The 57,671-nt window shown below is 51.4% G+C and carries 51 protein-coding genes and 1 other RNA gene (2 of these 52 cut by a window edge); 23 read left to right on the top strand and 29 right to left on the bottom strand.

Going from position 1 to position 57,671, the window contains the following annotated elements; translation table 11 throughout:
- From ACY2RQ_RS06080 to ACY2RQ_RS06070, 3 genes are all read left to right on the top strand, one after another.
- A protein-coding gene (locus tag ACY2RQ_RS06080; RefSeq protein ID WP_490112069.1) for a hypothetical protein crosses the window boundary here: on the top strand, positions 1-595 show its 3' portion. 89 nt of this gene lie to the left of the window's left edge; the window shows 595 of its 684 coding nt (coding positions 90-684); its start codon lies beyond the left edge, outside the window; the stop codon is at positions 593-595.
- Positions 596-726: 131 nt separating this feature from the next.
- A complete protein-coding gene (locus ACY2RQ_RS06075; RefSeq protein WP_490112068.1) occupies positions 727-3,393 on the top strand; it encodes a TcfC E-set like domain-containing protein in 2,667 nt (888 codons plus the stop codon).
- Complete coding sequence (locus ACY2RQ_RS06070; protein ID WP_490112067.1) at positions 3,390-4,322, top strand: hypothetical protein; 933 nt, start codon at positions 3,390-3,392, stop codon at positions 4,320-4,322. The genes ACY2RQ_RS06075 and ACY2RQ_RS06070 overlap by 4 nt, the downstream gene beginning before the upstream one ends.
- 26 nt (positions 4,323-4,348) lie before the next feature.
- Here the strand turns inward: ACY2RQ_RS06070 and ACY2RQ_RS06065 are convergent, their stop codons facing one another.
- From ACY2RQ_RS06065 to ACY2RQ_RS06045, 5 genes are all read right to left on the bottom strand, one after another.
- Positions 4,349-5,068 carry a fimbrial biogenesis chaperone gene (locus tag ACY2RQ_RS06065; protein ID WP_490112066.1) on the bottom strand — a complete coding sequence of 240 codons (720 nt, stop codon included), beginning with the start codon at positions 5,066-5,068 and terminating at the stop codon, positions 4,349-4,351.
- A 204-nt stretch (positions 5,069-5,272) separates the two neighbouring features.
- Positions 5,273-6,073: a hypothetical protein gene (locus tag ACY2RQ_RS06060; protein ID WP_490112065.1), complete on the bottom strand. Its 801-nt coding sequence runs from the start codon at positions 6,071-6,073 to the stop codon at positions 5,273-5,275.
- Between the two features lie 268 nt (positions 6,074-6,341).
- Entirely contained in the window at positions 6,342-7,781 is a 1,440-nt protein-coding gene (glnG, locus tag ACY2RQ_RS06055) for a nitrogen regulation protein NR(I) (protein WP_490112064.1), read from the bottom strand.
- Positions 7,778-8,968: a nitrogen regulation protein NR(II) gene (glnL, locus tag ACY2RQ_RS06050; protein WP_490112063.1), complete on the bottom strand. Its 1,191-nt coding sequence runs from the start codon at positions 8,966-8,968 to the stop codon at positions 7,778-7,780. The genes glnG and glnL overlap by 4 nt, the downstream gene beginning before the upstream one ends.
- A gap of 258 nt (positions 8,969-9,226) precedes the next feature.
- On the bottom strand, positions 9,227-9,760 hold the full coding sequence (locus ACY2RQ_RS06045; protein ID WP_490112062.1) for a DUF4124 domain-containing protein: 534 nt from the start codon (positions 9,758-9,760) through the stop codon (positions 9,227-9,229).
- 184 nt (positions 9,761-9,944) lie between these two features.
- On the opposite strand from ACY2RQ_RS06045, the gene ACY2RQ_RS06040 reads away from it, so the two are divergent.
- Positions 9,945-11,087, top strand: coding sequence for an SGNH/GDSL hydrolase family protein (locus ACY2RQ_RS06040; RefSeq protein ID WP_490112061.1), 1,143 nt, complete (start codon positions 9,945-9,947; stop codon positions 11,085-11,087).
- Positions 11,088-11,227: 140 nt separating this feature from the next.
- On the opposite strand, the gene glnA is transcribed toward ACY2RQ_RS06040, so the two are convergent.
- Positions 11,228-12,634, bottom strand: a complete 1,407-nt coding sequence (gene glnA / locus ACY2RQ_RS06035; protein WP_490112060.1) for a glutamate--ammonia ligase — start codon at positions 12,632-12,634, stop codon at positions 11,228-11,230.
- A gap of 591 nt (positions 12,635-13,225) precedes the next feature.
- Between glnA and thiI the strand changes: the two genes are divergently transcribed.
- From thiI to ACY2RQ_RS06020, 3 genes are all read left to right on the top strand, one after another.
- The gene (gene thiI / locus ACY2RQ_RS06030; protein WP_490112059.1) at positions 13,226-14,686 is read left to right on the top strand and encodes a tRNA uracil 4-sulfurtransferase ThiI; all 1,461 of its coding nucleotides are present in this window, start codon (positions 13,226-13,228) and stop codon (positions 14,684-14,686) included.
- A gap of 43 nt (positions 14,687-14,729) precedes the next feature.
- Entirely contained in the window at positions 14,730-15,239 is a 510-nt protein-coding gene (locus ACY2RQ_RS06025) for a dihydrofolate reductase (protein ID WP_490112058.1), read from the top strand.
- 68 nt (positions 15,240-15,307) lie between these two features.
- On the top strand, positions 15,308-18,151 hold the full coding sequence (locus tag ACY2RQ_RS06020; RefSeq protein ID WP_490112057.1) for a hypothetical protein: 2,844 nt from the start codon (positions 15,308-15,310) through the stop codon (positions 18,149-18,151).
- A gap of 4 nt (positions 18,152-18,155) precedes the next feature.
- Here ACY2RQ_RS06020 and ACY2RQ_RS06015 read toward each other — a convergent pair whose 3' ends face one another.
- The 8 genes from ACY2RQ_RS06015 to ACY2RQ_RS05980 all read right to left on the bottom strand — a co-directional run bounded on the left by ACY2RQ_RS06015 (position 18,156) and on the right by ACY2RQ_RS05980 (position 27,580).
- Positions 18,156-18,482: a hypothetical protein gene (locus ACY2RQ_RS06015; RefSeq protein WP_490112056.1), complete on the bottom strand. Its 327-nt coding sequence runs from the start codon at positions 18,480-18,482 to the stop codon at positions 18,156-18,158.
- Between the two features lie 116 nt (positions 18,483-18,598).
- On the bottom strand, positions 18,599-19,915 hold the full coding sequence (gene argA / locus ACY2RQ_RS06010) for an amino-acid N-acetyltransferase (protein WP_490112055.1): 1,317 nt from the start codon (positions 19,913-19,915) through the stop codon (positions 18,599-18,601).
- Between the two features lie 2 nt (positions 19,916-19,917).
- Positions 19,918-21,084 (bottom strand): acetylornithine deacetylase, encoded by a 1,167-nt coding sequence (gene argE, locus ACY2RQ_RS06005; protein WP_490112054.1) that lies wholly within the window; start codon positions 21,082-21,084, stop codon positions 19,918-19,920.
- 231 nt (positions 21,085-21,315) lie between these two features.
- Complete coding sequence (locus tag ACY2RQ_RS06000) at positions 21,316-23,517, bottom strand: xanthine dehydrogenase family protein molybdopterin-binding subunit (protein WP_490112053.1); 2,202 nt, start codon at positions 23,515-23,517, stop codon at positions 21,316-21,318.
- On the bottom strand, positions 23,517-24,002 hold the full coding sequence (locus tag ACY2RQ_RS05995; RefSeq protein ID WP_490112052.1) for a (2Fe-2S)-binding protein: 486 nt from the start codon (positions 24,000-24,002) through the stop codon (positions 23,517-23,519). The genes ACY2RQ_RS06000 and ACY2RQ_RS05995 overlap by 1 nt, the downstream gene beginning before the upstream one ends.
- Before the next feature lie 163 nt (positions 24,003-24,165).
- On the bottom strand, positions 24,166-25,527 hold the full coding sequence (locus tag ACY2RQ_RS05990; RefSeq protein ID WP_490112051.1) for a hypothetical protein: 1,362 nt from the start codon (positions 25,525-25,527) through the stop codon (positions 24,166-24,168).
- 80 nt (positions 25,528-25,607) lie between these two features.
- A complete protein-coding gene (locus tag ACY2RQ_RS05985; RefSeq protein WP_490112050.1) occupies positions 25,608-26,879 on the bottom strand; it encodes an inorganic phosphate transporter in 1,272 nt (423 codons plus the stop codon).
- 20 nt (positions 26,880-26,899) lie between these two features.
- Positions 26,900-27,580 carry a TIGR00153 family protein gene (locus tag ACY2RQ_RS05980; protein ID WP_490112049.1) on the bottom strand — a complete coding sequence of 227 codons (681 nt, stop codon included), beginning with the start codon at positions 27,578-27,580 and terminating at the stop codon, positions 26,900-26,902.
- Positions 27,581-27,779: 199 nt separating this feature from the next.
- On the opposite strand from ACY2RQ_RS05980, the gene ACY2RQ_RS05975 reads away from it, so the two are divergent.
- Both ACY2RQ_RS05975 and tfpB read left to right on the top strand, forming a co-directional pair.
- A complete protein-coding gene (locus ACY2RQ_RS05975; RefSeq protein WP_490112048.1) occupies positions 27,780-28,391 on the top strand; it encodes a CYTH domain-containing protein in 612 nt (203 codons plus the stop codon).
- Positions 28,392-28,518: 127 nt separating this feature from the next.
- Complete coding sequence (tfpB, locus tag ACY2RQ_RS05970; RefSeq protein WP_490112047.1) at positions 28,519-30,324, top strand: type IV pilus assembly ATPase TfpB; 1,806 nt, start codon at positions 28,519-28,521, stop codon at positions 30,322-30,324.
- 274 nt (positions 30,325-30,598) lie between these two features.
- Here the strand turns inward: tfpB and ACY2RQ_RS05965 are convergent, their stop codons facing one another.
- The 8 genes from ACY2RQ_RS05965 to rpiA all read right to left on the bottom strand — a co-directional run bounded on the left by ACY2RQ_RS05965 (position 30,599) and on the right by rpiA (position 39,668).
- Positions 30,599-31,939, bottom strand: a complete 1,341-nt coding sequence (locus ACY2RQ_RS05965) for a hypothetical protein (RefSeq protein WP_490112046.1) — start codon at positions 31,937-31,939, stop codon at positions 30,599-30,601.
- Between the two features lie 17 nt (positions 31,940-31,956).
- Positions 31,957-33,375, bottom strand: coding sequence for an SET domain-containing protein (locus tag ACY2RQ_RS05960; protein ID WP_490112045.1), 1,419 nt, complete (start codon positions 33,373-33,375; stop codon positions 31,957-31,959).
- Positions 33,376-33,479: 104 nt separating this feature from the next.
- Complete coding sequence (locus tag ACY2RQ_RS05955; protein WP_490112044.1) at positions 33,480-34,181, bottom strand: ABC transporter ATP-binding protein; 702 nt, start codon at positions 34,179-34,181, stop codon at positions 33,480-33,482.
- Complete coding sequence (livG, locus tag ACY2RQ_RS05950) at positions 34,181-34,963, bottom strand: high-affinity branched-chain amino acid ABC transporter ATP-binding protein LivG (RefSeq protein WP_490112043.1); 783 nt, start codon at positions 34,961-34,963, stop codon at positions 34,181-34,183. Before livG ends, ACY2RQ_RS05955 begins: the two co-directional genes overlap by 1 nt.
- Positions 34,964-34,985: 22 nt before the next feature.
- Positions 34,986-36,332 (bottom strand): high-affinity branched-chain amino acid ABC transporter permease LivM, encoded by a 1,347-nt coding sequence (locus ACY2RQ_RS05945; RefSeq protein ID WP_490112042.1) that lies wholly within the window; start codon positions 36,330-36,332, stop codon positions 34,986-34,988.
- Entirely contained in the window at positions 36,329-37,255 is a 927-nt protein-coding gene (gene livH / locus ACY2RQ_RS05940) for a high-affinity branched-chain amino acid ABC transporter permease LivH (RefSeq protein WP_490112041.1), read from the bottom strand. Before livH ends, ACY2RQ_RS05945 begins: the two co-directional genes overlap by 4 nt.
- Before the next feature lie 259 nt (positions 37,256-37,514).
- A complete protein-coding gene (locus ACY2RQ_RS05935) occupies positions 37,515-38,615 on the bottom strand; it encodes a branched-chain amino acid ABC transporter substrate-binding protein (RefSeq protein ID WP_490112091.1) in 1,101 nt (366 codons plus the stop codon).
- Between the two features lie 381 nt (positions 38,616-38,996).
- A complete protein-coding gene (gene rpiA / locus ACY2RQ_RS05930) occupies positions 38,997-39,668 on the bottom strand; it encodes a ribose-5-phosphate isomerase RpiA (RefSeq protein WP_490112040.1) in 672 nt (223 codons plus the stop codon).
- Positions 39,669-39,788: 120 nt separating this feature from the next.
- Here rpiA and ACY2RQ_RS05925 point away from each other — a divergent pair, with 120 nt between their 5' ends.
- The 3 genes from ACY2RQ_RS05925 to ilvA all read left to right on the top strand — a co-directional run bounded on the left by ACY2RQ_RS05925 (position 39,789) and on the right by ilvA (position 42,008).
- On the top strand, positions 39,789-40,004 hold the full coding sequence (locus ACY2RQ_RS05925; protein WP_490112039.1) for a hypothetical protein: 216 nt from the start codon (positions 39,789-39,791) through the stop codon (positions 40,002-40,004).
- A gap of 5 nt (positions 40,005-40,009) precedes the next feature.
- The gene (locus ACY2RQ_RS05920; protein WP_490112038.1) at positions 40,010-40,351 is read left to right on the top strand and encodes an OmpA family protein; all 342 of its coding nucleotides are present in this window, start codon (positions 40,010-40,012) and stop codon (positions 40,349-40,351) included.
- Between the two features lie 127 nt (positions 40,352-40,478).
- Positions 40,479-42,008 (top strand): threonine ammonia-lyase, biosynthetic, encoded by a 1,530-nt coding sequence (ilvA, locus tag ACY2RQ_RS05915; protein WP_490112037.1) that lies wholly within the window; start codon positions 40,479-40,481, stop codon positions 42,006-42,008.
- Positions 42,009-42,465: 457 nt separating this feature from the next.
- Here ilvA and ACY2RQ_RS05910 read toward each other — a convergent pair whose 3' ends face one another.
- The 4 genes from ACY2RQ_RS05910 to ACY2RQ_RS05895 form a co-directional block, all read right to left on the bottom strand.
- The gene (locus ACY2RQ_RS05910) at positions 42,466-43,113 is read right to left on the bottom strand and encodes a 5-formyltetrahydrofolate cyclo-ligase (protein ID WP_490112036.1); all 648 of its coding nucleotides are present in this window, start codon (positions 43,111-43,113) and stop codon (positions 42,466-42,468) included.
- 48 nt (positions 43,114-43,161) lie between these two features.
- Positions 43,162-43,359, bottom strand: a non-coding RNA gene (ssrS, locus tag ACY2RQ_RS05905) — 6S RNA.
- 100 nt (positions 43,360-43,459) lie between these two features.
- Positions 43,460-43,792 carry a cell division protein ZapA gene (locus ACY2RQ_RS05900; protein ID WP_490112035.1) on the bottom strand — a complete coding sequence of 111 codons (333 nt, stop codon included), beginning with the start codon at positions 43,790-43,792 and terminating at the stop codon, positions 43,460-43,462.
- A complete protein-coding gene (locus tag ACY2RQ_RS05895; RefSeq protein WP_490112034.1) occupies positions 43,789-43,998 on the bottom strand; it encodes a TIGR02449 family protein in 210 nt (69 codons plus the stop codon). The genes ACY2RQ_RS05900 and ACY2RQ_RS05895 overlap by 4 nt, the downstream gene beginning before the upstream one ends.
- 163 nt (positions 43,999-44,161) lie before the next feature.
- Here ACY2RQ_RS05895 and ACY2RQ_RS05890 point away from each other — a divergent pair, with 163 nt between their 5' ends.
- Both ACY2RQ_RS05890 and pepP read left to right on the top strand, forming a co-directional pair.
- On the top strand, positions 44,162-44,758 hold the full coding sequence (locus ACY2RQ_RS05890; protein ID WP_490112033.1) for a UPF0149 family protein: 597 nt from the start codon (positions 44,162-44,164) through the stop codon (positions 44,756-44,758).
- Positions 44,758-46,071, top strand: coding sequence for a Xaa-Pro aminopeptidase (gene pepP / locus ACY2RQ_RS05885; protein ID WP_490112032.1), 1,314 nt, complete (start codon positions 44,758-44,760; stop codon positions 46,069-46,071). The genes ACY2RQ_RS05890 and pepP overlap by 1 nt, the downstream gene beginning before the upstream one ends.
- A 14-nt stretch (positions 46,072-46,085) precedes the next feature.
- Here the strand turns inward: pepP and ACY2RQ_RS05880 are convergent, their stop codons facing one another.
- The gene (locus ACY2RQ_RS05880) at positions 46,086-47,300 is read right to left on the bottom strand and encodes a hypothetical protein (protein ID WP_490112031.1); all 1,215 of its coding nucleotides are present in this window, start codon (positions 47,298-47,300) and stop codon (positions 46,086-46,088) included.
- A 203-nt stretch (positions 47,301-47,503) separates the two neighbouring features.
- Between ACY2RQ_RS05880 and ubiH the strand changes: the two genes are divergently transcribed.
- From ubiH to ACY2RQ_RS05860, 4 genes are all read left to right on the top strand, one after another.
- The gene (gene ubiH, locus ACY2RQ_RS05875) at positions 47,504-48,727 is read left to right on the top strand and encodes a 2-octaprenyl-6-methoxyphenyl hydroxylase (protein WP_490112030.1); all 1,224 of its coding nucleotides are present in this window, start codon (positions 47,504-47,506) and stop codon (positions 48,725-48,727) included.
- Between the two features lie 25 nt (positions 48,728-48,752).
- On the top strand, positions 48,753-50,027 hold the full coding sequence (locus tag ACY2RQ_RS05870; RefSeq protein WP_490112029.1) for an FAD-dependent monooxygenase: 1,275 nt from the start codon (positions 48,753-48,755) through the stop codon (positions 50,025-50,027).
- Positions 50,028-50,165: 138 nt separating this feature from the next.
- Entirely contained in the window at positions 50,166-51,035 is an 870-nt protein-coding gene (locus ACY2RQ_RS05865; protein ID WP_490112028.1) for a hypothetical protein, read from the top strand.
- 198 nt (positions 51,036-51,233) lie between these two features.
- Positions 51,234-51,404, top strand: coding sequence for a hypothetical protein (locus tag ACY2RQ_RS05860; RefSeq protein WP_490112027.1), 171 nt, complete (start codon positions 51,234-51,236; stop codon positions 51,402-51,404).
- Positions 51,405-51,415: 11 nt separating this feature from the next.
- Here ACY2RQ_RS05860 and ACY2RQ_RS05855 read toward each other — a convergent pair whose 3' ends face one another.
- A complete protein-coding gene (locus ACY2RQ_RS05855; protein WP_490112026.1) occupies positions 51,416-52,213 on the bottom strand; it encodes a TatD family hydrolase in 798 nt (265 codons plus the stop codon).
- A 340-nt stretch (positions 52,214-52,553) separates the two neighbouring features.
- On the opposite strand from ACY2RQ_RS05855, the gene fabV reads away from it, so the two are divergent.
- Positions 52,554-53,750, top strand: a complete 1,197-nt coding sequence (gene fabV / locus ACY2RQ_RS05850) for an enoyl-ACP reductase FabV (protein WP_490112025.1) — start codon at positions 52,554-52,556, stop codon at positions 53,748-53,750.
- A gap of 82 nt (positions 53,751-53,832) precedes the next feature.
- Here the strand turns inward: fabV and msrB are convergent, their stop codons facing one another.
- Positions 53,833-54,390, bottom strand: a complete 558-nt coding sequence (msrB, locus tag ACY2RQ_RS05845) for a peptide-methionine (R)-S-oxide reductase MsrB (protein ID WP_490112024.1) — start codon at positions 54,388-54,390, stop codon at positions 53,833-53,835.
- Between the two features lie 196 nt (positions 54,391-54,586).
- On the opposite strand from msrB, the gene ACY2RQ_RS05840 reads away from it, so the two are divergent.
- The 4 genes from ACY2RQ_RS05840 to ACY2RQ_RS05825 all read left to right on the top strand — a co-directional run.
- Positions 54,587-55,009, top strand: a complete 423-nt coding sequence (locus ACY2RQ_RS05840) for a MarR family winged helix-turn-helix transcriptional regulator (protein ID WP_490112023.1) — start codon at positions 54,587-54,589, stop codon at positions 55,007-55,009.
- Between the two features lie 174 nt (positions 55,010-55,183).
- Positions 55,184-56,146: an HAD-IIA family hydrolase gene (locus ACY2RQ_RS05835; protein ID WP_490112022.1), complete on the top strand. Its 963-nt coding sequence runs from the start codon at positions 55,184-55,186 to the stop codon at positions 56,144-56,146.
- 81 nt (positions 56,147-56,227) lie between these two features.
- A complete protein-coding gene (locus tag ACY2RQ_RS05830) occupies positions 56,228-57,235 on the top strand; it encodes a 2-hydroxyacid dehydrogenase (RefSeq protein ID WP_490112021.1) in 1,008 nt (335 codons plus the stop codon).
- Positions 57,236-57,241: 6 nt separating this feature from the next.
- Positions 57,242-57,671: the 5' portion of a YdcF family protein gene (locus tag ACY2RQ_RS05825; protein WP_490112020.1), read on the top strand. Its footprint extends 374 nt past the window's final position; 430 of the gene's 804 nt are visible here — the first part of the coding sequence; its start codon is at positions 57,242-57,244; its stop codon lies off the right edge, out of view.

Here is a 57,671-nt window from a genome sequence, read left to right as displayed (position 1 = left end):
CTTGTTGATTATTGGCGGTTGTGCCGCGCCTGTAGTCTGCCTGGCTGTTTGTGATTTTGTACCATGCGGTAATGGTAGTGGCCAGAACAGCTGTGCTCTTGGGCCTGAGTCATCGGGGCAGTTTGAGATCTGTATGGCAGTCGAAAGTTCCTATCGTATCTGGGGGCTGAAAAATGTTGATTTTGGCGCTGTCGCTCCCGGAAAATCAGGGCTGGCAACAGCAAACCAGCGGGAAATGGACTTCTGTATTTATTCCAACCGGGATGATGGCGGGTTTACCCTTACCGTGGAAAGTGGCGATCAGAGCAAGAGCGGTAACTTTGTTCTTCAGGAAACAGGTCAGGGTGTGAATAACGGCACGGATATTCAATACCGCCTGGAAGTCACATCGCCAAAAGGTGTCGCTCTATTTGAGAAATACGGTGACTCGGATATTGGTATGGCTGTAGACAGCACAAACCAGCCAGATCCAACCGAACAGCAGTGTTCAAACAGCAATATGACTGCCAGAGTCATTATTGACTCCAACAGTTTTAAACAAGCCCGTGAGGGCACTTATTCCGATATGCTTATGCTGACAGTGGCCTCGCAGTAACTAGTTGTGGCTGGATTGGTTGCGGCTGGGTTGGATTATCGGTGTTTTCCCTTTTTACAGGTTGTTTGAGAAAACGATGGATAGGCTATTTTATCTGTATTTTCCTAGTCGGTACTGCACAGGGAGCGGGTATGGATTCACCACTCTTTCTGGCAGTAAACGATGTTCCGAAAGGCTTTGAAAGCCTGGTTGAACCCTACACGACTTTGGTTGATGTCGTTTATGGTGGTCGTCAGCTGCTCTCGGAGCGGGCAACGATTTATCCGGATACTCTGCAGTTCTCAGATCCCGAGGCCATTGTCGATCATCTTCCCTTGCTGAAGGAGAAAACCCTTGTCAGTGCAGCGCTGACAGGCCGTATTCCCAGTCACGGCAATCTTGTGTGCTCTGCCCGTGGTGAGGTGGATTGTGGGGTTTTACGCCCACAGATTGCAGGTATTATTTTTGATGAGCGCAGTTTCCGGGTTACGGTTTTTGTTTCTCCCGATTACCTTCAAACCAGTCGTCTAAGCGAGCAGAAGTATCTGGGGCCGTCATCCTCGGACAAAGTCAGTATGGTTCAACTGCTGACCGCCAACACTTCGGGATCATCAGGAGGGAACAGGGTAAGCTCACTGTTCGGATATTCCCTGGCTGCCTATAAGGATGTTTCCCTTACTTCTGAGTGGGATCTGGCCAATGGAGAAGGGGGGCGTATCGCTTCCCTGTATCTGGAGCGGGACACAGAAGGACTGGATTTACGTGCTGGCTATATGTCGATGTCCGGATTTGGCTTTTCGTTTTCACCGGATCGAAGGGTTATCGGTATACATGCAGGTATTTCAGAAAGTACCCGCACAGACCTGAATGCCGGGCGGCGAACGCCATTGGATGTTTTTCTCCCTGTGCGGGGAAGGGTGGAGGTTTTACGGGAAGGTGTTCTATTGCGCTCATGGTTGCTGGACGCCGGCAGTCATGAGCTGAATACCGCAGGGTTTCCCGCAGGCTCCTATAACGTGCGGGTGAGGGTGCTGGGAGACAATGGCCAGGTTATCAGTGAATCCGTTCGTTTTTATGTCAGCCAGCCAACCCTCCCTCCTGCCGGCACACCCCTCTGGTTTGCGGAAGCCGGTAAAGTAGTTGATATAACCAGACGCTCCCTGTGGCCTGAGACTCTGGACAAATGGCTCGCCCGTGCCGGAGTAAGTGCACGACTGGGTGATGATATCGGCGGAACCCTGGCTGCTGCCGGTACGGACAAAGCCGCATTTGTAGAGGCCGGATTAATATACACAGGACTGGGGCTGGAATTGTCCCCGGCTCTGTTGCTCAGTGAACACCGGGATTATGGCGTGCGCCTGGACGCAAGGGTTGAGCTACATTCGGTACAAGGTGCTCTGGGTTATCGAAAGCTGCACCCAAAGGGTGATACTCCTCCCGATCCGATATTGTTCGGGCAGAACTATGAAAGCATTTACGCCAGCGCCTCTACGGAATGGCTGGGGGGGCATGTACAGTATCGTTTTAACCGTTATTCCAGTCAGGGTAACCCTGCGAGGAACAGCCATGCCCTCAGCTACTACAGAATTTTGTTGAGGGATAACCGTTATGAAGTCAACGTCCGCCTTGAGGGTAATAAAACCGGTGATGATTTTCTGTTTATCGCTGGGCTGGAAATGCGCCTGCGCCAGAACGCCTTAAGGCATACCCTTTCTCCCCGCTACCAATACCAGAGAATAAAAACGCCATCCGGAGTGGAGAAAGAACATGACGGATATGTGCGTTACAGCCTGTCAACAAATCACAGTTTTGAGTCTGGAGGGGATCTGCAGGCTACGGGCTGGGGTGAAGGCAGTAAGCACAATCAAGGTATAGGTGGTTCGTTCCATTATTTTTCAAGGCTGGGGCAGCTAACAGCCAGTGCTGATCACACCTGGGAGCACGATGATTCCTCGACTTCCTGGGCAGCAGGGGCTTCTACCGGGTTTGCATGGACAGGGAAATACCTGGCCTTCGGAGGGGACTACAGTGGTCACAGTGCCTTGGTCGTGCAGATAGACGGTGCCCGTCGTGACGCTGTTTTCCATATACTGATAGATGGCCATAAACAGGGTTATACCCGGGGGCGGGCGGCAACGGTTCTTCCTTTGGCTCCCTTCCAGACATACAGGGTCAGTGTTGTTGCCGCCGATGATGACATTTATGATTACCAGGAAAATGTCAGGGAAGTCACTCTGTATCCGGGCAATGTCAGCCTGCAGACATTTGTCGCCCATAACATGCGGCTGGTTTATGGACAGGTCCTGGGAGATGATAACAAGCCTGTATCAGGTGCTGTTGTTGCCACAGGACACACGTCTTCTTTAACGGATTCTTCGGGACTGTTCCAAATTGAAGTGCCAGCAAAGGAAGACAGGCTGGATATTACCGATATCCAGGGTAAATCAATGACAGTTGTTTTGCCTGAACAGCCCCGAAAGCGTTTAGAGAATGTAGAGAATATTGGCGTCCTGACCAGCCACCTCACATCCCTGCCAGAACCAGCACCTGTCCTGACTTTGGTACAGCCCGCTTCTTCGCTACAGCCCTTACCTTTGAGAAAGCCTCAATCTTCATTACCACCTTCTGGGGAAGTGGAGTCTTCTATCAGAAAAGAGGTGGTCGCTCCCGTTAAAAAAACAGAGGTGAGGCGAAAACATAAACTTTTATGTCGCCCTGTACGCCTGATTGATCTTCTGGGATGCCTGATGCGATACAAGGACAGATCCACACAGGCACAATGTTTCAGGCGTCAATTCCAGTGCAGGTACGAATCATGAAGCCCTGGTGGTTCATTCTGTATTGTTTTATCTACTGTACCGGACTGCAAGCGGTGGAAAAGGATGATAAGTTCCGGTTTGAGTGGGCGGATGAGGTAACTTTAACCTGGAACCGCCAGGGAGTAGACCGCCCTCAGTTCAGGGTTCCCGTACGGTTTCATGCTGGCGGTGTGAATAAAAGCCATTTTGAAGCCCTGTCATACAGACTGACTTTGTCGGATACCTCTCCGAAAGTGGGTATGAGGTCTGATGCCGTCTTGAACAGGCGGTTGGCAGATAACGTTAACTGGCTTAGTAAAGGAAAGAGTTTTCGTATTAACTCTGATGCTGTCTGGTCTGAAAAAATTCATACAAACGACACTTATCCACAGTCCGGACATCTTTTCCTGGAGTTGCAAAAAGGCTGGCTGAATAGCCTGACTCCAGGCGAACACCGGTACGCTTTCTGGCTGGTGGCCGAAAGTTTCTCCGGGTCCTCTATGGAAGGGAGCTTTGATGCGATTGAAATTGCTGTCTGGATTGCTGTTCCCCATCAGGTAAGAGTAACTGGCTTGAAAGATGTTATCTTACGCTACCGGGATGTGGAGCCAGGCTGGTTGTGGAGTGAGATGCACTTCTGTGTTTTTTCCAGTAATGGCTGGTATCGAATGGAGGTGGACGGACACAATAATCCGGGAAGCAGGTTCGCTCTCTCCAGTCGGGCTGGTTACTTTATGCCCTACCGCCTGAGTTTTCGCAGTGAGAACAGTCACTGGCAGATTCTGAATCGTGCCGGTGAAGTCCCCGACGGGCTGTGGGGAGATTATGACCTGGATTGCAGAGGCCGCCAGAATGCGACCCTGAGGGTGGAAATCATGGAAAGGGATTTGTATTCAGTACCTGTGGATATTTATTCCGATGCCGTTACTGTTACAGTCCGGGCTTATTAAAGATAAAGAACAGTGCCTCCAGTCACTTAACGGGATAAGGGAAATTGTTGAGTAATTTCTTCCCGGCCATCAAAGACTCCAAATTCAACCACACCTTCTTTCCGGCCAATATCCTGAGGAAGGGGAAGCTGCCAGTGCTGTCCGGAGTAAAGCCGGTTGACTTTGGCAAGAGGCTGGCAGTTCTGCCGCTTTTTATCTGCACAGATACGCCCATTTCTTAGCAACACATTGGCGTTGCCCCGGTTGGTGAGTATCAGCTGCTGGTTCTTATATTCAGAAGCAATTGTGTAATCAGGTTGTTTGGGGCGAATAAAGACCAGAGCCTGATAGGCAACCAGCATTTTAATAGCACTGCGCCTGGCCTCTACATGACCGGTGACAGGGCGGAAAGTGACCCGGTAAACGACTTCTGTCTGTGGTTCTTTGTTCAAGTTGATAAGGCGAATGGTTTTACGCCCATTGGCGGGAATCACTGTTTTCTGTGGTGTTGCCAGAAGCTTCATATCATCAGGTGATGTTGCGGATACCCTTTTCTCATTACTGAGCCCAGGGTTATCAACTCTTTGAATTTCTGCCTGTAGATAAAGGGTTTCTTCATCTGGATTGGAAATGACTACATCCTGTCGGGGAGGCTGTCCGGGGTAGAAATAGATAATCATTCGATCCACGGCCATAGAGGCTTTAACGGTGGAAGGCATTAATACAGTAAGTAGCAAGCAGAGAGGAACCAGGTAATAACGAGCCATAAGCCAGCCATCAGTGACAGAGAAGCACGGTGTTGAAGTCTAGTCACTGACAAGGCTGTAAAATAAGAAAAACGAAATTTTTACAGACTTCGGTTTTTTGTGTTTCAAATAATATTTTTCCGAAGCATGGATAAAATATTTCTGAAGAAGTCTCTCTGGTGTCTGCTCAAACGGAAAAAGAACCTGTCGGAGGTTGGAGCGGGTTCAGGGCTGTTCTGGCCACATGCATGATGGGCGGCCAACAGAGGGAATGACATCAATCTCCCAATACGTCTCTGCAAAGCGCCTCCACTTGGCATCTTCCACAGCTCTTTGTCTGTCTACAGCACCCATAATAGTCTCCCCCTCCCGCATCTCAGGAAGTTCTACCCTTGATCGCAGGGCGAGTTCCGGGTCAACATGTACCTGCGGGCGTTGCATCCTGGCCCAGTCAATTGCCACCTCTCTGCAGGTCTCATTGCTGCACCCCACAATATAAACATCTCTTACATTCAATTCGCGCATCATGTTATTCGGATGCTTCCATGCTTTATAACCTTCCGGAGCCTCATAGGTTATAGGATTTACTTTACTGTCCACAATTCTTGACTGATCAACCCCCGTCAGCATAACTTTGAAGCGATAAGACATAAGTTGTACGTCATGAGCCTCCTTGACGGCCTCATCCAGCTGGGGATGGGGAAGCTTTCCTTCGTCTTCGACATTGTAAAGGGCAAATAAAACCTGCTCATTTTCTCTGTAATGCCTTACCAGCTGAACGATATCTCTCAGCTTGTCGGGGTTACCAAAGGCACCAAATATACCTGCATTGCTTTGCTGAACATTCATGATAATTATCGCGATTCGCTCATATTCAGTGCAAAGCCTCAGGCGTCTGTCAATGTTGGCTGTTATATCGAAAAATCCCGCTTGCAGAAAACATGTATATAGGCACAAGCAAAATATTACGATCCGGTACATGGCGTTTCTTCTTACCATAAGAGAAATGGATCTGGATATTTTCATCTACCACTATCCCGCTGTGTCAGGATAATTGCCCTAAGAGCTGATTGATAACTCTATTACAAGCAGTAGGCGAAAGGCCGCTTTGATGCTCTCTTTGTTGCTGAACGGCAGACGCCGTGTTTTTAACGCGCTGAAGACTTTGTGTGAATTTTGGCAGAAAAATGGCAAACGGGAACCCAGCCAGAGACAAGCGCTCCGGGCGCTCAGCTCTGAGGTTGGCAGCTAGTAGCTATAGGATAGGATGTGTTTAATGTCCTGCATATGAGGATTAAATAACCTCTTCCAGAATATCGTCACTCTCTGATTTAACGTGATCCATATTCAGTTCTTTGATTTTGCGGGTCAGGGTGTTGCGACCCCAGCCCAGCAGGTTGGCGGCATCCCGGCGGCGGCCGCAGGTATGTTTGAGAGCGGTCTCAATCATAATTCGTTCAAAAGCGGGAACAGCCTGATCCAGAAGAGACGTTTCTCCCCGGGCCAGCTGTTGATCGGCCCAGTTACTGAGGGCCTGTTCCCAGTTGCTGCCGACTGTGGGTTCGTGCTGTTGTTCCATTAACTCCGGTGGCATATCGGCAATCAGGACTTCCCGACCGGAGGCCATAACCGTGAGCCAGCGACAGGTGTTCTCAAGCTGGCGCACGTTTCCGGGCCAGTCCAGGTTGCACATAAATTCTTCTGTTTCCGGATGCAGGATTTTGGATTCCACATCCAGTTCCCGGGCGGCTTTGTCGAGGAAGTGTCGGGCCAGCAGGGGAATATCTTCCCGGCGGCCAGCCAGTCGGGGCAGGTGCACACGAATCACGTTCAGACGGTGGAACAGATCTTCCCGGAACTTGCCTTCCTGTACAAGATTTTCCAGGTTCTGGTGGGTGGCCGCAATAATACGGACATCAACAGAGACAGGCGTATGACCGCCAACCCGGTAGAACTCACCATCCGCCAGAACCCTTAGCAGGCGGGTCTGGGTATCGGCGGGCATATCGCCAATTTCATCCAGGAACAGAGTACCGCAGTTGGCCTGCTCAAAGCGTCCGCGGCGCAGCTGGTTGGCGCCGGTGAATGCCCCTTTCTCATGGCCAAATAACTCGGATTCAATCAGGTCTTTTGGAATCGCAGCCATATTCAGGGGAATAAACGGATTGGCTGCCCGGGGGCTGTGGCGATGGAGAGCGTGGGCCACAAGCTCTTTACCTGTACCGGACTCGCCGTTGATCAGCACCGTGATATTGGACTGGGACAGTCTTCCGATAGCGCGGAAAACTTCCTGCATAGCCGGAGCTTCACCGATGATCTCTGGAGTAGAGGCAAGGGCGCTTTCCGGGTGTTGAGTCTGCTGTTCCCGTGCATGGCTGAGAGCGCGTCTTACCAGACCCACAGCTTCGTCTACATCAAAGGGTTTGGGCAGGTATTCAAACGCGCCGCTCTGGTAGGAGGCAACAGCGCTGTCCAAGTCCGAATGGGCGGTCATAATAATAACCGGCAGAGAAGGGAAGTCTTCCTGCAGCCTGCGCAGCATGCTCAGACCGTCGGTTCCGGGCATGCGCACGTCGCTGATAACAGCATCGGGCTGCTGGGTGTTTATGCGGGACAGCACTGCGTCGGCGCAGTCAAAACTTGTCGTCTGAATACTCTCCTTGGCCAGTGCCCGTTCAAGAACCCAGCGTATAGATTTATCGTCGTCTATTATCCAGACGTGTCCGGTGCTCATTGCGGGACTCCCATATGTTCAAACGTACCATTCTTTTCATACGAACTTCCTGTGTCGTATGAAGGGCGGGTGGCAGAAGTGCTGTTAGAGGTGCGGGTTGATTTGTTAGTGTTGCCTTGAAAGGGAATAAGCAGCGAGAACCGGGTCTTTCCCGGTTCCGATTCACAGGCAATCAGGCCGCTGTGCTGGCTGAGTATGGACTGGGCAATAGAGAGTCCCAGTCCGGAGCCATCAGCGCGACCGCTGATCATTGGGTAGAAAATATTTTCCTGCATATCCGCGGGAATACCGGGGCCATTATCAATAATTTCAACACCACAGATAATCTTGTGGCGGGTATCTCCAATAGTGAATTGTCGCAGAATGCGGGTCTGCAGGGTTATAGAACCTTCAGAAAGGGGCATGCTCTGGCTGATGGCCTGCATAGCGTTACGGACAACATTCAGAGTGGCCTGAATCAGTTGTTCAGGGTCGGCTTCCACTTCCGGAATACTTGGGTCATATTCCCGGCGAATGGTGAGGGTACCATTGGTTTCTGCCCGGATCAGACTGCAGACCCGTTCCAGCACTTCGTGAATGTTGACAGGTTTCATTGATGGCGGCTTGATGGGGCCAAGCATTCTGTCCACCAGGTTTCTCAGCCTGTCGGACTCTTCAATAATAACGCTGGTATATTCCTTTAACTGCTCATCGGGCAGTTCTCTGGCCAGCAGCTGGGCCGCGCCCCGGATGCCTCCCAAAGGATTTTTAATCTCATGGGCCAGCCCCCGTACCAGGATACGGGCGGTTTCCTGTTTGGCTTTCAGAGTCTCTTCCCGGCTGATGCGCAGAAGTCTGTCTCTGGGTTGAATCTCCATCAGCAGGCTGCTGGCATCGCTTTCGCTCAGTGTGGTAATGGAATAATCCGCTGTCAGGGTCTGGCCGTTCAGTAGATAGAGCATGGCTTCCCGCTTGTTGTAACAGACCCCTGTTTGCAGGGCCTCGTGGATGGCGGGGGTGGAAGAGGGATTTTCCCGGAACAGTTCTTCAATATGAAAGCCGTGGACACGGCGATCGCTGATAGCAAGAACCACTTCAGCCGCAGGATTTATAAACTGCACTCTCAGGTTTCTGTCGAAAACCAGTACGGCTGTCGTGAGGTTTTCAAGAATCTGTGCCTGCATAGGGTGAAAATATTCATTCGACATTATTCATGCAGTCCATTATGCAAAAACCAAACCAGCAGGTTTGTAACATGACCGCTATGTAAACGATGGTAGATATCTGGCCAGCAGCAGGCTCCGGAAACGAGCTCCGGGCCTGAAGATCACGGTACGTTAGCACAGGAATTGTGACATAGCTGAAAAATGTGCACCATAATGGTGCTTTTGATAAGTCAGCGATATTTAACCAGTGCGTTGGTGATACCGCTGATTTATAGAGAGGCATCAGAGGGCTGGGGCTGGTTATTTCCTGGGGTGCACAATGGTTCTCTGCACAAAGATGGTGAGAGGGTTGCTTGAAAGAATGGCTTGGCCTGAGGCATCAATCACCTGAACCTCCAGGGAGTGGGCACCCCTGTCTGGGTTTTCCAGGCTAAAAACAGGAGTGTCACTGTTCTGTTTAACCTCTCCATCCATTATCAGCCGGAATCTGTGTCCATCCCGGGGGGGAGGATTGGTGGTGGCGTTAATTTCGATGGTTTCCGGGTTGTGGAAGGTCTGTTGATTTTCCGGAGAGGTGATTACTACAGACTGGTAAATATCGCTTTTCTTTTTCTCTTCCTCTGTGTTCTGTTGTTCCTGGTAAGGCCTGACCGGTGTTGCGGGAATGGTCAGCACAGGGCCAAGATCAACAGCCTCTGATTTTCCTTCGTAGGGTTTTTGATCTGTGTAAGTTACATTACCGTCCGCATCTATAGTGCGATAAATCTCGGCCATAAGCAGGGAAGGCGACAAAAATATTATAAGACTGAATACAGTACGTAGATTATTGAACATGCTGTAGTTCCTTTGTTTTTCTATCCTGTTGTCCTCATCTTAATGGTTGCGGGCAGGGTTAGCCACAGTGAAAGGGCTTGTGAGGTTGTACTTGGATTCTGTCTGGGGATCTGTCGGGAGGATTGTGACCGGATTGGCTTTGTGGGCGTGTATATCTTGTGGCTTATTGGCTGAGTCTATGCGTTTGCAGCAGATAGTTGTTTTTGGAGACAGTCTGGCTGATACGGGAAATACCTGGGCTTTGACCCGCTATCTCAGCGGTGTGGGAGACAAACCCTGGTTTTATGATGATATTTTTCGGGCCGGTTGGACATGGCTGCCAGTCAGTTATATCACGGGAATACTGCCTCCCGACAATTACTATCAGGGGCGGTTCAGCAACGGCCCTCTAACCGGTGAGCTGACAGCCTCTATGCTGGGGTTGAACCCTGGGGACAGGAATCAGTACCTGAATCTGGCTTTCGGAGGGGGCTGGACAATATCCTCCTTTCAGTTTCTGGTCTCGCTGCAAAAATATTGGTGGGACTCGTCGGTTTCGACTTCTGAATGGTTTGGGCATCTGACCGGAGGTTTGGGAAAGTGGATTCTGCCCAGTACCCAGGAGATGGTTGACTGGTATCTGGAAAAATATCCCAGGGTGAGCAGTGGTGTCATGCATGTTTTTGCGTCAGGAACTAATGATTATCAAAACCAGTTCTGGGATGTGGATCTGGTTGTTCGTGCTCAAACCAAGTTGATTCATAAACTGGTTGCCACCGGTGCCCGTCATATTGCCCTGGGTACTCTCCCCGATATGACGATTACCCCCTGTTTTCAGGGAAGCCCTGATATTGAAAAAATCCGGGATCTGGTTCACAGGCATAACAGACAGATTGAACTAACCAGGGCAGAACTTCTGCGTCAGTATCCGGATGTAAAAGTCACATTTACAGATGGCTACAGAGCCATGAAGTTGTTCTTCAAATATGCGGATAGTTTTGGTTTTACCGTAAAAGACAGGGGATGCACAAATGTTCGTATTAATGGTTGCAGTGCCCCGGGAGGTGTTTCCATTATGCGTGCCCGGAATGTACAGGTCTGTGATAATCCTGAGAGTTATTTTTTCTGGGATATGATACACCCGACAACCAGAGCGTATGAGTATATAGCTGCTTATATGTGTGTTATGGCGGGTGTGAACGGTTACTGGACGGATTGTCGCTTACCTTCGGGGTTTGACCGGGATAAGGCTGAACAGCTCTATAAGCTTATTATTGAAAGTGGAAATGAGGAGTTGGGGGTAGATGCTCCAGATCCGGGGCTGGTCCGGAAACTGCTGAAAATCTGAAAACAGCTTCAGAAAAATTATCCTGGAAAAAAGGGCTGCCAGTTGGCAGCCCTTTTGGGTTTTTAGACGATTGTTTTTGCTAAGGCCCTGCTTGTTCGCAGGAAGCTCTTAGCAGGACTGGCTCTTAGCAAGATCGGCTCTTAACAAGAATAATACAGATCGAACTCAACAGGGTGAGTGGTCTGGCTGACTTTGATGCACTCTTCGCGCTTCAGCTCCAGGTAGCCGTCGATCATGTCGTCGGTGAATACGCCACCGGCCGTCAGGAACTCACGGTCTGCATCCAGAGCATTCAGGGCTTCTTCAAAGCTGGCAGCAACAGTCGGGATTTCAGCAGCTTCTTCGGGAGGCAGATCGTACAGATCCTTGTCAGCAGCATCGCCGGGGTGCAGCTTGTTCTTGATACCGTCCAGGCCAGCCATCAGCAGGGCTGCGAAAGCCAGGTAAGGGTTGGCAGTGGGGTCAGGGAAGCGTACTTCGATACGACGGGCCTTCGGAGTATTCACGTAGGGAATACGGATGGAAGCGGAACGGTTACGGGCAGAGTAGGCCAGCATAACAGGGGCTTCAAAGCCGGGTACCAGACGCTTGTAGGCGTTAGTGGAAGCGTTGGCGAAAGCGTTGATAGCTTTAGCGTGTTTAATAACACCACCGATGTAGTACAGGGCAGTTTCGCTCAGGCCGGCATAGCCGTCGCCAGCGAACAGATTGTCACCGTCTTTGGCGATGGACATGTGTACGTGCATGCCGCTGCCGTTGTCGCCTACCAGGGGCTTGGGCATGAAGGTGGCAGTCTTGCCGTAAGCGTGGGCAACATTGTGCACAGCGTATTTCAGAATCTGGGTTTCGTCAGCCTTGCGTACCAGAGTGTTGAAACGGGTACCGATTTCACACTGGCCGGCAGTACCCACTTCGTGGTGGTGTACTTCTACGGGAACGCCCATGGCTTCGGTAGCGGCACACATGGCGGCACGCAGGTCGTGCAGGGAGTCGACGGGAGGAACGGGGAAGTAGCCGCCCTTAACGCCGGGACGATGGCCGGTGTTACCACCTTCGAACTTCTCGTTGGAAGCCCAGGCAGCTTCTTCGGAGTTCACTTCGTAGGAAGCACCGGAGATGTCGATCTTCCATTTCACGTCGTCAAATACGAAGAACTCAGGCTCGGGACCAAAGAAAGCAGTGTCACCAATACCAGTGGACTTCAGGTACTCTTCAGCACGCTTGGCAACAGAACGGGGGTCGCGCTCGTAGCCCTGCATGGTGGCAGGCTCGATGATGTCGCAGCGCAGGTTCAGGGTGTTCTCGTCGGTGAACGGATCGATAACGGCAGTGCTGTCATCGGGCATCAGGATCATGTCGGATTCGTTGATGCCTTTCCAGCCGGAGATAGAAGAGCCGTCGAACATTTTACCGATTTCAAAAAACTCACTGTCGATTTCACTGATCGGCAGAGATACGTGTTGCTCCTTGCCACGGGTATCAGTGAAGCGCAGATCAACCCACTTGATGTCGTGTTCCTTGATCAGAGAAAGAGTCTTGTTGGACATTTTTGTCTATTCCTCGGGTTTGTCTGGACCGCTTGAATCCGAGTTCCGCACCAGGAGCGCGGTTGCTTCAGTTCGTGCCGGTCAACTCGGGTTTGCAGAGCCGACAGGTCAGCCTGTTTCCACATGATTTCCAAACATCGTTTAGCAAAGCCTGTGCCAGGCTGCTGAAAGCTCTATAACCCCGTGTCTTATACGGGTGCACGGCCTGGTGCACCTCTTATATGTCAGAGCTTTACAAAACTTTCGCGCCATTTATATGTCAGAGCTTTACAAAACTTTCGCACCATCCATGGGCGCTCCGGACTGGCTTGTGCACCTTTGTGGTGCGGTGCTGTCCCGGGTTTACCCCTGTGCTCCTTTTCCGGTCATTCCGGTAATGATTCGCTTCACTGCCGGCCCGTTGCGGTAAACCGAAGCAAGTCTACACCGTTTATTATGAAGATGCCTGCCTGTAACGGAGGAATTTCAGGCATCTGGTGGCCGTCTGGCGAAAGGGCTAAAGGTATTTGCAGTGGAGATTACCTGCTGGCCGCGCTGCAGTTCTGTATAATGACCGATTAACCTGTTCTGGTCCGGATTTACCCCGTTTTCATGAAATTCATTATCAAGCTGTTCCCGGAAATCACCATCAAGAGTACTCCGGTTCGCAAGCAGCTGGTCAAACAGCTGCGCCGCAATATCCGTACAGTGTGTCGTTCTTTTGATGAGAGTCTGGAGGTGACGGGTCAGTGGGATATGATCGAGGTGGAAACATCTCTGACAGAACCTGCTGATATTGCCACTCTGGCGGACCGTCTTCAGTGTATTCCCGGTATTCACCAGGCCCTGGAAGTGGCGGAATACCCACTGATTGATAAAGACGATATTCTGGCGAAGGTTTATCCCGTATATGCCTCCCTGCTGGCCGGGAAGACTTTCTGTGTTCGGGTGAAGCGTCATGGCAACCATGAGTTTACTTCTAACGACATTGAACGTTTTGTTGGTGGTGAACTTAATCAGACGACAGAAACCACAGGCGTAAAACTCAAGAATCCTGATGTTAAGGTTGAGATTGAGATCAAGCACAACCGCTGGTTCCTGATCACTAAACGCCATACCGGCCTGGGTGGTTATCCCATGGGTTCACAGGATCCGGTTCTGTCACTGATTTCCGGCGGCTTTGATTCCACGGTTTCCAGTTTCCTGACTATGAAACGGGGCCTGAATACCCACTTCTGTTTCTTTAACCTGGGTGGACATGCCCATGAACTGGCGGTTAAGGAAGTGGCCTACTACCTGTGGGACCGTTACGGTGCTTCCCACAGGGTACGTTTTGTCACGATTCCCTTTGAAGGTGTTGTGGAAGAGATTCTGACCAAAATTGATAACAGTCAGATGGGGGTTATCCTCAAACGCATGATGCTGCGTGCGGCCAGTAAAACGGCGGAGCAGATGAAAATTTCAGCCCTGGTTACAGGTGAAGCTGTGGCCCAGGTTTCCAGCCAGACTCTGCCCAACCTGGCTGTGATTGATTCTGTGACTGACACCCTGGTGCTGCGCCCCCTCATTGCCATGGATAAGCAGGATATAATTTCTGTCGCGGCAAAAATCGGTACCGAAGAGTTCGCCAAGAGTATTCCTGAATACTGCGCCGTTATCTCCAAGAAACCAACGACTCGGGCCAAGCCTGAAAAAATTGAAGCGGAAGAGTCCCGGTTTGATTTCTCTGTGCTGGATGCGGCTGTAGAAAACCGCCGTAGTGTATCCATTGCCGATATCATTGCTGATGACCTGGCCCGGGAAGAAATTGAGGTTGTTGAAACCACAACCCAGGATGATGTGATTGTTGATATTCGCCATCCCACGGAAGAAGAACTGAAACCCCTGCAAATGGCAGAAAGGGACGTGATGGTTATTCCGTTTTATCAGCTGAGAACAAAGTTTGTGGAACTGGATAAGCAGCGTCACTACCTGCTCTATTGCGAGAAAGGGGTTATGAGCCAGCTTCATGCCATGCATCTGCGGGATGAGGGGCATACCAATGTTGGTGTCTTTCAGCCGGAAAAGAGCTGAGTCTCGGAAAACCGGGATATTTTAAATATAAGGAACCCCCTGAATGTTGGACTCGATTCGCATTGCCATGATTGCTGCGGTGGCGGAAAACAACGCTATTGGCATTAACAATAAACTGCCCTGGTATTTGCCCGGTGATCTGCGCTATTTCAAGGCGACCACCATGGGCAAGCCGGTGATTATGGGGCGCAAAACCTTTGAGTCCCTGGGTAAGCCCCTGCCGGGCCGGACCAATATCGTGATGACCCGTGATCCCTCTTTCCAGGCTGATGGTGTCCGGGTGGCTGGCAACCTGGATGAGGCTGTGACCCTGGCGGAAAGCGTGGCCCTGATTGATGGTGTCACTGAGGTGATGATTATTGGTGGTGAGCAGATATACCGCGTGGCTCTGCCCCGGGCAGATCGCTTATATCTCACCCGGGTGGGCCAGAGCTTTGAAGGCGATGCGTTTTTTCCGGCGATTGAAGCCAGTGAGTGGCAGGAAATCGCCCGGGAAGACCATGAATCTGACGATGGGGTGAAATACAGCTATCTTGTGCTGGACAGAGTCTGACCTTCCCGGTTCTCCTTCTTATACTGTTTGAATACTCTTCATGAATATTTTGAAAGGATTCAAAGCAGGTGTCGGGACATCAGCCTGTCTCCTCCGTGCCAGGGAATGGCACTCGAGTAGAGTTTGCCCAGATATTCGGCTGTACCAACCGCCAGCGCCTGGCCCAGGATCAGGCCTGCATCTCTGGTATTTCAGGAGATCGTAAGAATGGCTGGAAAGCCAGTGTGTCTGAACCTTTATGGCACGGGCACAGGGTCGGTTTTCTGGGCAAGATTCTCGGCAAACTGTTTTCGTTTGGCCGTAAGGCGGGGATCGACCAGAAGCTGCATTCCGCCTACGTCCAGCGATTCAAGCACCTTGCTTCCAGAACACCAGAGCACACTCTTCCTTCTTCGAGCCTTTTGCCGGGCCTGAATGCATCTGGCAATAAAAGCGAACTCAGCAGTCCTTTAGGTTTTATGGTGGCAGCGGCCATGGAGCTGGCGGGTATCTTCCGGCTGAACCATGGCCGTTCCGGTTCTGTTGGTCGGAAAAGGCACCATGAGAGGGTGGATGATAAGGCGATCAAGCGTCTTGACTACCTGGTAAACCTTAATCCCCAGCGCCTGGCTTTTGAGTTTCTGGCCCAGGGGCGCTCATTACCCAATGGATATCTGGACAGGGTGCTGGTTCCCCATTATTGCGCCCGGCTGGAGCAGGAGGCGGGTTATACGCAGGATGCCGCGATGAACGCAGTGAAAATGCTGCAGGACAGCAAAGGACTGAAAAGTGATCGGGATATTGACCTCGAACCAATGATGGAGGTGCGCATCGCCCTTGAGGGTTTGATTGCCAGAAGCGAGCGCAGTGTTCAAAAGCTCAAGTCAAAGCCCTGGTCATGGATACCTAAAGGGGAGCAGCTGAAAGGAAAGTTTCCGGAAAATGTCACCGAGATCAGTGTTCAGAGAATACTCGACCAGGGGCGTGCATCCCGGCAGGTGGTCAGGGATTATTTTGTTCAGGAACTTCAGCGTAAGAAACTGAGCAGGCTTGAGGCGAGGGAAAGGGTTGTCGCGTTGCTCAACAGTCATGGGGTTCAGCCAGGCAACTTCCTTACCATCAGTAAGTTTATGGAGCTGGCTGATGCTCTCAAGTTGTTCCCTGGGCAGGATAAAAGCACTGTTGTGCAGGCTTACCTGGGGCTGGTGGATCAAATCAATGCTGTAGTCCCGAGGAGCTCTTTGGAAGGGGCTTCTTCAAAAACGACAGCCCCTCTTCTGGACATGGCTGGAATCTCTCCAGAGCAGGGTGTGGTGATTAAGAATGATCAGGGGCGGGCAGTTTACGTGATTGAGCGCCCTGCCCTTGACGTTCCTCAGGCGTCACCGGACTACCAGTGTAATGATGATGAACTCTGGTTGATTAATGCCCGTGTTGAACGCGGTCATGCGCTGCGCCTTACCCTTGATATGGTGAAACGCTTCCAGCGCTGGGCGCTTCGAAATAAAAGAATAATTGCTGTTGAAATGGCTACACGTATCACCACTGCCGTTATTACCGGAATTATGTCCGGTGGTATTGGCGGTGCCCTGTATCTGGTGTCTGCTGTGGTTACCACGCCTCTTGTCTTGGGAGTGGAACAGGTTGTCAGTCATGTACAGATATGGAGACACAGGCGGAAACTCCGCAAGTACGATAAATCCGGTGAGCTTGATAAAGACGCGAAGCGCAAGCTGTTATACGACACCCTTTCTTATTTGACGGCGGAGAAAACACTGACAGACAGTCTGAATGCGTTTGGCAACCTGAAGGACAGCCTTAAAGGGCTGAAAAAACTGGAGGGTAAGGCCAATCTCAGCGCGGCTGAACAGATTCGCTTTCGACGGTACAAGGCATTACAGCAATTACGTTCGGCGCAGCTGGGGGAAAGCTTTGCCGATCTTGACCGTATGATGGTGGAAATCTTTACGGATATATCAAAGTTTGAGGACGATTTTGAAAAACAGTTTGCTGTGCTCTGGAAGGGCTTTTCACCGGAAGCGGAAGATCCTTTATCTAATTCAGAGCGTGTCAGGATTTTTAACAAGGCTGCCCACAGGCTAAGAATTGATGGTTCAGTCCGCATTGCCAAGGAAGACCGGAAAGGGTGGCTGAAGGATCTGGTCAAGTCGGGTGACGTTGGACGTCGGGCGTCGGATGATGCCCTGTTCGAGGCATTTGGCAATATTCAACCCATGTCCAAAACAGAGCTTCGAAAGTACGCTCTGGTTTCCCATGCCAACTGGCTGACCAGAAATACTTTCAGGGCTGCCCGCCATACAGCCAAGGTGGTGGGGCATTTTATCTATACCAACCTTTTCCTTAACGGCATTAAAACAGCAAAAGCCGGTGTACGCTGGTTCTTTCAGGGAGTTCTGCCCAAGAAGTTTGATTATCTGCCTATACCAACAGCCGCGATCTGTGTGTATTGGGTGATGTCATTCCTTGGGGGAAGTCTGATGGAGAAATTCAATAACAGCTGTAACCGGGTCAGGGTGAAAAAGCTCATTCGACAGCGGCGGGATGAAAAGGGACAGGAGATTCCCTTTGATGAAAAGGTGAGCACCCTGGGTGCTGAGGACTGGAGGGCTCTGCGTCGGGAAAGCAAGCACAGTATGGCACAGTTGGTAAAAATGATGGTTAAGCTTCACCGGGAGAGTGCCCGTATCAACAAAGAGGTGCAGGATATTGCAGATGGAAGGCAGCGATCTGTCAGAAAAGATGAAATGAGAATTCGGGCCGCGACCCTGATCCTCCGCCGCAAACACCTGGAACGGGAAGTGCAGAAGCTCTTGAGTGGTGCCGTTGGTACTTTCTATCAGGAAACAGTGCGGGGCGAATGGGAGCTTCGTCAGGCCCTTGCGGACAAAGGGGCGGGGCTTTCTGCGGCCTGAAGCCTCATTTAAATTTCATGCGGTAACGAAGCTGAAGATCATTGAGAAAATCCACCTCGTCAGGAAAAACCTGCCAGGCACCTTCTTTCTCTGCATTTTTCTCCGTCTTTTGGCGATTCCTCCAGTCTTCGATAGATATCGCGTCTTTGCCGGGGCGGTTACCGGGGAAAGTCAGTTCCAGCCACTGGTTGTTATCAAAACGGAAAATGGGAAGGCCGTTGTTATCGGTTGATTGATTTTGATCATCACCCGAAACATAAAGAGTCACTGCCGGGTTAATACACAACAGACAGAAACAAACCGAACTTAATCCAGAAAGGTGTACTTTCATAACATTTATCCTGTGAATGCACTGCAGGATATATCAGGATAGAAAAAGAATCCGTGGCAAAAGAATTACTGCGGACTCTTTCATGGCTCTTTCATAGAGAGCCTGACGCTCCAGGTTTACAGGGATTTGCTGAATACCTTGGAATTTCTTGGGCGATTGTAAGTCTCCAGTTTATTGGTTGGCAGGTTTTCAATTTTACTTGCGGAAAAACCCCGTTCAATAAACCAGTGGGCTGTGCGGGTAGTCAGTACAAACAGGGAGGTCATTCCCTGGTTTCGTGCCTGTAGCTCAATAGCATCCAGCAGGGCATCTCCCCTGTTGCCACTGCGATAATCCGGATGGGTGACCAGGCAGGCCAGTTCGGCACTGGTGCTGTCGGGATAGGTATACAGTGACGCACAGCCGATAATCATTCCGTCCCGCACAATGACTGTAAACAGGCCGATATCACGTTCCAGCTGTTTGCGGGAACGTCTTACCAGAACACCTTTATCCTCCAGGGGTTGAATCAGGGTAAGCACACCACCAACGTCTTCTATTGTGGCCGGGCGAATCTGTTCATAAGCACTAATGTCCTGGGTAATCAGGGTACCACACCCTTCCCGGGAAAAAAGTTCATGGAGCAGAGCGCCATCTGTAGTATGACTGATAATATGGGTACGGTTTACGGCACTGTCACAGGCGGTCAGAGTCGCTTCCAGTAACCGGTGGCTTTCCGGTTCACTGATACTTCCAAGCAGCCTGGAGCGGGCTTCGGAAGGGCGCATGGTGCGAATCAGATTGCCGTTTTCATCCTGCAGACCATTTTCACTGGCAAACAGAATCAGCTTTTCCGCCCTCAGGGAAATGGCTGTTCTGGTGGCGACTTCCTCTACAGGCAGATTGAAGATTTCTCCGGTGGGGGAGAATCCTATACAGGACAGCAATACTACGTAACCGTCGTCAAGTTGCTGGGAGATGGCCTTGCGGTCGATTCTCCGAACCTCGCCCGTATGCTGGAAGTCCTGTCCGTCGACAACACCGAGAGGGCGTGCCGTAACAAAGTTACCGCTCACAACCCGAATACGTGCGCCGTGCATGGGGGAGTTCACCAGTCCCATGGAGAGCTGAGCTTCTATACGCATTTTCAGGCTGCCGACAGCATCTACAACAGTGGGCAGTATGTCTTTGCCGGTGATGCGGGATCCGTTATGAAATTGCGAGGGGATACTCTGTGTTTCTATCCGGGCATTAATCTGCGGACGGGCACCGTAGGCCAGCACCAGCCGCACCCCGAGGCTGTTAAGCAGGGCAATATCGGAAATAATATTGGCGAAATTTTCGCTTTCAAGGGCTTCCCCCGGCAGCATAATCACAAACGTGCTGCCTCGGTGAGTGTGGATATAGGGGGACGACTGCCTGAAGAATTTTACATAGTCCTTGTCGAAATCCATGTTCAGGCTTCCTCTCCAGGTACGGTTTGCAGGCAGAACTGTTCGATCAGTTTCTGTAAAAGTTGAACCGTTGGTTCCAGTGTATCAAGGGCGATAAATTCATCGGGCTGGTGGGCCTGGGCAATATCACCGGGACCAAGTACCAGTGTATCCATACCCATCTGGCTCAGAAAGGGGGCTTCCGTGGCAAATGCGGCGCTGGTGCCGGTATGGCCGGTCAGCCGTTCACAGGCGGCAACTAAAGAACTGTCAGGCTGGCTGGCAAATGGCTCGATGCTTGGGGTTATAGGGGACAGGTCGATAGCTACCCCCAGCTGCTCTGCCAGAGGCGTAGCCCTGGCCATAATCGCCCGCCGCACAGCGTCAGACTCCATTCCCGGCAGCATACGCACATCATACTCCAGGGAACAGGTTTCGCAGATACGGTTGGGGTTGTCCCCGCCATGAATACAGCCGAAGTTCATGGTGGGCGTGGGCACGGTAAAGCCCGGATTATTGTATTGCTCCTTCCACTCTTCCCGCAGAAGCATGAGCTCCGACATAACCCTGTGCATGGCATCCATGGCATTGCGGCCCAGGGATGGATCGCTGGAGTGACCGGACTGACCGGTAATTGTAACCCTCTCCATCATGATGCCTTTATGCATAGTGAGAGGTCGCAGTCCGGTAGGCTCACCAATAACCGCCCTGCGGGCTTTGGGATAGCCCTGTCTGGCAATCTCCCGGGCACCACTCATGGTGGATTCTTCGTCGGCGGTGGCGAGAATAATCAGGGGCTGTTTCATCTGTTCAGCTTTCAGTCCCCGGGCCGCTTCCATGGCCAGTGCCAGAAAACTTTTCATATCACAGGTGCCGAGGCCGTAAAGGCGGTTATCCCGTTCAGTGAGGGTAAAAGGGTCCTGGCTCCAGAGGGATTCATTGCAGGGCACGGTATCGGTATGGCCAGACAGCACCAATCCACCAGGGCCTTTACCGAGGGTGGCGATAAGGTTGGCTTTGTGGGGCGCGTGCGGCAGTGGCTGAATCTCGCAGGCAAAGCCCATATCCCCCAGCCAGTTGGCCAGCAGGTCAATCACTCCTCGATTGCCCTGGTCAAATTCAGGGCGGGTGCTGCTGACCGACTGGGTGCCAATAAGCTGGCGCAGGGCTGGAAACAGGGCCTGTGACATTGGATGCTATCTCTGTACGGCTTTTATAAGGCTAGTTATAAGGTTAACCTCAGCATAATAAACATCCTGAAGGCATTGCAGAAGGGTGAGGATGGGGTTGAGGCCATTAAATTTTGTAATGCCTAGCCAATAACTGCAGTAGGTTTGCTTTAGGTGGATTGAGTTTGGTTCAGTCTTCAGGAAGGAAGCACTCCACCATACAGGTGGAGTGTTCTGGAGGAACAGCTGATCTCAGGCAAGCTTCAGGGGCAGTTCCCGCAGGCGTTGGCCGGTGGCCGTGAACAGGGCATTGGCAAGGGCCGGTGCCAGGGGAGGCAGGCCGGGTTCACCTGCGCCGGTGGGTGCCGCGTTACTGTTGATAATATGGACATCAATATCTGGTACTTCGTTAATGCGAAGGGCGTGGTAATCATGGAAGTTGCTTTGCTGTACAACACCGTCTTTCAGAGTGATTTCCCCGTGCATGGCTGCGCTCAGGCCATAGATAATGCCGCTTTCCATCTGGGTGCGGACAATATCCGGATTAACGACGGTGCCGCAGTCGATAGCGCAGGTAATCTTCTCAATCTTGTAGTTGTTGCCGGATACGCTCACTTCTACAACCTGGGCGACCCAGCTGCCAAAGCTCAGGTGGCAGGCCAGTCCAAGGAAACGACCTTCTTTCTGTTGTCCCCAGCCAGACTTCTCTGCAACGGTTTCCAGCACTTTTAAAGCCTGAGGGGTTTTGCTCAGGTAAGCCTGGCGGTACTTCAGAGGATTCTGGCCTGCGGCATGGGCCAGTTCGTCAATAAAGCTTTCAATGGCAAAGGCGTTATGGGAGTTGCCCACGGAGCGCCAGAAACCCACGGGAATACCGGGATTTGCCCGCACATAATCCACTTTCAGGGCCGGAAACTGGTAGTGAATGGTATCCGCCCCTTCATAGGGAGACTTGTCGGAAGAGTTGGCCATGTTCTGTTTGGCAACACCCAGACTGGAAAGAGGGTCATAAGACCAGTCCATGGACGGATACAGAACCGCTGAGGCATTGGTGACCATCCAGTCGTCCAGTGTCGGGCAACTTATCTGGTGGTGCCAGCCCTGGGTCATACCTTTGTCGTCCAGTGTACCGGTCAGGCGGTGGAGAGCGGCGGGGCGATAAAAGTCGTTACGGATGTCTTCTTCCCGGGTCCAGATCAGTTTGACGGGCTTACGTACCCGGTCGGAGATGGCGACAGCTTCCTCAACAAAATCCTGCAGTATACGACGACCGAAACCTCCACCAAGAAAGGTTGTATGGACAGTAACGTTTTTCGCGGATACGCCAGCGGCACGGGCAGCTGCGACCTGGGTCAGGTCCGGAGCCTGGGTCGGAACCCAGACTTCTACGCCTTTACCGGTCACGGAGGCCACGCAGTTCTGGGGTTCCATGGTGGCGTGGGCCAGGAACGGTGCTTTGTACTCAGCGGTAATGGTGGAAGAAGCTTTTTTCAGAGAGTGCTGGAAGTTTCCATCATCACGGACATTTTTTGCCCTGCCTTTATCCAAGGCTTCCTGGTAAAGGGCGAAAACATCTTCTGTAGATGGCTTGCCAGCAGGTCCCGGTTCCCATTCGGCATTAATAAGCAGGGCCGCTTTGCGGGCCTGCCAGTATGTGTCGGCGACAACCGCGATACCCGTATCTATGGGAAAGACATCTATAACGCCAGATGATTTCCGGGCCGCTTCTGACTGGTGGGTCTTCAGTTGGCCACCAATAAACGGCGAATGAACAACAACGGCATACACCATGCCGGGCAGCTGGGTATCAATACCAAAGTCAGCAATGCCGAAGGACTTGGCTTCGCTGTCAGTGCGTTTGTTTTGCTTACCGATAAAGCGGAATTCAGAAGCAGGCTTGAGTTTTACCCGCCGGGGTGTGCGCATCCGTGAGGCTGTGGAAATCAGCTTCTCCCAGGGCAGGCTCTCCTGGGCAGGATGATGTACCTGGCCATCGTCCAAAGAACATTCATTTTGATGAACATTCCAAATATCTGCGGCCGCAGATATTAACAGGGTTCGCAGAGTCGCTGCCGCTTCCCGAATTGGCTGCCAGGATGTGGCGATACTGGTGCTGCCGCCAGTCATCTGCAGTTTATATTCCGGGTTTCTGTAGACTTTGCCAACGGGGGCAAAGCGGGTGTTGATATGTTCTGGTGCCAGGTTCAGCTCTTCCGCGACCAGTGTTGCCAGACCGGTCATGGTGCCCTGACCCATTTCTACCCTGGCCAGGGTAAACGTCAGTTGACCTGTGGGAGCCAGCTCCAGCCAGGCATTCACCTGCCAGTTTTCCTGGGTACTGGCTTTGGCGGAAAGAGGCAGGGAGAAGTTCAGCATCAGCGCACCCCCTGTCGTCAGGGATGACTTCAGGAAGCTGCGACGGGATAACTCAGTCGTATGATTCTGTTCAGACATTATTGTTTTCCTCCCGCAGAACCCTTATCGGCCATAGCGTCTGCAGCGAGATGAATAGCTGCGCGAATACGGTGATAGGTACCGCAGCGGCAGATATTTCCGCTCATGGCTGCGGAGATATCGTCGTCACTGGGATTGGGGTTGTTTTCCAGCAGGGCCGCCGCGCTCATAATCTGCCCGGACTGACAGTAACCGCATTGGGGAACGCTCTCTTCTACCCAGCTTTCCTGCAGGGGGTGAGGGTTCTCAACGGTTCCCAAACCTTCAATGGTGGTAATGCTCCGACCATTGGCCATACCGATAGTGGTGATGCAGGAGCGAATAGGGGTGCCATCAAGATGAACGGTGCAGGCTCCGCAGAGGCCGGCCCCACAGCCGAACTTGGTGCCTGTTAACTGCAGTTCATCGCGCAGTGTCCAGAGCAGAGGAGTGTCTTCCTCAATATCCAGAGTGTACTGTACACCATTTACAGTCAGTTTGATCATGCCTGGCTCTGTTGTTAAGCATCAATCGCGGACTATTGGGGATTTGTTTGGCAGAGGCAATGGGCTGAATGACCAGAAACAGGGTAAATAGGGACAAAAGTGTCCCGTTCGGGATGAAAGGGAATACCTGAAGAGGGTATTCCCCTGAAACATGCTTAACGGGTTACTGGTCGGTCTGGATCTCTTTTGTCGCTTTCAGGTCGACCATAAGAAGGACTGTAACGATTGCCAGAATCAATCCAACCCAGGGCTCCATCAAAGCCAGGAAGACAGCTCCCATCAGCATTGCGCCACGTTCGGCATTTGTTTTCACTTTGCTCAGGGCGATATAGGTGCAGGCAAAGCCGGTCAGTGCCAGTGTGACTGCAAGTGCAACAGGCATCATGGGTTTGATGCCGGTGACAATGGGGGTTACACAGAAAATCAGAGGCAGGCCGAGAAGGTAATAGGAGCCGATACCATCGTGCAGTGTGCGCATGCTCTCTTTGCCCTGTCGCCAGCGTTGCACGATTACGACTTGGATACCTGTCCACAGCAGTCCCTGTGTGGGAAAGAAAGGCGCGAAAATCCCCATAACGGCATTACGAATAGCAACACTGATATGGGTGCGCGAATGATTGATCTCATGTGTATCGTCAGGGCGGTCGTCAGCGGCATCCTGCAGGATGGCGTCCCCGGTCAGCATATCACCAAAGCACAGCACGTAAGTGATTAACGCGATGGGCAGACCCGTGAGGTACATTTCCAGAGGAGGCCAGCCGATGGAGAAGGGAGTGACCTTGTCGAACAGAGTGTCAAAGGGCAGCAGATAAAATCCGGGTTCAATGTTGAAGGTCAGTTCGCCTGTCAGCCAGCCAACCAGTGCGCCGCAGACAAAACCGGGCATCAGGCCCATGGCGGTTATACGGGCTATGTTCGGGTACTTTCGGCTTAAGCGGTGTACCGGTTCAGAAAATGCGAGAAGAAGGGACAGGCCTATGGCGACGGCCGCTGTATAAGGCGCAGAGTTGAAAATATTCTTCTCCACTGAAAAGTCGAACACATTAATAAAAGCTGCAAGACCGGCTCCCAGAATAATGGCCCCTTTCAGAACGTCAGGAATGACCCTGATTAATTTACTCCCTATTCCGGTCACCCCGAGAATCAGCATCATCAGGGCAAAATCCAGGGACATGGCTGTCATCATCTGGATACGTTCGGTGGGAGAGTCCGATGGATCGGACAAAACAGCGGTAAGCACAAAGGGCAGGGCGGGAGTTACCCAGCCTGGCGCATAGGGTTCCCCGAAAAGCCACCAGGATACACTGAGCAGCATTGAATGCAGGAAAGACATAGCAATAGCTTCTTCAAAGCTAAGGCCGAAATAGGTTGTTAGCAGGGGAACCAGTGCCAGCGCTGTGGCTGCAGATACGAAATTGCCCTGAATAAATTCGGGCCAGCATATACGGGTGTGAACGAGGGGGATACGGGTGGTGAAACCCAGCCACTTCAGACCTGCGCTGGTCTGCTGCTTCGGAGCATCCATAGTTTTATTCTTGTTGTTGCCTGGATTAAAAACGACTATGCCAGCCTGTTTTTCCTCTGCCAAGGGGTAAAGTGCAGACTTTATCCAAAGATCGCCCGAAAAATATGAAAGAAGATTATGGCAAGGATTGCTCCGGCCGGAAGTGTGACCAACCAGGACAAGAATATGGTTCCGATTACCTGGAGATTCAACGCGCCAATACCCCGCGCAAGGCCAACACCAAGCACCGCGCCAACCAGGGTATGGGTTGTGGAAACCGGTAGCCCGGTACCCGAAGCCAGAACAACGGTTGTGGCGGCGGACAGTTCTGCGGCAAAGCCCCGACTGGGTGTGAGTTCGGTAATGTGTTTACCGATGGTAGCCATAACCCGATGGCCATAGGTGGCCAGGCCAATAATAATGCCTCCGGCTCCGACCAGCAGCACCCAGCTGGGCATGCTCGTTCGTACGCTGATATCCCCGCCGCTCTGTACAACATTCACTACGGCGGCCAGTGGCCCGACAGCGTTGGCGACATCATTGGAGCCGTGGGCGAAGGCCATGGCGCAGGCGGTGAAAATCATCATGGTGCCAAAGACTTTTTCGACGCTGGAAAAGTGAAAAGAGAGATCAGCTTTTTTATCTTTATGAATCTGGCTGAGGGCAATGATTCCGATCACCATCAGCAAAATACCAATCATGGTGGCCATAACAACAGCTTTGAAAATAGTTATATCAAGTCCAAGGTGGCTGAGACCCCGGGTAAGGGTCACCATGGAGATCATAAAACCAACCAGAAAGGTGTAGAAGGGTATATACCGTTTGGCGCTGGCAAAGGGGTCGGAGGTGTTAAGTATCAGCTTTTGTACGGAGTTGAACACCAGAAATGACAACATGCCTGAAAACAGCGGAGAGATAACCCAGCAGCTGACAATGGAGGTAACACTGCTCCACTTGATGGCCTCATGGCCTATGCCCGCAACAGCAAATCCGACAATCGCCCCGACAATGGAGTGGGTAGTGGACACTGGCCAGCCATAGTGTGTAGCTACCAGAAGCCAGGAACCAGCGGACAGCAGCGCGGCCAGCATGCCGTAAATCAGTAGCTCAGGATGGGCCAGCAGCTCCGGCATGGTGGGGTCAATAATGCCTTTGCGGATTGTTGAGGTGACCGATCCGCCGGCCAGAAAAGCGCCGGCAAACTCCAGAACAATGGCGATCATAATAGCCTGGCGAATGGTCAAGGCCTTGGAACCCACAGAGGTTCCCATGGCATTGGCCACGTCGTTGGCGCCTACCCCCCAGGCCATAAAGAAGCCAAAAAAACAGGCCAGACCCAGCAGTATCACTCCATATTCCGCAATAATCGACATCGACGATATATCCGCAACAGTTAATGGGCCAGTAAAATGTGCAGGTAATCCCCGACCCGTGATGCCCGGTCGGCAAGGTCACCTACCCATTCAATGATCTGGTACAGAAACATGACTTCTACCGGAGGTATGGTTTTTTCTATGGAAAACAATGTCCTGCGTATTTGGATTTGCAAAATATCGGTCTCGCTTTCTATGGCGTTAAGTTCTTCCACCATGGTTGCAACAATATCGGCTTCCCGCCCGCGAAAGCCGGTTTCCAGTAAATCATCCAGTTCATTAATGGCTTTAAGGGCCTGGGCGGAGGTATCTATGGTTCGCCTGACATAGTGCTGAAAGCTGTCCCGAATGGCTTCAGGAATACTTATCTGGCGACCAAGTACTATGCCGGCAATATCCTTGGCCCGGTTGGCAACCTTGTCCTGGACGGTAATCAGCTCCAGAAGGTCGGTTCTGGGAACAGGAAGGAACAGGCTGCTGGGCAGGGAAAGGCGTATATTCTTTTTGATTTCATCCGCTTCTTTCTCAAAGGCAGCAATGCGCTGCTGGATGTTTTCGGCTTCAATCCAGTTACCGTCGATAACAGCCGCGAAAAAGGCATCCAGCAGAGCCGCAGCGTTATGGGCACTGGCGATATGCTGTTGGATCGGCCCTATAGGCGATCGGCCAAACACACTTGAGAGCAGATGTTTCGGGGGCATCGTGCACCTTGTGGTTGTGGTTATTGTTGAGCTGAGAGTATAAAAGCTAATTTGCCGGGCGGTAGATTTTCTCTGTACAGAGATGGTGACAGGGGTGTTACCCCTTGCTGACATTGTTATAAAAGGTGGTTAAATGGATGAAGACTTGGGGTGAGAACAGTAGTATTGGCCCATTAAAAGCCGTTGTCCGGAGTCAGCCATGGGCTGTGAAACTGAACTTAAACTGCTGTTTAACCCCGCTGACCATGGCCGGGTTTTGGAAGCCTCCACTTTACGGGATATGGCCGTAAGTGAGCTTGAGTTGGGAAACACTTACTTTGATACCCCGGATAAAGCCCTCAGCCGGCTACGGGTGGCTCTGCGTATTCGCAATAATAATGGGCGTTATATCCAGACCTTGAAGACCCAGGGGGTAAGTGAAAACGGTTTGAGCCGTCGCCAGGAGTGGGAGTGGGATCTCCAGTCCCCCAGCCTGAATACCGGTCTTCTGCAGAGTGTCTGGCCGGAAAATCTGGAATCGGTAAACCTTCAGGCTCTTCAGCCAGTATTTCAGACCAACTTTCGGCGTAAGGTGATAGATATTGCCTGGCAGGGATCACAGGTTGAGCTGGCCCTTGACCGGGGTGAAGTTCGTGCCGGCGGTAAAACGGATGTTATTTCCGAACTGGAGCTGGAGCTCAAGAGCGGAGATGAACAGGCTCTGGCCAGCCTGGCCGATAAATTAAGGCAGGAGCTGCTGGAGATGGGGGTCATTCTCTCTCCCGGAGACCTTAGCAAGGCTGAGAGAGGTTACCGGCTTGCCGGGGCTTAGCAGTCCCGGTAGTCTCGAATAGCAGAACAATAACTCATTTAATTACTTTGGATGCAGAACAGCCGTCGGAAAACCAGTGCAAAAAAAACAAAATTACAGGCAGTCTCTCAAGGGGGGCGCTGCGGATATGCAGCCGAAAGAGAGCGATAAATGCTCAGCCCAGTCCGTTGTTAACGAAGGCTATATGCTGGATTTGTCCCAGATTGTGCGGGGATTGGAGCAGGATGGCCTGCTTACTCGCCAGCAGGTCGAGGATATTCTTTCCCGCAGGCGCAATGCCGAGCAGGCGCGCCTGCATCCCCTGGAATATCTCGCTGATTTGGGACTGGAAGATTGTCAGCGTCCAGGTAAACCTCTGGATCTGAGCCAGCTTACCCGTTGGCTTGCGAAAACTGCGGATCAGCCTTTCTTCCATATTGATCCGTTGAAGATTGATTCAGCCTCTGTGACTCCCCTGATGTCCATGGCCTATGCCCAGCGTCACCAGATTCTGGCAGTAGAGGTGAATGAACGGGAAATAGTGGTAGCCAGTGCCCAGCCCTGGCATACCGGCTGGGAAGATAACCTGCGCCATATTAACAGGCGGGATATCCGTCGTGTAGTCAGTAACCCGGCTGAAGTTCGACGGTATACGGCAGAGTTTTATAAACTGGCACGCTCCATTACCGGTGCGACCAGGGAAGATGGCGTTAATGCTATCAACACCAGCAACTTTGAACAGATGCTGGAACTGGGTAATGCCCAGGCCCCGGATGCCAACGACCAGCACATCATTAACATTGTGGACTGGCTGCTGCAGTACGCTTTCTCCCAGCGGGCCAGTGATATTCATATTGAACCCCGGCGGGAAAAAGGGCATATCCGTTTTCGAATAGACGGCGTCCTTCATACGGTTTATGAAATGCCCGCTCAAGTGCTGGCGGCAGTAAACAGTCGTATAAAGATTCTTGGACGCATGAACGTGGCCGAAAAACGCAAGCCCCAGGATGGCCGGTTAAAAACCCGTTCCACGGAGGGCAATGAGGTGGAGCTGCGTCTTTCAACCCTGCCGACCGCATTTGGTGAAAAGATGGTGATGCGTATCTTTGATCCGGATGTGCTGCTGCGAAGTTTCCGTGACCTTGGCTTCTCTAAAGATGACGACCGTCGCTGGCACAGTATGGTTGGTCAGCCCAATGGTATTGTGCTGGTCACCGGTCCCACTGGTTCTGGTAAAACAACCACGCTTTATTCCACCCTGAAAGAGCTGGCAACATCGGAAGTGAATGTCTGTACCATCGAAGACCCTATCGAAATGGTAGAGCCGTCGTTTAACCAGATGCAGGTACAGCACAATATTGACCTTACCTTTGCCAGTGGTGTTCGGGCGCTTTTACGACAGGACCCGGACATCATTATGGTGGGGGAGATTCGGGATCTGGAAACGGCCGAAATGGCTATCCAGGCGGCCCTTACCGGTCACCTTGTTCTTTCTACTTTGCACACAAACGATGCCCCTTCAGCGATTACCCGTTTAATGGAACTTGGCGTACCGGAATACCTGATTCGGGCAACTGTGCTTGGTGTTATGGCCCAGCGTCTTGTGCGCACCCTGTGCCCGGACTGCAAACAGCCGGCACCTGTTGATAAGGATGCCTGGGCCGGGTTGACCAAACCCTGGGTGGCGGAGCCGCCAGCCATGGGGGCAAAGCCCGTAGGTTGCCTGAATTGCAGAAATACCGGTTATAAGGGCAGGGCTGGCGTATATGAAATTATGCAGTTGGAGGGGCCTGTGAGGGAGCAGTTGAGCAGTGGCTGTGATGTGGATAAGTTGCGAAAAGCGGCTATCCGTAACGGCATGCACACCCTGAGGTTAGGGGGTGCGCAGAAAATCGCCGCAGGGCTGACGACGATTGAAGAGGTGTTGAGGGTAACGCCCAATGTGTCCGGTTGAGTCAGATACCCCGTATCAGGGCGATCAGGGACAGGGTCATAATGGTAAGGGCGCTGAATAACAGAATCAGCTCCGGCCTGGTCAGACGGTTTTTGTGGTCATTCATGGGTACTGCTCCGTGTACAACAAACATCTCACGTATTGCTCAGTATAGGTAAAGGGACTGGCTTCCCCGGTCAGTCCCTTTTTCCCTGGGAAAACTGCCGGAATTCCTGTTCGGGCAGATGTCTTGGCAGGAAAACGCTGGAAATCAGTCTGGGTTGACGGAATTTTGTCATTTAACTCGTGGTTGAGAGCGGTTACTCAGTTTTCTCCGGTAATTCATTATCAGGGGACAGTGTTTCGGAACATCATCCATAAGGGTGGCAGTTACCGTCCATTGCTCTTCATTATCAATCACTTCCGGTTCCTCGCGGTTGATCGTAATATTGGGGGAGCCTTTTCCCCGGATGTTTTCTATATAAATCATCCTGCTGGCCAATATATAAGGAATATTGGGCTGTGAACTGAAGAAGGTCAGCCTGTGCCTGAATATATCGCTTATTTTTTCTTTTCGGGGAAGGGGGTAAGCCCTGACTCTCAACTCTTCACCACGCTGGAAATGCCTGGCGCTGTAACACCGCAATTTTGTGCAAGGGCTGCTAGGGAGAGAGTTGGATCGTCGTGTTGTCCGTTTTTGGATATCCGGTTGACTGGGAGGTGCCGTTGAAGGTTCTTTCAGTGCACCGTCAATTGTATTGCTGGCCATAATGTCTTCGGGTTTTTCTTCCTCTTGAATTAAAGCCAGCAGCTGTCGCTCAACTTCAGTGACTTCGAGATGGTGACTTTTGACCCGGGCATTTAAGGCCAGGAATTTGTCTGCAAAGGTTGGTGGTTTTTTCTGTGCAGGGCTTTCTGGTGGTTGTTCCGGAGAGCTGGGTGGGGTTTCTACGGTAGAAGAAACCGTTGCCTGCTCTTCCTGAATATTGTCATGATTTGATGAAGGTGTATGTTCATTCTCTTCTGTAGAATCAGCTTCTGCGACACATGCCACTTTACTTTCTACTTTCTTGAGGCTTTGTTTATCTTTTTCTTCCAGAGCATGGTTGAAGTGTTTTAGAAATGCGAGGTTCTTAAGGGTATCTTCAATTACTCCCTGGTCGTTATTTTCCTGGACCAAACTTTGGTGCAGTTGAATCTCCTCAGAGTATGCGTATTGATCTGTTCCTATTTCATAGTAATAAATCAGTAGTGACGTTAAATTTTCTTCAAAAGACACTCTTGTTACTATGTTGGCAATTCCATTAGTGAGCATTCTTAAACCTGTTTTTAATATCTCGGAGAATTCTTCAGAAATAGGAGCACTGGATTCCTTTGGAGAAGAGGCCGATTGCAGCCAGTTTTCCATGATTGATTGTTTACTGCTGTCCAGAGTCAGGGCAAAGCAGACAGGTTCTCCCGTATTTTGGGGGGAGCGTATATGGTAGATCAGTCCGGTCTCTTCTTCTGCTTTTGTGTCGCTTTCAGGAAAGTCAGCTTTTTTCCATCCTGTACCTGTGCCATATGAGGTTGGCGAGGTTGTAAATAATAAAACGGTGATAAAGAAATGAATAATAAGGAACCTGTGGTATTTCATATTAAGCATTCCATGACCTATCTCTTTTGTTTTATTGGATGAACAGAGTGGGGAAGTATAGCTCTAGTTTTTCCTGTGTTTTTGGTGAGCGGTTGTTTTCCAGAGTCATAATAAGTGTCATAGCTGAACAGCAGTTCTCCATACTCAGGAATATCTGTAATCGCCTGAACCATTGTGACATGCTTGTCCTGTTTTTGTTTCTGGGAAATAGCCCAGGGTGTAGAAAGGGTTACGTTTGGCGCAGGAGAGTGATGGGGCGACAGGGAATTATATGCTTTGTTCAGCCAGCGGAAGGGGGTTTCCGCGTCTGGCTCAAGCACCAGATCCCAGGATTTCCTGGGGTAGTTAATCAAAATCTTATGGGTGTCTTCAGGACCGCCGAATCTGTGAGGTTTTTGGAGCTTTCGGGTGCTACCGGTAATAAGCCCTATGTATTCTCCTTTAGGAATTGCGCTAAGGGTAAAAACTCCAAAACCTGAATCTCCGGGTAATGAACTTTTGTGTACAAAAACGGGATAGTAATATGGAGGACTATGGTCGTATGCTTGTGGAGTTTGTGGCATAAGGCAAAGGCTGGAGGCTATCTGTTCTCTATCCGCTATCTGGATGTCGGGTAACGGACTGTTATAAGTGTAAAAGGAGTAACCGCGACACTGGTAAATTAAAGACAGGTCGTCATCAGTATCGGGTGATTTTGAGTTCCCTTCCGGAGAACCGGTATTCTTTAGTTTTAGCGGTAGTATGCGATGGACCAGAGCCTGAAGGGCTGAATCAGCGGTTCGCAAAAATCGAGTTGTTATCCATTCAGATTTATGAATATCAGGCCCTGTTGAAGATGAGGCTCCTTTGTTGATTTCTGTTTTCTTGTCTTCTTCTGGAAGATGCATGTTGATATGCAGAAAGTATGTGTGTTTTTTGGAATGAACAGTAATCACAGGTATCCGTTGTCTGGCAGGACCAGGTTTAAGCATGATGACATCAAGGTGTCGGTCTTTCTGAATCGCTCTCAGATTGGCGGCGATGGAATTCAGCAGGAAAGAAACAGAGTCGGAATCGGCAGGATGGCAGGAGGATTCTATCGGAAACATTCGGAACCCGGGGACTTTCAGGGAGTAGGTTATCACCATCCCGACAGCGCCGTAATCATCTGATATTTGAATAAAATATCCTGAGTCTTGCTCCAGGGCGGCAGAGTGAGTAAGCGCCATATAAGTTATTACGTCTTTGAACAGGAAAGGAAACTTCTCTTTATCTTCGATTTCCTTTCTGGCTTCGCCAGAGGGAAGGGTATCATGGTAAAAGGCTGCCTGAGCCGATCCATTATGGGTAGCGCAGAATAAAAGGATGCCGTACAGAAGAGGCCACAGCGGCAACCTGAGCAGGCTGTTATTAATAATTTTGCAGTAGACGCAATTAACGAATGCTCTTTGCGACACGGGCTACCCTTTTTTATTCTCAGGGCAGCTAATAATATCCGGGATTTAATCTTCTGCCAGAAAACAGTTCCGGCAGAAGGTTAATTGAGAACACAGCCTGGCTTTCAAGCACCCAGATAGGCTTTACGCACATCATCATTAACCAGCAGATTCTGACCGCTGTCGGCCATTACAATCCGGCCATTCTCCAGTACATAGCCACGATCTGCCAGACGCAGGGCCTGGTTGGCGTTCTGTTCTACCAGGAAGATAGTCATACCTTCTTCCCGCAGTTTTTCAATGATATTGAAAATCTGCTGGATAATAATGGGCGCCAGCCCGAGGGATGGTTCATCCAGAAGCAGCAGCTTTGGTCGGCTCATCAGTGCCCGTCCAATGGCCAGCATTTGCTGTTCACCGCCGGACATGGTGCCGCTGCGCTGGTCGAAACGTTCTTTCAGGCGAGGGAAAAGCTCCAGTACATGGGCGAGCATCTCCTCTTTGCGCTCTTTGGTTTCAAAGAAGCCGCCCATATCCAGGTTTTCTTCCACAGTCAGGCGGGAGAACACCCGGCGCCCTTCCGGCACTATGGCAATGCCGGAACGCATAATTTCCGGCGTGTTCCAGTCGGTCATATCCTGACCTTCAAACACTATGCGGCCACTGCTGGGTTGAGGGTCGCCGCACAAGGTCATCAGCAGAGTGCTTTTACCCGCACCGTTAGCGCCGATCAGGGTAACAATCTCACCCTTTTCAACAGACACGGAGATATCGTCCAGGGCCTGGATTTTGCCGTAGTGGGCGGAAACGTTTTCAATCGACAGCATTACGCTTCCCCCAGGTAGGCTTTGATAACATCGGGATTGTTTTTAATCTGTTCCGGCAGGCCATCCGCCAGAGGGGTGCCCTGGTTGATCACATAGATATGGTCTGAGATACCCATCACCAGCTTCATATCATGCTCAATCAGCAGCACGGAGACATTGTGGTGGTCCCGCAGTTCGCAGATCAGCTGATCCAGCTCTTCTGTTTCCCGGGGATTCAGTCCGGCGGCGGGTTCATCAAGCATAAGCAGGTCAGGGCGGGTCACCATGCAGCGGGCAATTTCCAGTCGGCGTTGCTGGCCATAGGCCAGATTGCCAGCATCCCGGTTGGCAAACTCGGTCAGATTGACTTTATCCAGCCAGAAGGCGGCCTGGTCCAACGCTTCCTGTTCACTCTTTTTGTACGACGGTGTTTTGAGTAGGCCGGAAAGCAGGTTGGTGTTCAGGTGTCGGTGCTGGGCAACCAGCAGGTTCTCCAGCACGGTCATGCTTTTAAACAGGCGTACATGCTGGAAGGTGCGGACAATACCTTTGCGGGAAATCTCGTGGTTTTTGTTCCCGGTAATATTATCGCCCCGGTAACGAATCCGCCCTTCAGACGGTTTATAGAACCCGGTCAGGCAGTTGAAAACTGTTGTTTTGCCCGCACCGTTGGGGCCGATAATGGAGACAATCTGTCCGTCCTGAATATTCAGGCGCACCTTGTTCACTGCCACAAGGCCGCCAAAGCGCATGGTCAGGTCTTCGACCTCAAGCAGAGTGTTGTGATTCGGTTTACTGCTCATTTCATTATGCTCATGTCGGTTCTCAGGCCGCCCGGGCGGGCTGTTCTGTCTGGGTTGAAGGCGTCGGCTTCTCGCTCTTGCGAAGGGCGATATGGGGACGCTTCATGGGCATAAGACCGGCAGGTCGCCAGATCATCATAAACACCATTAACAGGCCGAACATCAACATGCGGTATTCGTTGAATTCCCTGGCCAGCTCCGGCAGCACCGTCATAATGACCGCAGCAAGTACGACACCCATCTGTGAGCCCATGCCTCCCAGTACGACAATGGCCAGGATGATGGCAGATTCAATAAAGGTGAACGACTCTGGACTGATAAAACCCTGGCGCGCGGCAAAGAAGGTTCCGGCAAAACCGGCAAAAGCCGCGCCAATGGTAAAGGCGGAAAGTTTTATGGCAGTCTTGTTCATGCCCAGGGACTGACAGGCAATGTCGTCTTCCCGCAGGGCTTCCCAGGCCCGGCCAATAGGCATACGCAGCAGTCTGTTAATGACCCAGATAGTGGCAATCACCAGCAGTACGGCCAGCAGGTAGAGGAAGATAACCTTGTATTCGCTGGAATACTCAATGCCGACAAATTCATGGAAAGGAATATTCCCTTCTACTTTTGCCGTCCGGGAAAACTCCAGCCCAAAAAGGGTGGGTTTGGGAATCTGGCTGATACCGTTGGGACCGCCGGTAATGGCCGTCCAGTTGTTCAGCAGAATGCGGATAATCTCACCAAAACCCAGGGTTACAATGGCGAGATAATCCCCCCTCAGCCGTAAAACCGGGAAACCGAGAATAAAGCCAAAGAAGGCAGCGATAAACCCGCTGATTAACAGGCAGCTCCAGAAGTCCAGACCAAAGTACTGATTCAGCAAGGCGTAACCGTAAGCGCCAACGGCGTAAAATCCCACATAACCCAGGTCGAGCAGGCCGGCCAGACCCACAACAATATTCAGGCCCAGGCCGAGCATCACATAGATCAGCGCCAAGGTGGCAAGGTCTACGGAGCCACGGGATACCAGAAAAGGCCATACCAGCAGACCTGCAACCAGAAAGCAAAGCACCAGCTGTTTCATACGGGGATGCTGCTCGGCTTTATCCTGCAGAGTTTCCGCAAGGCCGTGCTCGGGCAGGGGCAGTGTGGATTTTACTTTTTGCCAGCCGCCGGTAATGAAATCACGGAACAGCTGGAACAGGAATAACAGCACCAGGGCGATACCCAGTGCTTCCAGCCTGACCGGGTCGGAAAACTCAACTGTCAGCCCGGTACCGGAAGGCACAAGCTGAACCCCCATCATAAAGCTGGCAAGAATCAGAAATACGACAGAGGTGATCAGTGCGTTTTTAAGGTTGGCAATATTCACAAGAGGAGCATTCATACTTTTTCCACCTCCGGCTTACCGAGGATGCCTGACGGGCGGAACAGTAGAATCAGGATCAACAGGCTAAAGGCGACAACATCTTTGTATTCGGAACTGAAATAACCGGAGGTCATGGATTCGGTTAAGCCCAGCAGTAAACCACCGAGCACGGCGCCGGGAATGCTGCCGATACCGCCGAGCACGGCAGCGGTAAAGGCTTTCAGGCCAGCGAGGAAGCCGATATATGGATTAATAACACCGTAATAGAGGCTGAGCAGTACACCGGCCACGGCAGCGAGAGCTGCGCCGAGCACAAAGGTGACGGCAATCACATTGTTGGTATTAATGCCCAGCAGGCCAGTCATGCCCATATCTTCAGCACAGGCCCGGCAGGCACGGCCGAGACGTGATTTGGAGATAAACAGGGTAAGAGCGGTCATGCTGATAAAGGTGATGGCGAAAATAATGATCTGCATCCAGGATATCGACGCCTGGAAACCCTCCGGAGCACCAAAGGAGAAGCCACCGGTGATCAGGCTGGGCATGGCGATATCCCGGGAACCCTGGGCCAGACGCACATAATTCTGCAGGAAGATGGACATGCCGATGGCGGAGATCAGGGGAATAAGACGATTCCCGCCCCGCAGTGGCCGGTAGGCGACGCGTTCAATGGAATAGCCGTAGGTACTGGTAATAATGATGCTTATAACAAACGCGGCAACCAGCATCAGAGTGACACTGTCGATGCCGATCATGGCGAGTCCGGCCAGGACAATGAACGACACATAACTGCCGATCATATACACCTCGCCGTGGGCGAAGTTGATCATTCCGATAATGCCATAGACGAGTGAATAACCTATAGCGATCAGGGCGTAGGTGCTGCCCAGGGTCAGGCCGTTCAGCACCTGCTGAATAAAATAATAAACGGCGTCTGGCATAAATTACTGCTTTCTTATTGTCGTGAATATTGCATGAATATCAGTGCAAACGGCCTGAATTCAGAGGGCTGTTTCCGCTCCAGCGAGGCGTCCATGCGACCACCATGGGTGGTGGAAGTACCGGATTTGCATGAGCGAAACCTGGCGATTGAGTCGCTATCACGCCATCCTGGCGTTTGAAACAGCCCTCTGAACCCAGGCCGTCTAAGCATCGGTGTAACCAGCAGGCTTTCACCTGCCGGAATGTTTATCTGAAGGCTTAGTTCAGGGGAGTTTTGGTTCCGTCCTGGTGCCATTCATAAACAACAAAGCTGAAGTCTTTCAGGTCACCCTTGTCGTCAAAGGCCAGTTCACCGGTGGGTGTCTTGAAGCTGGTGCTGCGCATTGCCTTGGCAACGGCTTCAGGAGAGTCACCGTTCATCTTGATGCCATCAGCCATGACCTGAACGGCGGAGTAAGCGGGGAATACGAACGGGCCGGAAGCGTCTTCGCCTTTGCCGGTAATGTATTCAACCAGCTTCTGGTTGGCGGGGTCCTGGTCAAAGCTTCTGGGCAGGGTCACCAGCAGGCCTTCAGAGGCCGGACCGGCGATGGCGGAGATATCCTTGTTACCCACGCCTTCCGGGCCCATAAACTTGGCGCTCAGGCCGGACTCAGCACTCTGACGCAGAATCAGGCCCAGTTCGGGGTGGTAACCACCGTAGTAAACAAAGTCCACATTTTCTTTCTGCAGCTTGGCAACCAGAGCGGAAAAATCTTTATCACCAGCGGTCACGCCTTCAAACAGAACAACATTGGTACCGGCGGCGGTCAGTTCATCACGTACGGCAGTGGCCAGGCCTTCACCGTACTGTTGTTTGTCGTGGATAACAGCGACACGTTCAGGCTTTATAGAACCCAGGATGTACTTAGCGGCAGTGGGACCCTGCATGCTGTCAAGGCCGATGGTACGGAATATCAGCTGGTAACCACGGGTAGTGATGTCAGGGCTGGTGGAAGCGGCGGTGACCATAAGTACGCCGTTATCTTCGTAAATATCAGAAGCGGGCTGGGTGCTGGAGGAGCACAGGTGGCCAACAACATATTTAATGCCATCGTTTACGATTTTGTTGGCAACGGCCACGGCCTGTTTGGGATCGCAGGCGTCATCGTAAACAACACCTTCCAGCCTGGCGCCGTCTATACCACCGGCCAGGTTAATCTGTTCGATAGCGGCCTTGGCACCGATAAACTGCATGTCGCCATACTGGGCAACGGGACCGGTCACAGGGCCAGCCAGGCCAATCTTGATAGTTGCAGGTTCAGCTTTGGTTACAGCCTCTGTTTTGGCTTCTTCCTGCTGGGAACAGCCAGCGATCATGGCCAGCGCAACAGCCGCGCTGGCTGCAGCAATGCGGAAAGTGTTTTTCATTATTCTGCTCTTACCTGTAGGTGTTATTTGTGTTTGTTGTCTTGATGCAACATTTTTTTCTGCAACAGAAACGTTATACAGGAAAAAAACTAACGATAACAGAGAGCGAAAACTGTGGCTTGACTTTTTGTTCAAAGATTAATTCAGGATTTAGTGCTCTTGTTTTGTGCATTTATTAGAGGAAAAAACTAATAATACTTTGTCTATGTGGTTTTTTTATTTCTGAACTGTGCTGTTAATTAACTGTTTATCTTTCGGCGATTATCCAAAAAGCGCCTAATAAAAAGGCGCTGACCAATGGCCAGCGCCTTTATAAAGCCACAGTTTCTGTCAGTCTTTTATAGATTGAACGCCGGATTCAGTTCCCAGTAAAAGAATATCCGCCGGGCGGCTGGCAAACAGGCCGTTGGTGACAACACCGGTAATCTGGTTAATGGAATTCTCCAGGCCGATGGGATCGGTAATGGACATATTCCATACATCCAGAATGATATTGCCGTTATCGGTAACCACACCTTCACGGTAGGCCGGGTCACCACCCAGGGCGACAAGTTGGCGGGCTACATGACTGCGGGCCATGGGAATCACTTCAACAGGCAGGGGGAAGCGGCCGAGGACATCAACTTTCTTGGAGCCGTCGGCAATACAGATAAACTCTTTGGCCACGGCTGCCACAATCTTTTCCCGGGTCAGGGCTGCGCCGCCACCTTTAATAAGGTGCAGGTGCTCGTTGGCTTCGTCCGCACCATCTATGTAGAAGCGCAGTTCAGAAACCGAATTCAGGTCATACACAAGAATGCCATGATCTTTCAGGCGCTGGGCACTGGCTTCGGAGCTGGCAACCGCGCCATCAAAACGATCCTTTACCTTTGCCAGTGCGTCGATAAAAAAATTGGCTGTAGAGCCAGTTCCAATACCGATAATCATGTTGTCTTCGAGATGGGGAAGAATGTAATCCAGTGCAGACTGTGCGACGGCCTGTTTGAGTTCGTCCTGGGTCATGGTGGTTCCTGGGTAGAAAGGTAGGCGGACGGAATTATACGTAAAGAGTGCAGGTGAGAGTAATAAATAAACCGGGTAGAGAAAAAGTTCTGGGGAGATGACGCTGTCATCAGCCTGGAAATGAAGAAGATAATAAAAATTGCTGCCATGTTGGGGGACTGGGGGGGGAGTTCAGCCGCAGCACTGGCTAAAGGTCAGGCGGATATTGTGGCCTCTTCAAGGCCGGTAAAAGGCAGTGAGTACCAGAAGCTGATGAGCTTTGGTGACCTGCTGCACCCTTCGGCGGAGCAGGTGGTGGGTATTGAGCCGCGCCGCAATTTTATGTGCGCACTGTAGAGGGAATGAAACAGCTGACGGTGAGTTTCCGCTTCCGTGAAGGCAAAGCCCAACTGGATAACAAAGCGTTGAAGGATATTCGTCGTCTGAAAGAGTTTCTGGAAAAGAATCCCGGAAAACTGAAACTGGTGGGCTTTGCCGGAGAGAGGGCCAATCCGGGCAAGGCGGAGTTATTCTCCCGTCTGCTCAGTCAGGTTGTCTATCGTGAACTGATGCGTTCCGGTATAGACCGTGGTCGGGTTGCCCTGGTGGGTCTGGGTTCCTTTATGCCCCTTGGAGAAGCAGTAGACGCAGAGTCCCGCGTGCGGAACCGCAGGGTTGAGGTCTGGTATCATCCGAGTATTTGAAGTTGCTGAGTGGAAAGGTTACGTCTTTTAGGAAGCTTAACTTTTCTTTATAAAAGGGTTAGGTAAGCAGCCACCCTGTTCAGTACAATGATTATGCTTCTATGGCCCATAAACAGAACAGATAAGAGTGACCCGCTCGGCTATGCCTACCCAGTACATCAGGAAAATCCTTGAGGCCCGTGTTTATGACGTGGCTGTTGAAACCCCTTTGCATCCGGTTCCCTTCCTTAGCGAGAAGCTGGGCAATACCGTAATGGTCAAGCGTGAAGACCTGCAGCCGGTGTTTTCCTTCAAGATTCGTGGGGCATACAACAAGATTGTTCAGTTGTCGGACGAGGAACTGAAAAAAGGTGTTGTCTGCGCCTCTGCCGGTAACCATGCTCAGGGTGTAGCCCTCTCCGCAAACAAGCTGGGTATTCGGGCAGTGATTGTTATGCCTACCACCACGCCGGATATCAAGGTTAAGGCCGTGTGTGCCCGTGGTGGAGAAGTTGTGTTGCACGGGGACAGTTTTGACCAGTCCCTGGTCCATGCCCTGACCCTGGTAGAAAAAGAAGGCCTGAGCTTTATCCATCCCTACGATGATGTGGACACCATTGCTGGTCAGGGCACTATCGGTATGGAGCTACTGCACCAACACCCTGAAGAACTGGACGCTGTTTTTGTTCCTGTTGGCGGTGGTGGCCTGATTGCCGGTATTGCGGCTTATGTGAAATACCTGCGTCCGGATACCCGGGTAATCGGAGTTGAGTATGAAGAGTCCGCCTGTCTGAAAGCGGCCATGGACGCGGATGAGCGTGTTGTTCTGCCCCAGGTCGGTTTATTCGCCGATGGCGTAGCGGTTGCCCAGATTGGTGAAGAGACATTCCGCATCTGTCGTGAATGTGTGGATGAGGTGATCACAGTCAGCGCCGATGAAATCTGCGCGGCGGTGAAAGACCTGTTTGACGACACCCGTTCTGTAACTGAACCGGCCGGTGCTCTGGCGACAGCAGGATTGAAAAAGTATGTAGAGCGTGAAAAGGTCTCCGGCCAGAACCTGGTCACTATTGCCAGTGGCGCCAATATTAACTTTGATCGCCTGCGTTACGTTTCGGAACGGGCAGATCTGGGTGAGGGTCGTGAGGTGATTCTTGCGGTAACAATCCCTGAAAGGCCCGGCAGTTTCCGGCGTTTCTGCGAAACCATCGGAAAGCGCAGTATTACCGAATTTAACTACCGCTATTTTGATAACAGCGATGCCCATATTTTTGTAGGTGTACAGATGCATCCGGAAACGGAAACCCGGGAGCGTCTGACTGGCGGTCTGACCGATGTCGGTTATCCTGTACAGGATTTGACCGATAACGAGATGGCAAAACTCCACGTTCGCCATATGGTGGGTGGCCATGCACCGGCAGTTCAGGATGAAGTGGTGTACCGCTTTGAATTCCCGGAGCGCCCGGGTGCACTGCTGAATTTCCTGAATCGTGTGGGGAATCGCTGGAATATTTCCATGTTCCACTACCGTAACCATGGTGCCGCATATGGTCGGGTGGTTGTAGGTATGCAGGTGCCAGAAGGTGAACGTGACCAGATACCCGCTTTCCTGGAAGAGATTGGCTACCATTATTGGGAAGAGAGCAGTAACAGTGCATATGAACTGTTCTTAGGCTGACACTGTTATATAAAGTGCACAAGGTGTTTAAAAATCAGCTTGGTGTACTTTAGCTTTTCTTGCATCAAGTCACATAATTTTCATACAGATAGGGGTATTATTTGTACGACTAAAGGTAAGTATCAGATTGGCATTGTTCGTGCTTAAACTGATATGTGTAAATGTAAATTATGTGTAATTCAGCAGATTGCTGAATCTCATGGATGATAAAGCCGGATTCCCCGGGGCAGGATGCCGAAGTCAGTGCTTTTCCTGGAGGGAATAATGCTTAGACTTGACCCGGTTAATTTAGTAATGGTGCTGTTTGCCCTTGGCGTTGTAACAACAGCAACAGCCCAGATACTTGGCTGAAGAGCTGTCCTTTAGCGCTGCTTTTTAGCACAGAGTTCTTTAGTGCAAATTAGTTTAGTGCAAATTAGTGCAGAGCTTCTTTAGTACAGAGATGTGCACTCGAAGATTAATAATAATAACAATCGGTCGCAATACCCGACAGCGGTATGTCCCAGTTGTCAACCGGAATCTGACTGACCTTTTGGCATTCATGTGCGAGTCCCACCAGTAAGGGTTCATGGCTTCGTATGCCTTTGCCTATGAAGTTGAATGTGCGGTCGTAGTAACCACCGCCCATACCCATTCTGCGACCGCTGGCGTCAAAGCCTGTGAGAGGAAGGAGTATCAGGTCCAGTGTCCATGCTGGGCGGGGCTTGTGTCGGCGCGGGTCCGGTTCAGGAATCCCGAATCTGTTTTTGACCGTGGCTGTATTTTTGTCCCAGGGCAGAAAGGTAAGCGTGTGCCTGTTTAACGGATCGATCACCGGGAGGTAGATGGTTTTGTTTTTCTTCCATGCGTCTTCCATAAGAAGACAGGGATCAATTTCGCCGTCACGGGCCAGATACACGGCAATGTGTTTGCTGTTTCTGTAGGCAGGGTGGTTGATCAGGGTTTTGAGGAGGTTTTGGCTGGCTTGTTTCTGCTGACCCCGACTCAGGCTGTGTCGCTTTTGGCGAAGTTGTTGACGAAGTGTTTTCTTGTATTGGGCCTTCTTTTGGATAGAGAGCTGTGGGATAGAGGGTTTACCAGCTGCTGACTTGTTCTTTGTAGGCATCCAGGTCGCCAGATAAGTGTGTAATCCAGTGAAATGTGAAATAAAGTAAGGCTCCCCACTCTGCCGCTGTCTGTCTTTGCCCTTGAGAGACTTCTCTCAAGGTGGTGGCTGCTGGAATACCATGGGCTTTCCGCTTCCGAAGTAAACTCCGGGCGGACATGCACGCTCAATACTCTCGAGGAGCCGCCGGGTTGCGTAATTAAAGCCTCAGGGACGTATCGAGACTGGCGTACAGACCAGGGAACCTTGATGGGATTATATCGGCATCGAAGGGGCCTCGACCAGCCCCTGCTTATGCTAAATCGCTATGAGGAAACGCTGTCATACCCATGCGATTATTTACTTTTCAGTATGGTTCTTCTGATTTCAGCTCCAGCTCGTGATTTTCATTCAGTGCACCGTCGAGCCTTTCCAGAAGATTGCTGATCTGTTCCTGGGCTTCGATGCTGTATCTGTCGCTGCTTTTATTATTCTGCAGCAGTTCGTGGGTGACATTCAGTGCAACCATCACCGCAATGCGTTCAACCCCAATCACCTTGCCACCATGACGGATATCCCGCATGCGTTTGTCCAGGTTGCGGGCGGCCTCAATCAGCGCGGCCTCTTCCGCAGCCGGGCAGTTGATGCGGTAGTCCTTATCAAGGATGTTGACCGTGGTATTGAGTAATTCGGTACTCATGATTCATGCTCCAGAGCCTTAAGACGGCCGATCATGGCATCCACGCGGGCGCGGGCCATTTCGTTTTTTTCTATGAGCTGTGCGCGCTCTTTCTTCCACTGCTGTTCGCCGGCACGGAGAATACGGTTCTCCTGGCGCAGACGATTGCACAGGGTGATAAGCGCTTCGACCTTTTCGCTCAGATTGTTCAGATCGCTGGGTTCCATGATGCGGGCAGTCTATTGATCCTTTGAATACTAAATATATCCCCTCTTTCAGCCAACGGACAATAACCGAATGATCAGTTTTGTGTATTTGTGGTGAAAAGAGCGGGTCATCACTCACGTTTAATGAGGTACACTGCCAACATTGATGATAGAGATAATGTGTATGAAGGATCACAGTCACACACCGGAAGCATTTGATTTCGACAGACTCAGTGACCTGTTTGTCGAAGCGCGATCCTTTACACCACCTTCACAGTTGCACGGTCTGTTGTGTGGACTGTTGAGTGCGGGCAGCCGGCCGGCTCCCCAGAGTTGGCTGCATACCGCCCGCGGGCAGATGGGAGTCCCGGAGGAGATTCTTCCCCACTCCCGTACCGGATTGCTGGAATTTTATGATGTGGTGCTGGCGGAACTTGGCGCTGAGGATTTCTCCTTTGACCTGATTCTGCCGGACAGCGAAGAAGCTTTGGGTCGTCGAGCCGAAGCCCTTGGTCAGTGGTGTGCAGGGTTTATCTCCGGTTACGGCATGGCGGGCATCAGCCAGGATAAACTGTCGGAAGATGCTCTTGGCGTGTTAACGGACCTGGCCCAGATCGCCCAGGTTGAGGTTGGAGATATGGAACATACGGAAGATGCCGAGAAGGATTTCTTTGAAATTTGTGAATATGTACGCATGGGTACCCTGATGCTGTTCGGTGAAAACCGGATAGAAGCGCAGCAGGCACGTGAACAACAACAGCAGAGCAAATCAATTCACTGATGAAACTGAACAGAGCCAATTATGGTAAGCGGCGCGCTGCGCTGCTGAAGGAACTGGGGAATGGGGCAGTCCTGGTATTGCCAGGTGCCTCGGAAAAAATCCGTAACCGGGATTGCGAATACCACTTCCGCCAGAGCAGTGATTTTATCTACCTGACCGGTTTCCACGAACCGGAAGCCCTGCTGGTGCTGGTTCCCGGTCGTGAAGAGGGTGAGAGTATCCTGTTCTGCCGCAAGCGTGATCCGGCCATGGAAACATGGAATGGCCGCCGTGCCGGCCAGAAAGGTGCAGTTGAGGACTATGGTTTTGACCAATCCTTTACAATTGATGAACTGACTAAACATCTGCCGGTCATTCTTGATGGCCGGGAAACCCTTTACTACACCCCTGGCCAGGATAAGAACTTTGACCAGACCCTCTGGGGCCTGCTGGATAATCTAAAACACAGGGAACGTACCGGCGCTGTTGCGCCCCTGAAAATAGACGATCGGGACAGCCTTATACACGCCTGCCGGCAGATAAAATCTGTTGCCGAGCAGAATATGATGCGTGCTGCCGGTGAACTCAGCGCCCGTGCCCATGTGCGGGCCATGAAAGAGTGTCGCCCGGGAGTCATGGAGTACCAGCTGGAAGCGGCTGTCAACCATGAGTTTACTATGAATGGCGCACGTTTCCCGGCCTATAACACGATTATCGGTGGTGGCGAGAATGCCTGCATTCTTCACTACACCGAAAATAAAAGTGAACTGAAAGACGGCGATCTGGTATTGATTGATGCTGGCTGTGAGCTGGATGGTTATGCAGGGGATATTACCCGTACCTTCCCGGTGAATGGCCGTTTTTCTGAAGACCAGAAAGCACTTTATGATGTGGTTCTGGCTGCCCAGCTGAAAGCTATTGATGAAATTGCCCCGGGCAAGCCCTGGGATGGTTTTCACAAGGCAGCTGTCGCCCGGCTGGTGGAAGGGTTGATTGATCTTGGGCTGCTCAGTGGTGATAAGGAACAGTTGATTAAGGATGAAGCCTATAAGCCTTTCTACATGCATGGTACCGGCCACTGGCTGGGACTGGATGTCCATGATGTCGGTCCACACAAGGAAGCTGGCAAGCCATTACTGTTCAGCCCGGGTATGACTCTGACTGTTGAACCGGGTTTGTATATTGCTCCGGATAATATGGATGTGGATGCCCGCTGGAGAGGTATTGGCATTCGTATTGAGGATGATGTGCTGGTGACCGATACCGGCTGTGAAATACTGACGGCGGATGTACCTAAAACCGTGGATGCTATTGAAGCCATAATGGCTGGTTAACTCCCTCTTTATATTCAGACACGCCCGGCTGTCAGTACCGCTTTCAGCTCGGGCATGGTGGCGGCTTCAACCCAAAGGGGCCAGAACTGCTTTTCGAGAATTCTAACCAGTGAATCCTCCAACGGCTGGTACTGACTTTTCCCATCCTGTTTAACCTGTATCTGATCAGTTCGACTATTTCCTATGCGAATAAGGCAGAGCAGTGAATTCCTTATAGCCTGTTTTCTCTCAGGAGTGGCTTTGGGAAATTCCCGTTGCCATCGGGACAGTATCGCCAGCAGCAGAGTGTTGTATATGCCGTCATCCAGAAAAATTGCGTACTGATATAAGACAGTGGCGCAGTAATGATAGATGGGTTGTTCCGGCCACTCATGAAGAAAGGTGACCAGCCAGTTGGCGGGGGAATGGTATTTATCAATCTGAATACCACTGTCCAGTAAATATTCCAGATCCCGTGAGGATTTTATCGAAATTGCGGCGCATAAAAGGTTGGGGCACAGACTCCAGTGCTGACCGGGTATCTGGTTAATGGTGCGAACGGTGAGGTACTTATCCTGTTCCAGCAATAATCCCAACAGATGGCGGTCATTCCTGAGAAAAGGCAGCAGCTTTACCGCAGGAATGCTGGAAATGGTGAAAGGTTTGTTGACAACCAGCGGAGAAGCTCCTTGCAAGAGAATATCTTCAAGAATGGCTTTTGCCGCCGGTGTTAAACGGTTTTCTGGAGAACCGGCATCTGTCTGGCTGGCCAGTTCATCCCAGGGGGTTCTTCCCTGTTTATTGGGTTTTCCCATGTCTTCCTGCAATTGATGGGGCGTATAGCGGCGCAGTATCTGGTAACTTGTTGCCCGTGCCTTTTCTGGGGGGTGTTTGCCGTAAGCGGTTATCAAAATATGCAGGGGCGTGTTTCCGGAGAAAGATGACCTGTGGATATATCCCCCTTTACTGAAGTAGATATGAATGGCATTGGGGCCAGACCGAAGCGCTGTTTCCATCCAGGGCCGTGTCACTGAGTCATAGGCTGCACGACACCAGCCCCTCTCATCCGGTGGCGGCGGTGTAAAGCGTGAGAGTTTAGATCTTTTTACAGCCCTTTGAGCAAAGCTTCCCTGATCGCTGCAGGCTTTGATGTTTTGTTGCGTGCTGTTTGATTGCTCATACCTGACATGGGCAGTTCTTTTACCAAGCTGGCTGGTCCATAGAGGGGAAGTTGTTATTTGCTGCTTCATGTATGCTCTTCTCCGCCCGTAGTGTCTGGGTTGGACACCGGAAAAGAGGGAAGTTTTTGTTTAGGTCAACAGTCCTGACTGTGTTGTCCCGCAGCCGGGCAGAGTAAAATGCACATTCTATCGTCCTGTAAAAGGGACGAACAGAGTTGTCAGAGCAGTCGGCAAAACGTTTAGTAAGGGTAACAGGGGCGAGGAGTCAGGGTATGAGTCAGGCCGGATACGATATCGTGATAATCGGCGGAGGTATGGTGGGGGCAACCCTTGCCATCTCCCTGAGTCAGGCGTTACCCCGGGACGTGAGTCTTGCCGTGATTGAGGCTGTGGATCTTCCGGAAGATGTCAGTGATATCTGGCAGCCCAGTTACGATGCCCGTTCTACGGCTCTGTCAGCGGGGGCGAGGGATATTTACCGAAAGCTTGGCCTGTGGGAAGAGATTGGCTCCCGGGCTGAGCCTATTACCAATATTCATGTTTCCGACCGTGGCCACTTTGGCATAACCCGGCTCCATGCCGAAGAGCACGGGGTTCCTGCCCTTGGTTACGTGGTGGATAACAGCTGGCTGGGACAGGTGCTTGTATCCCGGCTTCGGGCCACCAGTGATATTGACTGGCTCTGTCCTCTCCGGGTGATGCGCTGTCTTCCCCAGCCAGCAGATTCCGGCTGCGCCATGATGCTGGAAACCGATGATAAGAACACTCTGAAATCCATCCGGACCAGCCTTGTAGTGCTGGCGGATGGTGGCCGTTCAGGGCTGGCGTCTGCACTTGGTCTGCAGAGCAATGAAACCCATTACCAGCAGAAAGCTATCGTGGCCAATGTCACCCCCGCCCGCCATCACCAGAATGTGGCTTACGAGCGTTTTACTGATGAAGGCCCTATGGCTCTTCTGCCCCGGGCGGATGGAAACAGTGCCCTGGTATGGACCATGCCGGAAGAGCTGGCTGAAGAACGGTTACAGCTGGTGGAAGAGGATTTTCTGGCAGAGTTGCAGGATCGTTTTGGTTATCGCCTGGGCCGTTTTGAAAAGGTGGGAGAGAGGTTCAGTTATCCACTGGCGCTGAAAGAAGTCCGTGAGCAGGTTCGTCCGGGGCTGGTGGTACTTGGTAATGCCGCCCACAGCCTGCATCCGGTGGCGGGGCAGGGTTTTAACCTTTCCCTGCGGGATATTGAAGAACTCAGTTCTCTTCTGGTTGCTGCCGCTCAAAAGGGACAGTCTCCTGGCAGTTTTCAAACATTGCGAGAATATGTGGAGAACCGTTCCCGGGATCAGCAGCGGACAGTGGGTTTCAGTGATCAGGTGGTCAGGCTCTTTTCCAACTCGTCCAAGCCCCTGGCAGGTGCCAGAAACCTTGGGTTGCTTGGCATGGAGCTGATATTCCCCCTACGGGACTGGTTTGCCAGACAGGCCATGGGGTTGGGGCAATAGATTGGGGTAGTAAGTGAAAGAAAAGATGACGAAAGATTACGATATTCTGGTGCTCGGTGGTGGTATTGCCGGTACCGCCATGGCCCTTGCCCTGGCAGGAACACCCCTGAAAATTGCCTTGGTGGATAGCGGCAGCCTGAGTGGTGATATGCCAGAGCTGGAGAGGGATCAGTTTGATCCCCGGGTCTGCGCTCTGACTGAAGCCTCCCGCAATCTATTGAACAATATCGGGGCCTGGGAATCTATTGTTGCCCGGCGTGTCAGCCCTTACAGCGGAATGCATGTGTGGGATGCCGGAGGCACCGGTAACATCTCTTTCTCTGCCCGTGAGCTGGGCGTCGCTGACCTTGGCCATATTGTTGAAAACAGCATTATTCGTGGTGTTCTGCTTCAGGGGGTGTCCGACACTTCAGTCACGCTTCTACCAGAGACAGAAGTCCGGGGGATGGCTCGGGAAGAAGGCCGTGTGGTTTTGCAGCTGAAAGATGGGGGGAACCTTGGAGCAAGGCTGCTGGTGGCGGCAGATGGGGCCAACTCACGGGCTCGCTTCTGGGCGGGAATTCCCATGCGTGAGTGGGACTATCTGCACCATGCGATTGTAACTACAGTGGAACTGGATCAGCCCCATCAGGATACCGCCTGGCAGATATTCCTCGATAGCGGCCCCCTGGCATTCCTGCCTTTGCCTTCTACAGACGATGGACGGCATTTCTGCTCTGTGGTCTGGTCGCTACACCCCGATAAAGCCAGTGAGACTATGGCGCTGGATGACAGCCATTTTCAGAAGGCGATTGGTGCAGCTCTGGAGCACCGTCTTGGCAGAGTTGTTGGCACCGACAAACGTTATTGTTTCCCGCTGCGGCAAAGACATGCACGCCAGTATCACCGGGGGCGGGTTGCTCTGATAGGTGATGCGGCTCATACCATTCATCCTCTGGCGGGGCAGGGCGCGAATCTCGGGTTGCTGGATGTGGCCAGTCTGGCGGGTGAAATTGCCAGAGCCTGCAGACGTGGTGAGGACTTTGCCAGCAAAGCGGTGCTGGACCGCTACCAGCGTTCCCGGGAGGGCAATAACCTGGCTATGGCCGGAATAATGGAAGGGCTGGAGCGACTGTTTGACAGCGATAACCTGCTGCTGCGCTGGCTGAGAAATACGGGTCTGAAGATCACAGATCAGCTGCCCCTGCTGAAACAGGAGATTATTGTCCGGGCTATGGGCATTCGGGGCGATATTCCAGTGTTATCCAGGCCTGACGTAACGGTGAAATCCCTATCCAGACAGGAGACTGATCAGGGATAACCCAGGCTATCCAACCAAAAAGTTAGTACTTCTGTACTTTGAACTATATTGCTTCCCGCGCATCAAAAAGCCTGCCCGGGTTGCGGGGGGCCGGGATGTGGAAGCAGCTCCCCGGGTTCAGAGACAAGAGGTATAGATATGTCCCGATTTTCAAGAGCGGCACTGCTGTTGCCGGCCATTGTGTTTATGGCCCTGCAGGGGTGTGGCAAAAAGGAAGAACAGAAGCCTGCCGGACTGCAGCCAGAACAAGAATCCAGTCAACAGGTCACCATTGAGGACGTTCGTCCCAAAGAGGCCAGGGGCTTTGACTGCGATGACCCCACAGGTATGATCCCGGATAAAAGATTCTGGTGCCGGGGTCTGAAAGCCTGGGAAGGCAGTGACAGTTTCAATGACGATGACCGGGAGGCCCGTGATGAGTTTATTGAAGCCTGGAAACTCGGAAACTTTGATGCCCAGCAGGGACGTGACCCGGCCGTGGAGAACCTGCAAAGCCGTCCTATTGCGGCTGATGGTTATGAAACAGGATATGTGGAAGTACTCGATGCCCAGGGCATTATTGAGTACGAGTGCACCGAGGGTGAAGAGACAGAGAATGAATTCCGTGACCGTTGGTGTGAGGCCGCTGCTGCATACAAACACAGCGGCCAGGGTACCCCTGCCAATGCTGTACTCAGGGGCAGTTATATCAATGGCTATATGGCAGGGCGGGCCATTGCCTTAACACTGCCGACGTCCATGGAATCCCTGTTCGGTGGTGAAGCCTCCAAAGATGCGATGGGAAACAAAAAGGCTATCGACAATGTTCCCCAGGACGCTCCGAAAGCGATTAAAGTATACCACCGGGGTTTTCACGATGGTTTCCAGGCCATGATTGATACAGTCCGTGAATCTGTAAATCAGGTGATGGAACAGATGCAGGGCATGCCTGGTATGGATGGCAGCGGTATGCCGGGGGATATGATTCCGGGTATGGAACAGATGATACCTCCCGGAGGTATTGAATAAGAAGCCTGCAAATGGATTCACTCTTTTTCGCTGGAACATAACAGCTTTACAATTAAACAACACAGGCAGCATTCGCTGCCTGTGTTGTAGATAAACGCTGTGTGATGGATCAGTCCACGATAAGACTATGAACAGGCTCTAACCCGGATATTTCATAAACATGCTCCCTATCTCGCTTGTTCCTTGCCGCTCTAAGGATTGAAATTAACAACCTGTCCTGGTTCGCAGACTGGTTCGCAGACCGCTTTTGCGGGAGAGATAAAATACCATCAGGTTTCCTCCCACGGAGAATTTATCCAGAGTATTGATGCCCTGGCTGGTCAGCAGTCCGAGTACAAGGTTGGCCAGCAGGAAACCGATGATAATTAAGATATCGATACTCAGGACAGGCGGAAGAAAGCTTTTGCAGTAGCTGTAGTCTGCTCGGCAACCTGCTCAACGGTTCGAGAGGTCTGCCGGGCAATCATCTTGACCACTTCCCCAAGAAAGGCAGGTTCATTTCTACGGCTTTTGGGTTTGGGGCTCAGAGTGCGGGGCAGCAGGTAGGGGCAATCGGTTTCCACCATCAAGCGATTAGCGGGAATATCGTTCAACAGCGGGTGAAGGTGAAAACCCCGGCGCTCATCGCAGACCCAGCCGGTAATGCCGATATGAAGATCCAGATCCAGGTAACGATAGAGGCTTTCTTTGTCGGCGGTAAAGCAATGAACCACCAGATCACAGATATCATCCCGATAAGCTTTCACCATTTCAGCAAAGCGCTTTGACGCATCCCGCTCATGGCAGAACATAGGCATGCCTGTGCTTATCGCCAGTTCTATCTGCTTTTCAAACACCGCTTCCTGAACCGGGCGTGGGGAAAAGTCGCGGTTAAAATCCAGACCGGTTTCCCCCGCTGCTACAACCTTGTCTTCCTTCAGCAGGTCATGGAGTTCATTAAAGTGTTGGGGAGTGGCGTCTTTGGCATCGTGGGGATGAATGCCTGCTGTCGTGTAGCAGTGATCAGAATAGCTCTGTGCCAGCTGAAGACATTTCTGTGAGCCTTCCAGGGAAGTGCCAGTCAGAATCAGGACATTGACGCCTGCTTCCAGTGCCCGATCTACAACATCGTCCCGATCTTTATCAAAAGCCTTGTCTCCAAGATTGACACCAATATCTATAAGTTCTGTCGCTGACATGGTTTTCCAGAAGTTCGTGGGCAAACGGTAAAGCTTATAGTTATAACCAGAGTGAGAACAGCTTGAAAGGGAGACCCCGGGAGAATGGCATTGCATTCTTAACGGTGGCAAGATTATTGAACAGCTCCTGATGCTGCGCTGTTTTAAATGTCTGTATGACGGAATGCCAGATCAGCTATAGAACCATGATAAGTCAGGGCGCTTTGTAAGCGTATGTGACGGTTTGAATACTGTTAGTTATTTTGGGGGCATCGTGTTTTATCCATTGGCTTTTTTACAGTAACCTGCCTTTCGTTGTGAAAATAACCATATTCCGGCATAAGGCGGACAAGGCTCTCTCATGATTATCAAGCCCAAAACGCGTGGTTTTATCTGTACAACCACACATCCCACCGGATGTGAGAAGAATGTTGAAGATCAGATCGCCTATATAAAAGCCCAGCCAAAACTGAATAACGGCCCCAAGCGTGTGCTGGTGGTCGGTTCTTCCAGTGGTTATGGCCTGGCCTCCCGTGTTGCCGCTGCTTTTGGCAGTGATGCGGCAACTATCGGTGTGTTCTTTGAAAAGCCCGCCACAGAGCGTAAGCCGGGTACTGCTGGCTGGTACAACGCAGCAGCCTTCGACAAGGCGGCCCATAAAGCCGGACTGTACGCCAAGAGCATTAATGGTGATGCCTTCTCCCACGAAGCCCGTGCAAAAGTTATCGAGCTGATCAAGGAAGACCTGGGCCAGATTGATATGGTGGTTTACTCCCTGGCTTCCCCTGTACGTAAAATGCCGGAAACCGGTGAGGTGGTGCGCTCTTCCCTCAAGCCTATCGGTCAGACTTATACGGCCACAGCGGTAGACACCAATAAGGACACTCTGTTCGAGGCCAGCGTAGAGCCGGCCACTGAAGAAGAGATCGCCAACACCGTGACCGTAATGGGCGGTCAGGACTGGGAGCTGTGGATTAACGCCCTGTCTGACGCCGGTGTACTGGCCGACGGCTGTCGTTCTGTGGCTTACAGCTATATCGGTACCGAGCTGACCTGGCCGATTTACTGGCACGGTGCCCTGGGTGAAGCGAAGAAAGACCTGGACCGTGCTGCCAAGGCTCTTAACGAGAAGCTGGCTGCTAATAACGGTGGAGCTAATGTTGCGGTTCTGAAAAGCGTGGTTACCCAGGCTTCTTCCGCCATTCCGGTTATGCCCCTGTATATCGCCATGGTCTTCAAGAAGATGCGTGAAGAAGGCTTGCACGAAGGCTGTATTCAGCAGATCTGGCGCATGATGTCTGAGCGTCTGTATACAGGTGGTGAGATTCCTGTTGATGAACAGAACCGCCTGCGTCTGGATGATTGGGAGCTGAAGGAAGATATCCAGAAGCACTGTCAGGAACTGTGGGACAAGATCACCGATGAGAACCTTGCGGAACTGACCGATTACAACGAGTACAAGCAGGAGTTCCTGAGCCTGTTTGGTTTTGGTCTGGAAGGCATTGATTACGAAGCGGATGTGAATCCGGAAGTGGAGTTTGATGTTATAACGCTGTAATAAGCGTATCGATAATTAAGCCCTGTCTGTTTGGTTACAGGCAGGGCTTAATTATTTCTATCAATTGAGTTATTTCTGAAGCTTACTTTTGAAACAGTGCCAGAAACTCACCGTAACCTTCCTCTTTTAATTTATCCACAGGCACAAAACGCATGGCTGCGGAGTTCATGCAGTAACGCAGGCCGGTGGGTGCAGGGCCATCATTAAAGACATGGCCAAGATGGGAATCTGCCTGGGCTGAGCGCACTTCCGTTCGGCGCATAAACAGGGTGTTATCTTCTTTTTCCGCAATATTGGCAGCAACCAGCGGGCGGCTGAAGCTGGGCCAGCCGGTACCGGATTTATATTTATCCAGTGAGCTGAACAGGGGTTCGCCGGAAACAATATCTACATAGATACCCGCTTCTTTATTGTCCCAGTACTCGTTTTTAAAGGGCCTTTCGGTGCCGTCTTCCTGAGTCACGTAGTACTGAAGGGGAGTCAACTTCTGTTTCAGGCTGCTCTTATCAAACTCTCTGTTTTCTACGACTCTCGTTGTAGTTCCCTCTGCAGCAGCAGAGCTGTTTGTGCTTTGAAGTGAAGTGGCTAAAACAAGACCAGACAACAAGGTCAGGGCTGTACCTGCAATCAGTTTGCGCATAGAACCTCCGGTATGCTTTGTTATTTGTTTATACGCAGGGAGGAGTCCGCTGGATTCACCGCGCTCTCCGTTTCCTGGAACTCTTCGGCTTAATATACAGGAGCTGGCCACTCCATGAACCTTCAGTTGCTCTGCTTTGTATACGCAGAGAAAATGTCATTGACTATGGTTCGTTTACGAACCAGTATGCGAAACCATGGAACAAAAACTCTATTTCCTGATTAATCAGGTGCAGCAGAAGCTGTATAAAGAAGTGGACCGTCAGGCTAAAGAGGCTCTGGGGGTTACATCAGCCCAGGCTGGTGCTCTTTTCCATTTGCAGAAGCGCAATGGTTGCCTGCAGGTTGAGCTGGGTGAAGCACTGGGATTAGGAAAGGCAGCCACCAGTGGTATGGTGGAAAGGCTGGAAAAAAACGGACTGGTGCAACGCTCCCCATCACAGGTCGACAGTCGTGCCTGGAGGGTTTTGATAACCGTTAAAGGGCTGGAAGTACTTCTGAAAGCCCGACCATTGTTCAAACGTATGAACCATGTACTGGAAGAAGGGTTTACCGGGGAGGAACTGAATGTTGTAAGACGCTATCTGAATACCGTCAGGGAGCGTGTTGAAGGCGAATAAGAAAAATATTGTACATTTGTCCTGCATTTTTATTCGTAATGTTCGTATACAAACCTGTTGGGCTAACCTGCCTGGGCCGTGTGCTGACCCAAGTCATATTTCAGCTCTGGTATATCAGAAAAACCGGGAAGAACGGTAAATGATATAAAGATGGCGACAGAAGTTGCATATATAATGCGGTTATCACCCATCAAAATAGAACTGTGCACCCGGATGATTGAGATCAACCTGTCCATTCTGAATCAATGTTATACCCGGCGTATGAACTGGTTTCCGGCTGTTGCCAAGCCTGATGGCCAGCCCCGGCGTATAGGAGGCATTGAGAAGATTCTGGAACAGTTTGATCTGATTATGCTGGATTCCTACGGTGTACTTTGCCGGGGGGCTGTGCCCATTGATGGCGCTGTCGAAATGATTGCGCTTATGCGCAGCCGTAATAAAGCTTTCAGCGTTGTGTCCAATGACACCATGACCAACAGGTCTGTCGCGGAAGAGAAGTATGGTGCCCGTGGTTTTGACTTTTCCTGCGATGAAATTGTCACCAGCCTGGATATTACCGAGAGTTGGCTGAAAACCATTGATAATCCGTCACGTTGGGGGGTTATTGCCCCCAGCCCCCACCCTTCAGAACCGTTGGTGGAGGGCATGACCCGGCTCAATGCCTGTGATGGTGTGATTCCGGAAGGCGTGGACAGCCTGCTGTTTATGGCGGGTATGGGTTGGACGGCAGAGATGCAGAAGAACCTTGAATTTTCTGCAAAGGGGCGGCAATTTAATCTGGCAGTTGGAAATCCGGATATAGGCGCGCCCTATATGCTCAATGGCACGAACTATATTCATGCCACCCCCGGATATTTTCTTGATCAGCTGGTTGAAAATTCCGGGCAGAAGGCCATTCCCCAACTGTTTGGTAAACCGGGACTCTCCATTTTCCAGGAAGTGGCAGAACGTTATGGTGTGACAGACCCATCCCGGGTGCTGATGGTCGGTGATACGCTTTATACTGATATCCTGGGAGGCAATGCCATGGGCTTTAAAACCCTGCTGCTGGAATGTGGTATTTATCAGGGGCGTGATGTTATGGACGAAATAGTCAGCGCAGGGATTACGCCGGATTTTATTGCTCCCCATCTTTGATTTTCTGAGCATTGAGGATGAACTGCGGATGGTATTATTTATAGCGTATTGGCAACATGCAAATAAAAACGGGGAGTATGGATGAAAACCCTGATGTACAGCTGCCAGAGCTATGAACGCCCTGTTTTTGAACAGTGTCTGGTGGGGAGTGGGCAGACATTTGTTTTTCAGGAGGCCCGGCTTGATATCAACAGTGCCCGTCTGGCAGATGACTGTCAGGCCGTGTGCGCTTTCGTTAATGATGATTTAAGCGAAAAAGTTCTCAAGATCCTGGCTGGTCAGGGGGTGCGCCTTGTCGCTCTCCGTTGCGCCGGTTTTAACCAGATTGATCTGGAGGCGGCAGAACGACTGGGGATAACCGTTGTGCGGGTGCCCGCATACTCTCCGGAAGCCGTGGCTGAATATACCCTCGCCATTATTCTTACCCTGAACCGGAGAACCCATAAAGCCTGGAACAGGGTAAGGGAAGGCAATTTCCAGCTTAATGGCCTGTTGGGCTTTAATCTTCATAATCGTATTGCTGGCCTTCTGGGGCTGGGGGCTATTGGCAGGGCCACTGCCCGCATATTACTCGGCTTTGGCATGGATGTACTGGCTTTTGATCCATGGATGGCTGAGGAGGAAGCCCGGGCGTTGGGCGTCCAGCTTGTCAGCCGGGAAGAGTTATACAAGCGTTCAGATGTTATCAGCCTGCATTGTCCTCTGACGGCAGAAACCCACTATATGATTGATGATCATGCCCTTGCCAGCATGAAGCCGGGAGTTATGTTGATCAATACCAGCCGGGGCGCGTTAATTGATACTTCAGCGGTTATTCGAGCCTTGAAATCCGGGCAGCTCGGTTATCTGGGGATCGACGTTTATGAGCAGGAGGGCAATCTGTTCTTCCAGGATTTGTCTGAAGAGGTGATTGTGGATGATGTGTTCCAGCGCCTGCTGACCTTTCCAAATGTTGTGGTGACAGGACATCAGGGATTCTTTACCCGGGAAGCACTTGATTCCATTGCTTTGACAACACTGAATAATATCAAAGAGTATGAAGACACGGGGCGCTGCGTAAACTGTGTGAACACTGGACATACAGGCTGATTAACCATGCTTGCAGCAATACTGAAAAGCCTGATTCAGGTTCCTGGTCTGCAATTGGTGCTGCTGTGTCTGGCCCTGCTGTTATGGTTCCGCTTCCGACAATTGTCGTACATTCTGGTTGCGTTGTCTTTTGTTTCCTTATATTTACTGTCCACCCGGCCGGTCGCCAGTCTTTTAATGAGTGGGCTGGAACGTTACCCGGCTTTTTCTACAGAGCACTTTGTTCCCGACCCCGATAATGAAGCGATTGTTATTCTGGGAACAGGGGTGCTGGGCAATACCCCTGAATATGATATGGAACCCCAGCCGGGAGCCTTGCTGACTCAGCGTTTACGGTATGGGGTAAAGGTCGCGAAGGAAACCGGGCTGCCGGTGCTGGTTTCCGGCGGTAATGTATATGGAATAAACGAAGCGCAGGTTATGAACCGGTTTTTAA

This window comes from Parendozoicomonas sp. 209JJ7-1, from assembly GCF_058147085.1.
Note: the sequence above shows the minus strand (reverse complement) of the source record. Positions and strands in the feature narration are given on the sequence as shown.

Bases quoted from the DNA above. Each gene is read 5' to 3' on its own strand.
- thiI (WP_490112059.1), top strand. From the start codon at position 13,226: ATGAAATTCATTATCAAGCTGTTCCCGGAAATCACCATCAAGAGTACT.
- ACY2RQ_RS05925 (WP_490112039.1), top strand. From the start codon at position 39,789: ATGAAGAAGATAATAAAAATTGCTGCCATGTTGGGGGACTGGGGGGGG.
- ACY2RQ_RS05935 (WP_490112091.1), bottom strand. From the start codon at position 38,615: ATGATCGCTGGCTGTTCCCAGCAGGAAGAAGCCAAAACAGAGGCTGTA.
- ACY2RQ_RS05865 (WP_490112028.1), top strand. From the start codon at position 50,166: ATGTCCCGATTTTCAAGAGCGGCACTGCTGTTGCCGGCCATTGTGTTT.
- ACY2RQ_RS06070 (WP_490112067.1), top strand. From the start codon at position 3,390: ATGAAGCCCTGGTGGTTCATTCTGTATTGTTTTATCTACTGTACCGGA.
- ACY2RQ_RS05965 (WP_490112046.1), bottom strand. From the start codon at position 31,939: ATGAAATACCACAGGTTCCTTATTATTCATTTCTTTATCACCGTTTTA.
- fabV (WP_490112025.1), top strand. From the start codon at position 52,554: ATGATTATCAAGCCCAAAACGCGTGGTTTTATCTGTACAACCACACAT.
- ACY2RQ_RS06000 (WP_490112053.1), bottom strand. From the start codon at position 23,517: ATGTCTGAACAGAATCATACGACTGAGTTATCCCGTCGCAGCTTCCTG.
- livH (WP_490112041.1), bottom strand. From the start codon at position 37,255: ATGCCAGACGCCGTTTATTATTTTATTCAGCAGGTGCTGAACGGCCTG.
- ACY2RQ_RS06045 (WP_490112062.1), bottom strand. From the start codon at position 9,760: ATGTTCAATAATCTACGTACTGTATTCAGTCTTATAATATTTTTGTCG.
- ACY2RQ_RS05855 (WP_490112026.1), bottom strand. From the start codon at position 52,213: ATGTCAGCGACAGAACTTATAGATATTGGTGTCAATCTTGGAGACAAG.
- ACY2RQ_RS05840 (WP_490112023.1), top strand. From the start codon at position 54,587: ATGGAACAAAAACTCTATTTCCTGATTAATCAGGTGCAGCAGAAGCTG.
- ACY2RQ_RS05945 (WP_490112042.1), bottom strand. From the start codon at position 36,332: ATGAATGCTCCTCTTGTGAATATTGCCAACCTTAAAAACGCACTGATC.
- ACY2RQ_RS05985 (WP_490112050.1), bottom strand. From the start codon at position 26,879: ATGTCGATTATTGCGGAATATGGAGTGATACTGCTGGGTCTGGCCTGT.
- ACY2RQ_RS05910 (WP_490112036.1), bottom strand. From the start codon at position 43,113: ATGCCTACAAAGAACAAGTCAGCAGCTGGTAAACCCTCTATCCCACAG.
- pepP (WP_490112032.1), top strand. From the start codon at position 44,758: ATGAAACTGAACAGAGCCAATTATGGTAAGCGGCGCGCTGCGCTGCTG.
- ACY2RQ_RS05920 (WP_490112038.1), top strand. From the start codon at position 40,010: ATGAAACAGCTGACGGTGAGTTTCCGCTTCCGTGAAGGCAAAGCCCAA.
- ACY2RQ_RS05880 (WP_490112031.1), bottom strand. From the start codon at position 47,300: ATGAAGCAGCAAATAACAACTTCCCCTCTATGGACCAGCCAGCTTGGT.
- ACY2RQ_RS06025 (WP_490112058.1), top strand. From the start codon at position 14,730: ATGTTGGACTCGATTCGCATTGCCATGATTGCTGCGGTGGCGGAAAAC.
- livG (WP_490112043.1), bottom strand. From the start codon at position 34,963: ATGAGCAGTAAACCGAATCACAACACTCTGCTTGAGGTCGAAGACCTG.
- argE (WP_490112054.1), bottom strand. From the start codon at position 21,084: ATGTCACAGGCCCTGTTTCCAGCCCTGCGCCAGCTTATTGGCACCCAG.
- glnL (WP_490112063.1), bottom strand. From the start codon at position 8,968: ATGTCGAATGAATATTTTCACCCTATGCAGGCACAGATTCTTGAAAAC.
- ACY2RQ_RS05895 (WP_490112034.1), bottom strand. From the start codon at position 43,998: ATGGAACCCAGCGATCTGAACAATCTGAGCGAAAAGGTCGAAGCGCTT.
- rpiA (WP_490112040.1), bottom strand. From the start codon at position 39,668: ATGACCCAGGACGAACTCAAACAGGCCGTCGCACAGTCTGCACTGGAT.
- glnA (WP_490112060.1), bottom strand. From the start codon at position 12,634: ATGTCCAACAAGACTCTTTCTCTGATCAAGGAACACGACATCAAGTGG.
- ACY2RQ_RS05975 (WP_490112048.1), top strand. From the start codon at position 27,780: ATGGGCTGTGAAACTGAACTTAAACTGCTGTTTAACCCCGCTGACCAT.
- ACY2RQ_RS05955 (WP_490112044.1), bottom strand. From the start codon at position 34,181: ATGCTGTCGATTGAAAACGTTTCCGCCCACTACGGCAAAATCCAGGCC.
- ACY2RQ_RS05835 (WP_490112022.1), top strand. From the start codon at position 55,184: ATGCGGTTATCACCCATCAAAATAGAACTGTGCACCCGGATGATTGAG.
- ACY2RQ_RS06060 (WP_490112065.1), bottom strand. From the start codon at position 6,073: ATGAAAATATCCAGATCCATTTCTCTTATGGTAAGAAGAAACGCCATG.
- ACY2RQ_RS05900 (WP_490112035.1), bottom strand. From the start codon at position 43,792: ATGAGTACCGAATTACTCAATACCACGGTCAACATCCTTGATAAGGAC.
- tfpB (WP_490112047.1), top strand. From the start codon at position 28,519: ATGCAGCCGAAAGAGAGCGATAAATGCTCAGCCCAGTCCGTTGTTAAC.
- ACY2RQ_RS05890 (WP_490112033.1), top strand. From the start codon at position 44,162: ATGAAGGATCACAGTCACACACCGGAAGCATTTGATTTCGACAGACTC.
- ACY2RQ_RS05990 (WP_490112051.1), bottom strand. From the start codon at position 25,527: ATGGATGCTCCGAAGCAGCAGACCAGCGCAGGTCTGAAGTGGCTGGGT.
- ACY2RQ_RS06065 (WP_490112066.1), bottom strand. From the start codon at position 5,068: ATGGCTCGTTATTACCTGGTTCCTCTCTGCTTGCTACTTACTGTATTA.
- ACY2RQ_RS05830 (WP_490112021.1), top strand. From the start codon at position 56,228: ATGAAAACCCTGATGTACAGCTGCCAGAGCTATGAACGCCCTGTTTTT.
- ACY2RQ_RS06015 (WP_490112056.1), bottom strand. From the start codon at position 18,482: ATGAAAGTACACCTTTCTGGATTAAGTTCGGTTTGTTTCTGTCTGTTG.
- msrB (WP_490112024.1), bottom strand. From the start codon at position 54,390: ATGCGCAAACTGATTGCAGGTACAGCCCTGACCTTGTTGTCTGGTCTT.
- ACY2RQ_RS05980 (WP_490112049.1), bottom strand. From the start codon at position 27,580: ATGCCCCCGAAACATCTGCTCTCAAGTGTGTTTGGCCGATCGCCTATA.
- ubiH (WP_490112030.1), top strand. From the start codon at position 47,504: ATGAGTCAGGCCGGATACGATATCGTGATAATCGGCGGAGGTATGGTG.
- ACY2RQ_RS05870 (WP_490112029.1), top strand. From the start codon at position 48,753: ATGACGAAAGATTACGATATTCTGGTGCTCGGTGGTGGTATTGCCGGT.
- ACY2RQ_RS06075 (WP_490112068.1), top strand. From the start codon at position 727: ATGGATTCACCACTCTTTCTGGCAGTAAACGATGTTCCGAAAGGCTTT.
- argA (WP_490112055.1), bottom strand. From the start codon at position 19,915: ATGGATTTCGACAAGGACTATGTAAAATTCTTCAGGCAGTCGTCCCCC.
- glnG (WP_490112064.1), bottom strand. From the start codon at position 7,781: ATGAGCACCGGACACGTCTGGATAATAGACGACGATAAATCTATACGC.
- ACY2RQ_RS05995 (WP_490112052.1), bottom strand. From the start codon at position 24,002: ATGATCAAACTGACTGTAAATGGTGTACAGTACACTCTGGATATTGAG.